At 68.1% G+C, this 57,298-nt stretch carries 46 protein-coding genes and 6 tRNA genes (1 of these 52 cut by a window edge); 34 read left to right on the top strand and 18 right to left on the bottom strand.

Annotation, left to right across the window (positions count from 1 at the left end; translation table 11 throughout):
• From DIS04_RS15280 to DIS04_RS15245, 8 genes are all read left to right on the top strand, one after another.
• Positions 1–527 carry the 3' portion of a cobalamin-binding protein gene (locus tag DIS04_RS15280; RefSeq protein WP_422668077.1) on the top strand. It extends 385 nt beyond the left edge of the window, so only the last 527 of its 912 coding nucleotides appear in the window; its start codon lies off the left edge, out of view; its stop codon occupies positions 525–527.
• A 10-nt stretch (positions 528–537) separates the two neighbouring features.
• Complete coding sequence (locus DIS04_RS15275) at positions 538–1,515, top strand: FecCD family ABC transporter permease (RefSeq protein WP_111414729.1); 978 nt, start codon at positions 538–540, stop codon at positions 1,513–1,515.
• Positions 1,515–2,282, top strand: a complete 768-nt coding sequence (locus DIS04_RS15270; RefSeq protein WP_111414647.1) for an ABC transporter ATP-binding protein — start codon at positions 1,515–1,517, stop codon at positions 2,280–2,282. The genes DIS04_RS15275 and DIS04_RS15270 overlap by 1 nt, the downstream gene beginning before the upstream one ends.
• A gap of 1 nt (position 2,283) precedes the next feature.
• Positions 2,284–3,618, top strand: a complete 1,335-nt coding sequence (locus DIS04_RS15265; RefSeq protein ID WP_111414646.1) for a cobyrinic acid a,c-diamide synthase CobB — start codon at positions 2,284–2,286, stop codon at positions 3,616–3,618.
• 10 nt (positions 3,619–3,628) lie between these two features.
• Positions 3,629–4,240, top strand: coding sequence for a cob(I)yrinic acid a,c-diamide adenosyltransferase (gene cobO / locus DIS04_RS15260; RefSeq protein WP_111414645.1), 612 nt, complete (start codon positions 3,629–3,631; stop codon positions 4,238–4,240).
• Positions 4,241–4,421: 181 nt separating this feature from the next.
• Positions 4,422–5,153, top strand: a complete 732-nt coding sequence (gene bluB / locus DIS04_RS15255) for a 5,6-dimethylbenzimidazole synthase (protein ID WP_111414644.1) — start codon at positions 4,422–4,424, stop codon at positions 5,151–5,153.
• Positions 5,141–6,592 carry a cobyric acid synthase gene (locus tag DIS04_RS15250; RefSeq protein ID WP_111414643.1) on the top strand — a complete coding sequence of 484 codons (1,452 nt, stop codon included), beginning with the start codon at positions 5,141–5,143 and terminating at the stop codon, positions 6,590–6,592. Before bluB ends, DIS04_RS15250 begins: the two co-directional genes overlap by 13 nt.
• A 503-nt stretch (positions 6,593–7,095) precedes the next feature.
• On the top strand, positions 7,096–8,397 hold the full coding sequence (locus tag DIS04_RS15245) for a xanthine/uracil/vitamin C permease (RefSeq protein ID WP_245904579.1): 1,302 nt from the start codon (positions 7,096–7,098) through the stop codon (positions 8,395–8,397).
• Between the two features lie 73 nt (positions 8,398–8,470).
• On the opposite strand, the gene nadE is transcribed toward DIS04_RS15245, so the two are convergent.
• Positions 8,471–9,811, bottom strand: a complete 1,341-nt coding sequence (nadE, locus tag DIS04_RS20900) for an ammonia-dependent NAD(+) synthetase (protein ID WP_111414641.1) — start codon at positions 9,809–9,811, stop codon at positions 8,471–8,473.
• An 87-nt stretch (positions 9,812–9,898) separates the two neighbouring features.
• The gene (locus DIS04_RS15235; protein ID WP_111414640.1) at positions 9,899–10,666 is read right to left on the bottom strand and encodes a glycerophosphoryl diester phosphodiesterase; all 768 of its coding nucleotides are present in this window, start codon (positions 10,664–10,666) and stop codon (positions 9,899–9,901) included.
• Positions 10,667–10,801: 135 nt separating this feature from the next.
• Here DIS04_RS15235 and DIS04_RS15230 point away from each other — a divergent pair, with 135 nt between their 5' ends.
• Together DIS04_RS15230 and DIS04_RS15225 are read left to right on the top strand one after the other, a co-directional pair.
• The gene (locus DIS04_RS15230) at positions 10,802–11,362 is read left to right on the top strand and encodes a hypothetical protein (protein ID WP_111414639.1); all 561 of its coding nucleotides are present in this window, start codon (positions 10,802–10,804) and stop codon (positions 11,360–11,362) included.
• Positions 11,363–11,449: 87 nt separating this feature from the next.
• Positions 11,450–12,427, top strand: coding sequence for an NADPH:quinone reductase (locus tag DIS04_RS15225; RefSeq protein WP_111414638.1), 978 nt, complete (start codon positions 11,450–11,452; stop codon positions 12,425–12,427).
• Positions 12,428–12,502: 75 nt separating this feature from the next.
• On the opposite strand, the gene DIS04_RS15220 is transcribed toward DIS04_RS15225, so the two are convergent.
• Together DIS04_RS15220 and DIS04_RS15215 are read right to left on the bottom strand one after the other, a co-directional pair.
• Positions 12,503–15,319 carry a LysM peptidoglycan-binding domain-containing protein gene (locus DIS04_RS15220; RefSeq protein ID WP_162623096.1) on the bottom strand — a complete coding sequence of 939 codons (2,817 nt, stop codon included), beginning with the start codon at positions 15,317–15,319 and terminating at the stop codon, positions 12,503–12,505.
• An 89-nt stretch (positions 15,320–15,408) separates the two neighbouring features.
• A complete protein-coding gene (locus tag DIS04_RS15215) occupies positions 15,409–16,335 on the bottom strand; it encodes a MurR/RpiR family transcriptional regulator (RefSeq protein WP_245904578.1) in 927 nt (308 codons plus the stop codon).
• Positions 16,336–16,612: 277 nt separating this feature from the next.
• Between DIS04_RS15215 and DIS04_RS15210 the strand changes: the two genes are divergently transcribed.
• From DIS04_RS15210 to DIS04_RS15195, 4 genes are all read left to right on the top strand, one after another.
• Positions 16,613–17,407, top strand: coding sequence for an enoyl-CoA hydratase/isomerase family protein (locus tag DIS04_RS15210; RefSeq protein WP_111414636.1), 795 nt, complete (start codon positions 16,613–16,615; stop codon positions 17,405–17,407).
• 20 nt (positions 17,408–17,427) lie between these two features.
• A complete protein-coding gene (locus DIS04_RS15205) occupies positions 17,428–19,620 on the top strand; it encodes an acetate--CoA ligase family protein (RefSeq protein WP_111414635.1) in 2,193 nt (730 codons plus the stop codon).
• Positions 19,617–20,435, top strand: a complete 819-nt coding sequence (locus tag DIS04_RS15200; RefSeq protein ID WP_111414634.1) for an enoyl-CoA hydratase-related protein — start codon at positions 19,617–19,619, stop codon at positions 20,433–20,435. The genes DIS04_RS15205 and DIS04_RS15200 overlap by 4 nt, the downstream gene beginning before the upstream one ends.
• Before the next feature lie 129 nt (positions 20,436–20,564).
• Positions 20,565–22,505 carry an SLC13 family permease gene (locus DIS04_RS15195; RefSeq protein WP_111414633.1) on the top strand — a complete coding sequence of 647 codons (1,941 nt, stop codon included), beginning with the start codon at positions 20,565–20,567 and terminating at the stop codon, positions 22,503–22,505.
• 93 nt (positions 22,506–22,598) lie between these two features.
• Here the strand turns inward: DIS04_RS15195 and DIS04_RS15190 are convergent, their stop codons facing one another.
• The 4 genes from DIS04_RS15190 to betI form a co-directional block, all read right to left on the bottom strand.
• Positions 22,599–25,043, bottom strand: coding sequence for an acyl-CoA dehydrogenase (locus DIS04_RS15190; RefSeq protein WP_111414632.1), 2,445 nt, complete (start codon positions 25,041–25,043; stop codon positions 22,599–22,601).
• Between the two features lie 291 nt (positions 25,044–25,334).
• A complete protein-coding gene (gene betA / locus DIS04_RS15185) occupies positions 25,335–27,026 on the bottom strand; it encodes a choline dehydrogenase (protein ID WP_111414631.1) in 1,692 nt (563 codons plus the stop codon).
• 10 nt (positions 27,027–27,036) lie between these two features.
• Positions 27,037–28,506, bottom strand: a complete 1,470-nt coding sequence (gene betB / locus DIS04_RS15180; protein WP_111414630.1) for a betaine-aldehyde dehydrogenase — start codon at positions 28,504–28,506, stop codon at positions 27,037–27,039.
• Positions 28,503–29,129: a transcriptional regulator BetI gene (gene betI / locus DIS04_RS15175; protein ID WP_179951283.1), complete on the bottom strand. Its 627-nt coding sequence runs from the start codon at positions 29,127–29,129 to the stop codon at positions 28,503–28,505. The genes betB and betI overlap by 4 nt, the downstream gene beginning before the upstream one ends.
• A gap of 162 nt (positions 29,130–29,291) precedes the next feature.
• Between betI and DIS04_RS15170 the strand changes: the two genes are divergently transcribed.
• The 5 genes from DIS04_RS15170 (at position 29,292) to DIS04_RS15150 (ending at position 29,941) form a co-directional block, all read left to right on the top strand.
• Positions 29,292–29,368: transfer RNA gene (locus DIS04_RS15170), tRNA-Met, on the top strand.
• Between the two features lie 123 nt (positions 29,369–29,491).
• Positions 29,492–29,567 (top strand) — tRNA-Asn (locus DIS04_RS15165).
• Positions 29,568–29,597: 30 nt separating this feature from the next.
• Positions 29,598–29,673, top strand: a tRNA-Asn gene (locus tag DIS04_RS15160).
• A gap of 30 nt (positions 29,674–29,703) precedes the next feature.
• Positions 29,704–29,779 (top strand) — tRNA-Asn (locus DIS04_RS15155).
• Between the two features lie 86 nt (positions 29,780–29,865).
• Positions 29,866–29,941, top strand: a tRNA-Asn gene (locus tag DIS04_RS15150).
• A gap of 337 nt (positions 29,942–30,278) precedes the next feature.
• Here the strand turns inward: DIS04_RS15150 and DIS04_RS15145 are convergent.
• On the bottom strand, positions 30,279–32,351 hold the full coding sequence (locus DIS04_RS15145) for a carboxy terminal-processing peptidase (protein WP_111414628.1): 2,073 nt from the start codon (positions 32,349–32,351) through the stop codon (positions 30,279–30,281).
• A gap of 128 nt (positions 32,352–32,479) precedes the next feature.
• Here DIS04_RS15145 and DIS04_RS15140 point away from each other — a divergent pair, with 128 nt between their 5' ends.
• Positions 32,480–33,778, top strand: coding sequence for a M18 family aminopeptidase (locus DIS04_RS15140; RefSeq protein ID WP_111414627.1), 1,299 nt, complete (start codon positions 32,480–32,482; stop codon positions 33,776–33,778).
• Positions 33,779–33,834: 56 nt separating this feature from the next.
• Here DIS04_RS15140 and DIS04_RS15135 read toward each other — a convergent pair.
• The 8 genes from DIS04_RS15135 to DIS04_RS15100 all read right to left on the bottom strand — a co-directional run bounded on the left by DIS04_RS15135 (position 33,835) and on the right by DIS04_RS15100 (position 40,864).
• Positions 33,835–33,911: transfer RNA gene (locus DIS04_RS15135), tRNA-Met, on the bottom strand.
• Between the two features lie 85 nt (positions 33,912–33,996).
• Positions 33,997–35,088, bottom strand: a complete 1,092-nt coding sequence (gene ychF, locus DIS04_RS15130) for a redox-regulated ATPase YchF (protein ID WP_111414626.1) — start codon at positions 35,086–35,088, stop codon at positions 33,997–33,999.
• A 72-nt stretch (positions 35,089–35,160) separates the two neighbouring features.
• Positions 35,161–35,742 carry an aminoacyl-tRNA hydrolase gene (gene pth, locus DIS04_RS15125; protein WP_111414625.1) on the bottom strand — a complete coding sequence of 194 codons (582 nt, stop codon included), beginning with the start codon at positions 35,740–35,742 and terminating at the stop codon, positions 35,161–35,163.
• Positions 35,743–35,828: 86 nt separating this feature from the next.
• Positions 35,829–36,473: a 50S ribosomal protein L25/general stress protein Ctc gene (locus DIS04_RS15120; protein ID WP_111414624.1), complete on the bottom strand. Its 645-nt coding sequence runs from the start codon at positions 36,471–36,473 to the stop codon at positions 35,829–35,831.
• A 97-nt stretch (positions 36,474–36,570) separates the two neighbouring features.
• Positions 36,571–37,512, bottom strand: a complete 942-nt coding sequence (locus DIS04_RS15115) for a ribose-phosphate pyrophosphokinase (protein ID WP_176342835.1) — start codon at positions 37,510–37,512, stop codon at positions 36,571–36,573.
• Positions 37,513–37,603: 91 nt separating this feature from the next.
• Positions 37,604–38,458, bottom strand: a complete 855-nt coding sequence (gene ispE, locus DIS04_RS15110) for a 4-(cytidine 5'-diphospho)-2-C-methyl-D-erythritol kinase (RefSeq protein ID WP_111414623.1) — start codon at positions 38,456–38,458, stop codon at positions 37,604–37,606.
• A gap of 4 nt (positions 38,459–38,462) precedes the next feature.
• Complete coding sequence (gene lolB, locus DIS04_RS15105) at positions 38,463–39,083, bottom strand: lipoprotein insertase outer membrane protein LolB (RefSeq protein ID WP_111414622.1); 621 nt, start codon at positions 39,081–39,083, stop codon at positions 38,463–38,465.
• Positions 39,084–39,109: 26 nt separating this feature from the next.
• Positions 39,110–40,864 carry a tetratricopeptide repeat protein gene (locus DIS04_RS15100; protein WP_179951282.1) on the bottom strand — a complete coding sequence of 585 codons (1,755 nt, stop codon included), beginning with the start codon at positions 40,862–40,864 and terminating at the stop codon, positions 39,110–39,112.
• A 233-nt stretch (positions 40,865–41,097) separates the two neighbouring features.
• Here DIS04_RS15100 and hemA point away from each other — a divergent pair, with 233 nt between their 5' ends.
• The 13 genes from hemA to DIS04_RS15035 all read left to right on the top strand — a co-directional run bounded on the left by hemA (position 41,098) and on the right by DIS04_RS15035 (position 54,944).
• Positions 41,098–42,363, top strand: coding sequence for a glutamyl-tRNA reductase (gene hemA, locus DIS04_RS15095; protein ID WP_111414621.1), 1,266 nt, complete (start codon positions 41,098–41,100; stop codon positions 42,361–42,363).
• An 11-nt stretch (positions 42,364–42,374) separates the two neighbouring features.
• Complete coding sequence (gene prfA, locus DIS04_RS15090) at positions 42,375–43,463, top strand: peptide chain release factor 1 (protein WP_111414620.1); 1,089 nt, start codon at positions 42,375–42,377, stop codon at positions 43,461–43,463.
• On the top strand, positions 43,463–44,308 hold the full coding sequence (gene prmC / locus DIS04_RS15085; RefSeq protein WP_111414619.1) for a peptide chain release factor N(5)-glutamine methyltransferase: 846 nt from the start codon (positions 43,463–43,465) through the stop codon (positions 44,306–44,308). The genes prfA and prmC overlap by 1 nt, the downstream gene beginning before the upstream one ends.
• 180 nt (positions 44,309–44,488) lie before the next feature.
• Positions 44,489–44,989, top strand: coding sequence for a winged helix-turn-helix transcriptional regulator (locus DIS04_RS15080; protein WP_111414618.1), 501 nt, complete (start codon positions 44,489–44,491; stop codon positions 44,987–44,989).
• Between the two features lie 5 nt (positions 44,990–44,994).
• Positions 44,995–45,744, top strand: a complete 750-nt coding sequence (locus tag DIS04_RS15075; RefSeq protein WP_111414726.1) for a HesA/MoeB/ThiF family protein — start codon at positions 44,995–44,997, stop codon at positions 45,742–45,744.
• A 238-nt stretch (positions 45,745–45,982) separates the two neighbouring features.
• Positions 45,983–47,278, top strand: a complete 1,296-nt coding sequence (locus DIS04_RS15070) for an NAD(P)/FAD-dependent oxidoreductase (protein WP_111414617.1) — start codon at positions 45,983–45,985, stop codon at positions 47,276–47,278.
• Between the two features lie 38 nt (positions 47,279–47,316).
• On the top strand, positions 47,317–48,663 hold the full coding sequence (locus DIS04_RS15065; RefSeq protein WP_111414616.1) for a glutamine synthetase family protein: 1,347 nt from the start codon (positions 47,317–47,319) through the stop codon (positions 48,661–48,663).
• 69 nt (positions 48,664–48,732) lie between these two features.
• A complete protein-coding gene (locus tag DIS04_RS15060) occupies positions 48,733–49,836 on the top strand; it encodes a polyamine ABC transporter substrate-binding protein (protein WP_111414615.1) in 1,104 nt (367 codons plus the stop codon).
• Positions 49,837–49,896: 60 nt separating this feature from the next.
• Positions 49,897–51,081, top strand: coding sequence for a polyamine ABC transporter ATP-binding protein (gene potA, locus DIS04_RS15055; protein ID WP_111414614.1), 1,185 nt, complete (start codon positions 49,897–49,899; stop codon positions 51,079–51,081).
• A 23-nt stretch (positions 51,082–51,104) separates the two neighbouring features.
• A complete protein-coding gene (locus DIS04_RS15050) occupies positions 51,105–52,013 on the top strand; it encodes an ABC transporter permease subunit (RefSeq protein ID WP_111414613.1) in 909 nt (302 codons plus the stop codon).
• A gap of 2 nt (positions 52,014–52,015) precedes the next feature.
• Positions 52,016–52,852, top strand: coding sequence for an ABC transporter permease subunit (locus tag DIS04_RS15045; RefSeq protein WP_111414612.1), 837 nt, complete (start codon positions 52,016–52,018; stop codon positions 52,850–52,852).
• 26 nt (positions 52,853–52,878) lie between these two features.
• On the top strand, positions 52,879–54,171 hold the full coding sequence (locus DIS04_RS15040) for an NAD(P)/FAD-dependent oxidoreductase (RefSeq protein ID WP_111414611.1): 1,293 nt from the start codon (positions 52,879–52,881) through the stop codon (positions 54,169–54,171).
• 197 nt (positions 54,172–54,368) lie between these two features.
• On the top strand, positions 54,369–54,944 hold the full coding sequence (locus DIS04_RS15035) for a glycine zipper 2TM domain-containing protein (RefSeq protein ID WP_111414610.1): 576 nt from the start codon (positions 54,369–54,371) through the stop codon (positions 54,942–54,944).
• 105 nt (positions 54,945–55,049) lie between these two features.
• On the opposite strand, the gene DIS04_RS15030 is transcribed toward DIS04_RS15035, so the two are convergent.
• Positions 55,050–56,426, bottom strand: a complete 1,377-nt coding sequence (locus tag DIS04_RS15030) for a glutamine synthetase family protein (RefSeq protein WP_111414609.1) — start codon at positions 56,424–56,426, stop codon at positions 55,050–55,052.
• 414 nt (positions 56,427–56,840) lie between these two features.
• Between DIS04_RS15030 and DIS04_RS15025 the strand changes: the two genes are divergently transcribed.
• The coding region (locus DIS04_RS15025; RefSeq protein ID WP_162623095.1) for an aldehyde dehydrogenase family protein at positions 56,841–57,298 on the top strand (458 nt) is incomplete at its 3' end.

Below are 57,298 nucleotides of genomic sequence, written 5' to 3'. Positions count from 1 at the left end.
GCATGCCGGTGTTCTACATCGAGCCGCGGGACTTCGAGGGCGTGTCCCACGCCATCGAGCGGCTGGCGCGGCTCGCCGACACCCGCGAGGCGGGGGAGCGCGTGGCCGCCGAGTTCCGCGATGGCATGGCGGCGCTGGCCGAGCGCTACGCCGAGGCCGAGCCGATCTCGGTGTTCTACCAGGTGTGGGACGAGCCGCTGATGACCATCAACGACAACCACCTGATCGGCAAGGTGCTGACCCTGTGCGGCGGGGTCAACGTCTTCGGCGAGTTGTCGCGGCTGGTGCCGCGCATCGACGACGAGTCGGTGCTGGCCGCCGACCCCGAGGCGATCCTGGCCGGTGGCATGGGCGAGGAGAACCGCGGCTGGTTGACCCATTGGGAGCAGTACCCGAGCCTGACGGCAGTCGAGCACGACAATCTCTACTTCGTGCCGCCGTCGCTGATCCAGCGCCCCACGCCGAGGCTGCTGGAGGGCAGCCGGTTGTTCTGCGAGCAGCTCGACCGTGCCCGTGGCAAGCGCTGACGCCATGCGCATGCCGCGCCGACGCTCGCTGTGGCTGCCGCTGGGAATGCTGGCCCTGCTGGGGCTGGCGGCGCTGCTGATGTCGGTCACGTGGGGCAGCGCCGCGCTCACCCTTGGCGATGTATGGGCGGTAGTCCGGGGCGAGGGCAGCCCCCTGGCGCGCACGCTGATCCTCGAGCTGCGCATCCCGCGTTCGCTCTCGGCCTTCGCCGTGGGCGGTCTGCTCGCCGTCGCCGGCGCCCTGATGCAGGTGCTGCTGCGCAATCCGCTCGCCGACCCCTACGTGCTGGGCCTCTCCGGCGGCGCCTCGGTGGGTGCCTTGGCGGCGATGCTTGCCGGCCTGGGCGGGGCACTGATCACCGGCTCGGCCTTCGCCGGGGCCTTTCTCTCCACCCTGCTGGTGTTCGGCCTGGCCCACGGTACCGGCAGCTGGACGCCGTCGCGGCTGCTGCTCACCGGCGTGGTGGTCGCCGCCGGCTGGGGCGCGGTGATCACCCTGATGTTGGCGATCAGCCCCGCCGAGCGGCTGCCCGGCATGCTCTACTGGCTGATGGGCGACCTCTCCTATGCGCGCTCCCCCTGGCCGCCGCTGACGCTGCTGCTGGCGATCTGCCTGCTGCTGGTGCCGTTGGGGCGCAGCCTCAACGTCATGGCCCGCGGCCCGCTGCAGGCCGCCGCGCTGGGGGTCAAGGTGCGTCCGCTGGAGTGGACGATCTACCTCGTCGCCAGCGTGCTCACCGCCACCGCCGTGACCACCGCCGGCAGCATCGGCTTCGTCGGCCTGGTGGTGCCGCACATGCTGCGCCTGGTGCTGGGCAACGACCAGCGCCTGATCCTGCCGGCCTGTGCCCTGGCCGGCGGCTCCCTGCTGGTGCTGGCCGACACCCTGGCGCGCACCATGATCGCCCCGGAGCAGCTGCCGGTGGGGGTGATCACCGCGCTGCTCGGCGTACCGACCTTCCTCTTCCTGCTGTACCGGAGCCGCTGATGAACCGCCTCGAGACTCAAGAGCTGGTGATCGACGTGCCGGGGCGGCGCGACGGCCAAGCGCTCACGCTCAGCGTCGAGCCGGGACAGGTATGGGGCGTGCTCGGCCCCAACGGCGCCGGCAAGACCACGCTGCTGCATACCCTGGCCGGGCTGCGGGCGCCGCGGGCCGGGCAGGTGCTGATCGACGGCCGCCCGCTGGCGGCGCTGGGCCGGCGGCAGGTGGCGCAAATGCTGGGCCTGGTGTTCCAGGAACGCCACGACGGCTTTCCCGCCACGGTGCGCGAGACCGCGCTGATCGGCCGCCACCCCTGGCTCTCGGCGTGGCAGATGGAGGGCGGCGAGGACCTGCGCCTGGCCGAGGTGGCCCTCGAACGCCTCGACGTCGCGCACCTTGCCGAGCGCCTGGTGAGCACGCTCTCGGGCGGCGAGCGGCAGCGCCTGGCCATCGCCACGGTGCTGACCCAGGCACCGCGGATCTGGCTCGCCGACGAGCCGACCAACCACCTCGACCTGCACCATCAGACCGCGGTGATGGCGCTGCTCGCCGAGCAGGCCGGCGAGGGCCGCGCGGTGGTGATGTGCCTGCACGACCTCAACCTGGCGGCACGCTGGTGCGATCATCTGTTGCTGCTCTATCCCGACGGCGAGGCGTGCTGGGGGGCGGCCGGGCGCATGCTGGTGCCCGCCGCCCTGGAGCGGCTCTACGGCCAGCGCCTGGCCACCGCCGAAATCGACGGCGCCCCCGTTTTCGTTCCCGTGAGGTGATATGACCGACTCGACGATTCGCGGCGAAGCCCATGCCGCCCTGATCACCGCCCCCGGCTCCGGCCAGGGCAAGTCCATGGTCACCGCCGCGCTGGCGCGACTGCACCGTAATGCCGGGCGCCGGGTGCGGGTGTTCAAGCATGGCCCCGACTATCTCGACCCCATGGTGCAGGAGGTGGCCTCGGGCCAGCCGGTCTACCAGCTGCACCCCTGGATGACCGGCGAGGCGGAGTGCCGCTGGCGCCTGGCCGAGGCGGCCCGTGACGCCGACCTGATCCTGGTCGAGGGGTCCATGGGGCTGTTCGACGGCGATCCCTCCAGCGCCGACCTGGCGATACTCGCCGGGCTTCCGGCGCTGCCGGTGATCGATGCCCGCGGCATGGCGCAGACCTTCGGCGCCGTGGCGCTGGGGCTGGCGAGCTACCATCCCGAACTGGCCGTTCATGACGTGATCGCCAACCGTGTGGGCAGCCCGCGCCATGGCGAGATGCTGCGCGGGAGCCTGCCACCGGGCGTCGCGCTGCTGGGCGCCGTGCCGCGGCATGAGGCGTTGAGCGTTCCCGACCGCCACCTGGGGCTGGTGCAGGCCGGAGAACTCGATGATCTCGATGCCCAGCTCGACACCGCCGCCGAGGTGCTGAAGGAAGCCGGCCTCGACCGGTTGCCGGCGCGCGTGTCGCTCTCGGCCGAAGCCCCCGAGCCGCCGCCACGCCTGCTCGAGGGCGTGCGCATCGGCGTGGCGCGTGACGCTGCCTTCGCCTTTCTCTACCGCGCCAATCTCGACCTGCTCGCGGCGATGGGCGCCGAGCTGCGTTTCTTCTCGCCGCTGGCCGACCGAGAACTGCCCGGGTGCGATGCCCTGTGGCTGCCCGGCGGCTATCCGGAGCTGCATGCGGCGAGGCTTGCCGCCAATGCAGCAATGCGCTCCGCGATCCGCGCTCATCGCGCGGCCGACCGGCCGATCCTGGCCGAGTGCGGCGGACTGATGGCGAGCATGGAGGCCCTGGTGGATGGCGAGGGTAGTGAATACGCCATGCTGGGGCTGCTACCCGGCACCGCACGCATGGCAGGCAAGCTCAGCGCCCTGGGCCTGCAGAGCCTGGCGACCGACACCGGCGAGCTGCGCGGCCACACCTACCACCACTCATTGCTGGAGACGCCGCTGACGCCAGCCGCCCACGCCCGGCGCCTGGCCGGCAGCCCCGGCGAACCGGTCTATGTCGAGGGCAGGCTGGTGGCCAGCTACTTCCACGGCTATTTCCCCTCGGCGCCGGCGCTGGCCGCCGCCATCTTCCGCGGCGAGCCGCTGCGTTTCACCCCGATGGGTAAAGAGTGAGGAGACAACCATGCGCGAGAACGCCAAGGATCCCCAGCGCCATGCCCAGCGCATGGCCGCCAAGCAGAAGATCATGCACCAGCGCATCGCCGGCGCGCAGAAGGAGCAGGGCCTGCTGCTGGTGCTGACCGGCCCGGGCAAGGGCAAGAGCAGCTCCGGCTTCGGCATGCTGGCGCGTGCCTTGGGCCACGGCATGAAGGTAGGCGTGGTGCAGTTCATCAAGGGCACGCGGGAGACCGGCGAGGAGGCCTTCTTCCGTCGCCAGCCCGGCGTCGAATATCACGTGATGGGCGAGGGCTTCACCTGGGATACCCAGGACCGCGAGCGCGACACCCGCGCCGCCGAGGCTGCCTGGCAGGTCGCCCGCGGCATGCTCACCGATGCCAGCTTCGACCTGGTGCTGCTCGACGAACTCAACATCGCCCTGCGCTACGACTACCTCGACCTCGACCAGGTGCTCGACGACCTGCAGGCACGGCCGCCCATGCAGCATGCCGTCGTCACCGGGCGCTACGCCCCCGAGCCGCTCATCGAACTGGCCGACACCGTCACCGAGATGAAGGTGCTCAAGCACGCCTTCAAGGATCAGGGGGTCAAGGCGCAGAAGGGCATCGAATTGTAGAGCTCTTTGCTCGCTTCGGTGAAATCGATGAGCTTTTCCGGCGACAAGCCTACGCGAGGGCGCTGTGAACCCATCCCTGGGCGCTACTTTTGCCATCCATGGCAAAAGACCCTCGCTTCGGCTTGTCCCCGGCCTCATCCCGCTGCCTCTATTCCGCATGAAATTTTCTGGAGATTGCTACATGGCAGAACATGGCGGGCAAGCCGATCACGCCTTTCCGGAAGCGCAACGGGCCGGCCTTTATCGCGCCATCTTTGAGCGTCGGGATGTGCGTGCCCAGTTCCTGCCGGACCCGATTCCCCCGGAGGTACTGGCACGACTGCTGGAGGCTGCCCATCACGCGCCGTCGGTTGGCTTCATGCAGCCCTGGGACTTTCTGCTGATCGACAGCCTCGAGGTGCGGCGCCGGGTGCATGGCATCTTCGAGCGGGAGAACGCCAGGGCGGCCGAAAACCATGACGGTGAACGTGGGCAGTTGTATCGACGCCTCAAGCTGGAGGGCATCCTGGAGAGCCCGCTCAACCTGTGCATTACCTGCGACAGGACCCGCGGCGGCGAGCATGTGCTGGGGCGCAACAGCATCGTCGACACGGACCTGTTCAGCACCTGTCTGGCGGTGCAGAACCTGTGGCTGGCGGCCCGTGCCGAGGGCATCGGGGTGGGGTGGGTCAGCATTCTCGATCTGGAAGAACTGGCGGAGGTGCTGGGCTTGCCGGAAAGGGTCTATCCCTTGGCGTACCTGTGCCTGGGCTATGTCAGCGAGTTCCTGGTGAAGCCCGAGCTGGCGCGTGAAGGTTGGCGTCGGCGCCTGCCTCTCGCCGAGCTGGTGCATGGCAACGGCTGGGGGCAGGCGCTGGCGGACGAGGCGCTTCACGAGGCACTGCAAGAGATGGCCAGACCATGCCAACCCTGATGATTCAGGGCACCACCTCGGATGCCGGCAAGAGCACGGTGGTGGCCGGGCTGTGCCGGGTGCTGGCGCGGCGTGGCGTGTCGGTGGCGCCGTTCAAGCCGCAGAACATGGCGCTCAACAGCGCGGTGACGGTGGATGGCGGCGAGATCGGCCGCTCCACCGCGCTGCAGGCGCTGGCGGCCGGGGTCGAGCCCCACAGCGACATGAACCCGGTGCTGCTCAAGCCCGAGAGCGACCGCGGCGCCCAGGTGATCCTGCGCGGGCGGGTCCACGGCCATATGGACGCGCTGGACTATCACGCCTACAAGCGCACCGCGCGGGAAAGCGTGCTGGCGGCCTGGCAGGCGCTGTCTTCTCGCTATGACGTGATCATCGCCGAGGGCGCGGGTAGCCCGGCGGAGATCAACCTGCGTGCGAACGACATCGCCAACATGGGCTTCGCCGAGATGGTCGACTGCCCGGTCGTGCTGGTGGGCGATATCGACCGCGGCGGGGTCTTCGCGCAGCTGGTCGGCACCCTGGAACTGCTCGGCGAGAGCGAGCGCTCACGTACCCGTGGCTTCATCGTCAATCGCTTCCGTGGCGATATCGCCTTGCTCGAGCCGGGCCTCGACTGGCTCACCGAGCGCACCGGCAAGCCGGTATATGGCACGCTGCCCTATCTGCAGGGACTATTGCTCGATGCCGAGGACAGCATCAGCCGTAGCGGCCGGGTGGGGCCGGGGAGCACGCTCAAGGTTATCGTTCCAGCGCTGCCGCGCATCAGCAACCACAACGACTACGACCCGCTGCGCCTGCACCCACAGGTCGAACTCACCTTCGTGGGGCCCGGCCGGGAGATCCCGCCGGCGGATCTGATCCTTCTGCCCGGCAGCAAGAGCACGCGCAGCGACCTCGCCTGGCTGCGTGCTCAGGGCTGGGAAGCCGCCATCCATCGGCATCTGCGCTACGGCGGCCGGGTGCTGGGGATCTGCGGTGGCTTTCAGATGCTGGGCCTGGCCGTGCATGACCCGGAGGGCCTGGAAGGCCCGGCCGGCTCGACGCCGGGGCTCGGCCTGCTCGAGTTCGAGACCCGCATGGCGGCGGGCAAGCAGCTGCGTAACGTGAGTGGGCGCTTGCTTCCAGAAGGAGTGCCGGTCGCCGGCTACGAGATCCACAACGGGGTGAGCGAAGGGCCTGCCCTGGCGCGGCCACTCGTCGCGCTGCAAGGCGGGCCGGACGGTGCCGTCAGCGACGACGGCCGGGTCATGGGCACCTACCTCCACGGCCTGTTCGATGGCCCCGAGGCGTGCGCGACGCTGCTTGCCCGCTGCGGGCTCGAGACGCAGGTCGCCGCGGTGGACTACCGGGCCCATCGCCAGCAAGAGCTCGACCGACTGGCCGACTGCCTGGAAGCGCACCTGGACATGGCCGCCATCGTGCGTCTGGTGGGACTCTGAATCGCCTCTGCCGTCTCGTCCTTTAGTTCTATTCGTGTTGCTGCCGTTGTTGGCTCGGCTTGGAAAGTTGCCGCACAAGACAACGATAGAGCACATCGTACGCCGGAGTTGACGTGGACGTAAACTCCGGCGAATTGACGGTTATCTTGTCGACAATATCGCGCTTTCTGATGAGAGCGAAACTGCCATGTGTCCATCGCGACGGCATTGCGGCGCATTGTGCGGAAATGTTGTCGACTTCTTTCTCGTGACGCTACTGTCGTTCACTCGTTAAAAGGTCGAATGTTGCGCTGCGTCAAACGCGCGTACAACCAAGCTCAGCCAAGAACAACAACAACCGATCATGAGGACCGCTCAACAAACAGAACCGCTGAGGTATCGACGTGCCGCAAAATCGCGAATACGGCCAGGAACATCCCTACTGGTCACTAGGACCGTTCAAGGTCCGCCTGCCCTTCATACATTTTTCGTGGGCTATTCCCGAAACCATCCAGGCCATGGTGATGTTTGTCATCTCCCTGGGCATGATCCCGCTGCTCGAGCAGTACCTGGGCGTGCCCTACGAGGTCGGCCTGGCCTTCGTCGTCGTGTGTGGCATCGGCTTCATTCTGCCGCCGCTGTTGGGGGTACCCTTCATCGCCGGCTGGATCACGCCGGCCATTCCCGTGGTGCTGCTTTTCATCGGTGACTTCGAGCCGGGGCCCGAGGCCATTCGGGCGATGGTGGCGCTGCAGCTGATGGTCACGGCAATCTTCCTGTTCATGGCGGTCACCCGTCTGGGCAGCAAGCTGGTCAACAACGTGCCGGCCTCGATCAAGGCGGGTATCCTGCTAGGCGCGGGCATCGCGGCCATCAGCGGCGAGATCGTCGAGGGCGGCCGGCTCTACAACACACCCGTCTCGCTCGGCATCGGTGGGCTGATCACCCTCTACGTGCTGTTCTCGCTCTCCTTCCGCGATCTGGCCGAGAAGCATCGCTGGGCGCGCAACATCGTCGCCTTCGGCATGGTGCCGGGGATGCTCATCACCATGGCGATCGGCTGGGGTGTCGGTGAGTACTCCATGCCGACGGTGGAGTGGGGCCTGGCCGTGCCCGACTTCGCCGGTATCTGGGCCTACCTGCCGTTCACCATCGGCGCGCCCGGTATCGAGCTGATGGTGGCGGCGATTCCCACCGCCATCATTGCCTACATCATTGCCTTCGGTGACATCGTGGTGGGCCAGACGCTGCTCAAGCGCGTCGATCACCTGCGTCCCGACGAGAAGATCGAGGTCAACGTCGATCGCGTGCACCTGATCACCGGCATCCGCAACCTGATGCACTCGCTGCTGGCCCCCTATCCGGGCCTGGCCGGGCCGCTGTTCACCGGTGGCATGGCGACCGTGACCGAGCGCTACCGCTACGGGCGCAAGGCGATGGACACCATCTATTCCGGCACCGGGGTGTTCTGGATCGTTGGCTTCGTCGCCCTGTTCCTGCTGCCGCTGGTGACCTTCTTCCGCCCGGTGCTGCCCATCGCGCTGTCGATCACGCTGCTGATCACCGGCTATCTGTGCATCGCCGTGGCGGTGGAGCAGATCAAGAACGCCACCGCCATGGGCGTGGCGGGCATCATGGGCGTGGTGCTGGCGACCCATGGCGCCGCCTGGGGGCTGGGCATCGGCCTGATTCTCTATTTCCTGATCGAGCACCGTGCCCGCGGCGCTCGTGAAGCGGAGGAGCAGGAGCCAATCGCCGTGGAAGACGACATGCTGGTGGAGCGCGACGAGGAAGCGCCTGCACGGCCCGAGCCCGCCGTACATTGAGGGCCGTCCGCTGTCGATACGGGCCGACACCGCTGCGTCGGCCCGCGTCGAGGATCGACCCGGTCGGTCGAGTTCAATCCGGCGTGAACGGCAGCCGGCGCTTGTGTTCGGTGCGCCGGTAGGTGGTGACGATGGTGTCGAAGGCGCGCCGGGAAACCTCACGGTTCTCCAGGAAGGCGTCGATCTCCGCGTAGGTGACGCCGAGCGCCGCCTCGTCGAGCTTCTGCGGCGCCAGCGACTCGAGGTCGGCGGTAGGCGCCTTTTCGACCAGCGCATCCGGGGCGCCGAGGTGTCGGCCGAGCTGGCGTACCTGGCCCTTGGTCAGGCCGGTCAGCGGAGCGACATCGCAGGCACCGTCACCGTACTTGGTGAAGAAGCCCATCAGCGCCTCGGCGGCCTGGTCGGTGCCGATGACCAGGCCGCCGCGGCTGCCGGCCACGGCGTACTGGGCCACCATGCGCTGTCGTGCCTTGATGTTGCCCAGCACGAAGTCGCGCTGGCCGGGGTCTTCGAACGTCAGGCCGCCGCCCTCCAGCGATTCCAGCAGCGCATCGCTGGCCGGCTGGATGTCCACTTCCAGCACTTCGTCGGGTTGAATGAAGGCCAGCGCCCGGTCGGCGTCCTCGGCGTCCTGCTGTACGCCGTAGGGTAGGCGCATGGCAACGAAGGTCGCCGGTTCCCCCTGCTCGCGGCGCTGCTCGACGGCGAGCTGCGCCAGGCGACCCGCGACGGTGGAGTCGACCCCGCCGCTGATGCCCAGCACCAGCGTCGTCTGCCCGCTCTCGCGCATCAGGTCGCCAAGCATGTCGCGGCGCCGCTCCAGTTCATGCCGGACGTCGATGCTGGCCCTGGCCTGCAGCTGCATGCCGATGCCCCGCTGAACGGCCTGGCATGACGATGCCGCTTGCGTGCCCTGCGCCGCTCCCTCGAGGCATTGCCGGTGGTAGTGGGGCAGGCGTTCCAGCGCGTAGTGGGCCGCGGCCAGGCGCACTTCGTTGCGCTCGCCGTCGAAGCGACGGGTCTCGCAGAACAGGTAGTGAAGGCCGTCGCGGCGGAAGGCCCAGGCGAAGCAGACGGTGCCGATGGGGGTATCGTCGTCGCCGGGATTGGGGCCGGCAATGCCGGTGTTGGCCACGGCGACGTCGGCGTCGTTGTTGTTCAGGGCCCCGGCGGCCATTTCACTGGCCACGGCCTCGCTGGTGAGACCATGCCACTCGATGGTATCGAAGCTGACCGCGAGGTAGCGGTTCTTCGACTGGGGGGAATAGACCCCGAGGCCGCAGTCGATGCTCTGGCCGCTGCCGGGTACGCGGGCCAGCTCCGAGACGATCAGCCCGGCGGTGCAGGACTCGGCGGTGGCGAGCTTGAGGTCGTTGTCGATCAGGTAATCCGTGATCCGGTCGAGCAGTTCCATTGCACTTCCTCCTGGCTGAGCGTGGTCGCTTCCTTCTTCCCCCTCAAGCTAGACCACTCTCGGCGGGGCTGTCCTCGCTCGCCGCCTTCAAGCGCGAGGCGGTGGGGCAAATTGCGCGAACAGGGTCGGATCGTCGCTGATCGCGCAATCGACTCCCCATCCCCAGCGCGAGGCGAAGGCGGCCGGGTCGTTGGGCGTGTAGCACAGCAGGCGATAGCCGGCGTCCTTGATCTCCCGGGCGCGGCGGGCGGTGAGCCGTGTCCAGTCGGTATGAAGGCTGAAGGCATCGAGCGCCTCGCAGCGCGTGCGCCACGTCGCGGGTATGCCTTCGGTGAGCACGCCGATGGGCAGCAGCGAGGCATCGGCCAGTGAGCGGGCATGCTGCAGGGCGGGCTGGTCGAAGGAAGAGAGAATCAGGCGTTCGGGAGGCAGTGCCTTGAGCAGGCGGGGGACCACCACCTCGGCCAGCTCGGTACCGCTGCGCCGGTGGGTCACCTTGAGCTCCATGTTGACGCCCATCTCACGCTCCACCAGCAGCTCCAGCATGTCGCTCAGGGTGGCCATGCGCTCGCCGCGGAAGCCGTCGCCGAACCAGGCGCCGACATCGAGCCTGCGCACCGCGGCGAGATCCAGCGTGGCAAGCCGGCCATGGCCGTCGGAGCAGCGCTTGAGCGTGGCGTCGTGCCAGATCACCGGGGTGCCGTCGCCGAGCAGCTGGACGTCGAGCTCCACCCAGCGGAAGCCGGCATCGTGCGCGGCCCTCACCGCGGCCAGCGTATTCTCCGGGGCGTGGGCGGAGAGACCGCGGTGGGCGATCATGCGGGGCAGCGCGATGGCGGGGTGGGATGCGGGCATGTCGGGGCTCCGGGGGAGGTGGCTGGGCAGGCGAAACGAACGTCCTGAAGGCTGGCGGCCACCCGAAGGGGCACGCGTGGAATCGATCGCGACTATGCTAGGCTTGCAGCCTTTGACGATGCAACGAGGCAAGGCATGAAGGTGATGACCCCCGAGCGTGACGAGCAGCGCGATGCCTGGCTCGCCCGCCTGTGCGCCGATATCTACGGTAGGGAAGCGGGGCTCTCGCCGCTGGTCACGTTTACCGGCACGCGACAGGTGCTGTTCTCGCAGGAGGCCGCCCGCCTGTGGGCGCTGGTGGACGAGCAGGGCAGGCCCGGCGCGCTGGCCCTGCTGGCGCTCGATGTCTCGGGTGCGGGCATGTCGCTGAGGCTGCACGCCTCCCCCGGCGGTGATCGTGAGAGCCTGCGCCGGTTGATTCGCGAGCTGGCCCAGAAGGCCCCGCTGCGGGTCGATGCGCTGGACCAGGACGAAGAGGCGTTCTTTCGCCGCTGCGGCATCAACCGCTGGTTCGCCGCGCCCGGCGGGCGGCGCGTCGGGCTCTCGACCCACCATCCGGCGCGTGGCGTGAGCGAGCTGGAGCCGGCGCTGGGCTTCGATGACGATGCGGTGCTGCGCCGTTTCAAGCACGACCCGCGCTTCTTCGAGCAGGAGAAGGCGCACTTCGTCGAACGGCTGGCGGCGTTTCCCGGCTGAGCGCCGCCGGGATGTTGCCCCTTGACCGGCTGCGCAATCGGCGGTTGGATGGTGTCCACTTAACGTTAGCGAACGAAGGAAGATCTCATGGCCAAGCGCATCCAGTTTGCTCGCACCGGGGGTTCCGAGGTACTGGAACTCGTCGACGTCACGCCGGCCGATCCCGCTTCCGGCGAGGTTCGGGTCAAGAATGAGGCGATCGGACTCAACTTCATCGACATCTATTTCCGCACCGGCCTCTATCCCGCACCGGGCCTCCCGTCCGGGCTCGGCACCGAGGGCGCCGGGGTGGTCGACGCGGTGGGCGAGGGCGTCAGCCACCTCAAGGAGGGCGACCGTGTCGCCTACGCCCAGGGGCCGCTCGGCGCCTACGCCGAGTACCACGTGCTGCCGGCGGAGAAAGTCGTGGCGCTGCCCGCCACGGTCGCCACGGAGACCGCCGCGGCCAGCATGCTCAAGGGCTTGACCGTGCAGTACCTGCTGCGCCAGACCCGACCGCTCGAGGGCGGCGAGACGATCCTGTGGCACGCCGCCGCCGGCGGCGTGGGCTCCATCGCCTGCCAGTGGGCGCGCGCGCTTGGCGTCAAGCTGATCGGAACCGTCAGCTCGGAAGAAAAGGCGAAGCTGGCCAAGGCCAACGGCGCCTGGGCAACCATCGACTACACCCGCGAGGACGTGGTCGAGCGGGTGCGCGAGCTCACCGACGGCGAGATGTGCGACGTGGTCTACGACTCGGTGGGCAAGGACACCTGGATCACCTCGCTCGACTGCCTCAAGCCGCGCTCGCTGATGGTCAGCTTCGGCAACGCCTCGGGGCCGGTCGAGGGCGTCAACCTCGGTATCCTCAACCAGAAGGGCTCGCTGTTCGTGACACGCCCCAGCCTCAACGGCTACGCCGACACCCGCGAACGGCTGGAGATGATGTGCCGCGACCTGTTCGACATGCTGGGCAGCGGCAAGGTCAAGGTCGACATCGGCCAGCGCTTCGCCCTGGCCGACGCCGGCAAGGCTCAGGATGCCCTGGCAGGGCGCAAGACCACCGGCTCGACCATCCTGTTGCCCTAGGTGGGGTGACGCCCCGCTGCCTGACGCCCGCCTCCTCGAGGCGGGCGTCGTCGTTTCGCCCGAGCAGTGACAGTGCTAGGCGTAGTCCTGGGGCGATTCGATATCGAGCTGCGGCAGGATGGCGTCGAGTTCGAACTGCGAACGGGGTGTCAGGGAGCCGCTGCGAGACTCCCCGAGCGAGGGCGAGGCCAGCTCGAAGCCGTCGGCATGATCGTCGAACTGCATGATGTCGCCATCGAACTCGTCAAGCGTGTTGTGCAGGTTGTCCCGCAGCGCGGCGAGCATCGTCGTGCCGTTCTCACCCTCGGCGTTGGCATTGATCCATTCCACGGTCTGCTCGGGCGAGAGCCCGTGGAGTTCGCCGTAGCGGATCAGCAGGGGCACTGCGCTGTGCCCCTCGCCGCTCTGATCGATCAACACCTGGGCTGCCTCATCGCTGAAGCCGGCATGGGCGAGGAAGTCCGCCGTGGCCTGGGTCTCGAAGCGGCTGTTGTGCTGTGCGTTCAGGTAGGCGTCACGGCCGAACTGGGCCAGGGTCGCCAGGGTGGCGATGCCGAAGCCGACCGGGCCTGCCAGCGACGAGCTGCCGAATACCGCATAGCCGACTCCGCCCGCTACCGCCGCGTTGAGCCCGGCACCGACCACATCGCCCTCGTTCAGGCGCACCAACGCATCGACCCCGGCCAGGCTGGCACCAAACAGATGGACGAATTTGCCGCCCAGCTTTAGGCCGGGGGTGGCCCGGGAGCCTTCGCCGCCGGTGAGCAAGGCATCGACCAACTGGGCGCCGTCAACCCCGACCCGTGCCGTCTCGATGGAAACCTGCAGCGCGCCGCGCAGCGAGGGATCGTCACCGTAGGCCTCGATGGCATTGGCCAGCCCCGAGCCGACGATGGCGAGGGCCGAGGCGCGGAAGGCGCGATTGTAGGGCGAATCGCGGAAGATCTCGTTGCTCTTGTCCAGGGTGTTGTTGAGGTTGCGTGCCACGTCGATGCCGTAGCGCTGCGGGTCGAAGTCATCGGTAAATTCGGGTACCAACGCTGTGAAGGAGTCGGCGAGCTCGTCGAGTTCGTCGGCCGTGGTGCCGAGCAGTTCGGCGAGCTGGGGATTGTCGCGCAGTGTCTCGTCAAGCCGGGTCCGGGCCTCTTCCAGCGACTGCGCGTCGCTGGGATCGATGTCGCCGGACGGCAGGATCACGTTCTCGCGCAGGTAGGCACCGGCCAGGCTCACCGCCAGGGGATGCTCTTCGGTGATGCCCAGATCGTTGAAGGTCTCGATCAGGGCGTCGCCCGATTCTCCCGTCACCAGCTCGGGTCTCTCCTGCAGGGCCGTCGAGACGGCCAACTGGGCGTTGGGGTCGTCGAGCAGGGCGTCGATGCGTGGCTGCTGATCCGCTCGCACCTCGTCGGGCAGCGCCTGCAACTGCTCGATCTGTTCCAGCAGCCCGGCACCGCTGTCGGCCAGTTGCTCCTGGAGTGCCTCGAATTCCGCCTCCCAGTCGGGATTCGAGGCGATGTAATCCTCGATCGCCGTTTCGAGCTGCTCCTCCGTCATCGCCGCGCCGCCGTTGAGGATGAGGAAGCTCAATTCGTCGAGATGTTCGTGGTAGTCGTCGGCCTGTCCGGCGATGGTGTGGTCGCGGAGCTGCTCCACCGCGCTGAAGATCTCGTCACGAAAGCCCTCCACGCCTTCCAGCGAGGCGATTGACAAGGCCAGGCTGGGAATGGCCTCGCCGGAGGAGACCGCCTCGTGCATCTCGTTGCGCACCGTGTTCATGTCGACCGGGAACTGCTCGGCGAGCCGGCTGGCCGCACGGTCGCCCGCTTCCGTCCCGGCGATGCGGTCGAGGATTTCCCTCAGTATCATGGTGCCGTTCGGCCCGGCCATTGCCCCGCCATATGCCTGCAGGTCGCCCTGGTTGGCCGCTTCGATCTCGTCGACCAGGGCTTCCACCACCTCGCCGGCAAGCTCGGCTCCCAGCCCCGCGGTCAGGACCTCGAGGTGTTCGATCGTTTCGAGGGTTCGCCGTTGCGGGGTATCGGTACCTTCCAGTTCTCCGTCAAGCGGTTCGGCTGCCCAGGCGGCGGCATCATCGATGATCGCCTGGGCCTCGCTGGAGCGGTCGAGAGCGTCCCGCACCCGCTCCGGGGCATCGTCCCGCTCCGCTTCATAGGTGCGTAGCGCACTGGCCGGATCGTCCTCGGCGCGGGCGTCGGCGATGATCTCGCGGGCTTCCGATTCTGATTCCGGCCCGGTATGGCGACTCGGCTGCAGCGTCAGCCCGCTGTTTTGTGCGGCCTGCTCGATCGCCATCTGGGCGGGGCCGGCATCCACCCAGTCATGATCGTAGATGCGCTGCAGGGCGGCCTGCCGCTCATCGGCCGGCAGTGCCGCCAGGTAGCGTTCGATGTCCTGGGAAAGGGCGTCGATCTCGGTATCGAAATCGACCGCTGCCGGGTCGTCGGTATATTCCAGATCATTGCCTCGCTCGCGCAGGCCATCGATGAAGTCGTCTTCCCCTATGGGAATGCCTTCGGTGTCACGTGGCGACTGGGCCGCTTCCTCGGGGGAGGTATGCGGCACGAACACGACGTCGCCGGGGTCGATCTCGCCCGGATGAGAGATATCGTCGCGCTCGTTCAGGGCGAGGAAGTCGTCGAAGTCGAGGTGGAGCTCTTCGGCAATCTCCCACAGGCTGTCGCCTTCCTCGACGACGAAGGCCCGCTCCGTCGCACTGTCGAGTTCGTCTGGTCCGCCTGCCGATGCGCGGGCACCGAGGGCCTCCTCGACGGCCTGCTCGAAGCGCCGTCGCTCCGCCTCGGTCATGGCCCTGGACGTCACGCCGTCAGCCTGGTAACGGCGCAGCGATTCGATCTCGATTCGGTACGACATGCGGTGCTCCTCCCTCCGTGAAGGTTTCACCATAGGGAGGAGTGCCTGCCGGTTGTCTGAAGATTTGTTGAATCTTTCGTGGCACGCCGTCACTCGTTGCTGACGTAGGCGCCCATGGCGCGCATGCGTGACTCGAAGCGCGCCACGTTGTCGACCAGGACGTCGGGGCCGTAGGCCACGCACTCCGCCAGCAGCACCTCGATCAGGGTGATCGCCGAGAGTATCGAGGGGAAGAAGTGCGGCGTGGCGTTGGCCACGGTGAAGGTCAAGGCGGCCCCCGGCACCAGCGGTGAACGCAGGGTATCGGTGATGACGATGGCCTTGACCCCGCCCGCGCGAGCGATCTCCAGGGCGCGCATGGTCTCGGCGCAGTAAGGTTCGAAGCCGAAGGCGACCACCACGTCCTGCTCGCCGAAGGGCGCCAGCTCGGTCAGCAGGCCGCCCTCCTGGCCGCGAATCAGCTGCACGTTGGGCATGGCGATGCGCCCCACGTAGGCGAAGTGGTAGGCGCAGGCGAAGGTATCGCGAAAGCCGACCACGGCGATCTTCTCGGCGCCGAGCAGCAGCCTGGCCGCCTCGCGCACGCGCGCCTGGTTGTCGGCGGTGAACAGTCGGCCGATGTTGTCGAAGGCGGCATCGCCCACGTCGAGGAAGACCTGGTCGTCGGTCTGGCTGGCCAGGGTACGCAGGTCGCTGGCGCGACCCGAGAGTTCCACCGGGCCGGCCTGTACCGCCGACTGGAACACCTCGCGGAACTGCTCGTAGCTGCCGAACCCGAGGCGCTTGGCCAGGCGCACCAGGGTCGAGGCGGTCACACGTGCTGCGCTGGCTGACTTGCGGATCGACTGGAAGGCGATCTCGACCGGGTGCTCCAGCACGTAGCCGGCGGCGAGCTTCAACTGCGGGCTGAGCTCGGGGTAGGCGGCGGCCAGCTGTTGGTTGACGCTGTCCAGCCCCGTGGGCGGGGATTCCTGGCCGTTTTCCGGTTTGGCGGTCTGCGGATCCTGTTCCAGCACGACGGTCTCCTGACGGGATCATGGCCCCGCAATGCGGAGGGCAGGCGGGGCCGCATTGTAACGCATCGAAAGGGTGAAGGAACGAAACGAATGTTTCCATTTTATTTTATCGACGGCACGCGCGTATTGACGACATGAACCGCCTTGGCTAGGATGCCGCATAACACAAGTGTGTCGCTTTTCTTCGATAACGGCACGTTTGTTTCCATTCGGTATCAAGCGTACCGAGCGTTATGCAAGTCCCTGCCCACGATGCGTCGAGAGTGCCCGAACACCCATGAACACAGCCAGCCCCGAAACCCTCATCGTCGACCGCCAGGGCGCGGTCATGGAGATCCGCTTCAACCGGCCGCATCGCCTCAATGCGGTGGTGGAAACCCTCTACAGCGAACTGCTGGCGGCCTTGGCCGACGCCGAGGCCGACCCCGCCGTACGCTGCGTGATACTCACCGGCGAGGGGCGTGCCTTCTGCGTCGGCGCCGACATGAAGGAGCACGGCGGGGCCCGGCGCACGCTATTCCAGCGCCGGCGGTACCTGCAGCTGGGCAACGATGTGTGCGAGGCGATCCTGCGCCATCCCAAGCCGGTCATCGCCGTCGTCAACGGCTATGCCCTGGGGGCCGGCGCCGAGATGGCGGTGGCCTGCGACTTCATCGTGATGGCCGAGGACGCCCAGATCGGCTTCCCCGAGACCAGTATCGGCACCTGCGTCGGCGGCGGCGTCTCCAAGCTGCTGCCGCAGCTGGTGGGGCTGAGCATGGCGCGTCAGCTGCTCTACACCGGCAGGCGCATCGACGGCCGCGAGGCGGCACGTATCGGCCTGGCCACCTCCCAGCATGCGGCCGAGGCCCTGGCGGAAGCGGCGCACCGCCTCGCTGCGACCCTGGCGCGCCAGGCGCCGGTATCGATCGCCATGCTCAAGCGGCTGGTCAACCAGGGCAGCGACACCGGGCTCGAGAGCCAGCTGCAGCAGGAGCTCGACGCGGTCTTCACCTGCTCGACCACGGAGGACTGGCAGGAGGGGGTCGACGCCTTCGCCGAGAAGCGCGCTCCCGAGTTCCAGGGCCAATGAACGACTCAAGGAGGAACGCCATGAACCCGATCGAAGGACACCTCCCCGTACGCAGCCCGCTGCACGACATTCTGGCGCCCACCGGCATCGCCGTGGTGGGGGCCTCCAGCGATCCGACCAAGCGCGGCTACAAGGCCATGGTCGGCCTGATCAAGGACGGCTTTCGCGGCGACATCTACCCGGTCAATCCCAAGGCCGACATGATTCTTGGCATCAAGGCCTGGCCCTCGATCGCCGAGCTGCCCGGCCAGCCGGAGCTGGCGCTGATCTGCACCCCGGCCGCCAGCGTGCCGGGGCTGGTCGCCGAGTGCGGGCGCCGCGGCATCAAGGGCGCGGTGATTCTCGCCAGCGGCTTTGCCGAGACGGGCGGCGAGGGCGTCGAGCTGGAGCGCGAGATGATGCGCCAGGCCGAGGCGCACGGCGTGCGCATCATCGGCCCCAACACCTCCGGTGTGTTCAACCTCCACCATCGCCTCAACCTGCTGGCGCTGGACAACGTCAAGCCCGGCGACGTGGGCATCGTCTCGCAGTCGGGCAACATGCTGCTGTCGCTGGCGCTGGAGGCGCAGCACAACGGCCAGGTCGGCTTTTCCACCTACGTCGGCCCCGGCAACCAGAGCGACATCGGCTTCAACGACTACCTGCGCTACCTGGGCGAGGACGAGTACACCCGGGTGGCCACGCTCTACGTGGAGGGCTTTCGCGACGGCCGCAAGTTCCTCGAGGTGGCGCGCGACGTCACCGCCATGAAACCGGTGGTGGTCTACAAGTCCGGCTCCACCGAGGCCGGGCAGAAGGCGGCCAGTTCCCACACCGGGGCGCTGGCCGGCAGCTACGCCATGACCGTCGACCTGCTGCGCCAGGCCGGGGTCAGCGTGGTCCAGCACTCCGACGAGATCCTGCCGGTGGCCGAAGGCCTCGGTCTGCTGCAGAAGGCGCGCGGCAAGCGGGTGGCGGTGATCTCCGACGGCGGCGGCCAGGCCACCATCGCCTCCGACCGCCTGGCCGAGGCGGGGCTCACGCTGGCCGAGCTCGGCGAGGAGACGCGTCAGAAGCTGCGCGATGTGCTTTTCCCCCAGGCCTCGACGGTCAACCCGGTGGACGTGGCCGGGTCCACCGACGCCAACCCCTCGCTGCTGGCGACATGCATGGAGATCGTCGCCGCCGACGACAACGTCGACAGCGTCTTCCTGGTGGGCATGTTCGGCGGCTACAGCATCCGCTTCGCCGAATCGCTGCTGGGCGACGAGATGCGCGGCGCCGAGGCGATGGTGGATCTGTCCAAGGCTACCGACAAGCCGCTGGTCATCTACAGCCTCTACACGCCGATCAAGCCGCCGGCGCTGCGCCGGCTGCACGAGGCCGGCCTGCCGATCTACGCCTCCATCGAACACGCGGTACGCGTGCTCACGGCGCTGGGCGAGCGCGGCGACTACCTGCAGCTCGCCGAGAGCTTCCCGCGCGAGCCGGCGCTCGCGCCGAAGCCGGAGCTCGTCGAGCTGTTCGCCCGCGCCCGCCACGAGGGGCGCGACCTGCTCGAGTACGAGGCCAAGCGGCTGCTGCGCGAGCACGGCATCGAGGTGCCGCGGGAGGTCGTCGCACGCAGCGAGGCGGAGCTGGTCGCCGCGGCGGCCACCTTCGGCGACACGCCGCTGGCGATGAAGGTGGTCTCGAAGGACATCCTGCACAAGTCGGATGCCGGCGGGGTCAAGCTGAACCTGGTCGGCGAGGCGACGCTGCGTCGCGCGCGCGACGAGATCCTGGCCTCCTGCCGCGCCTACGACGCCCGGGCCGAGATCGACGGCGTGCTGGTCGCGCCGATGGCGAAGAAAGGGGTCGAGGTGATCGTCGGCGTGATCCGCGATCCGATCTTCGGGCCGGTGCTGATGTTCGGCCTGGGCGGGATCTTCGTCGAGATCCTCGAGGACGTCGCCTTCCGTGCGATTCCGCTGTCGCGCCACGACGCGCGCAGCATGGTGCAGCAGATCAAGGCGCGCAAGGTCCTCGACGGCGCCCGCGGCGAGCCGGCGGTCGACAAGGAGGCGCTGGTCGAGCTGCTGCTGACGGTTTCGCGTATCGCCGACGCCTACCCCGAGCTCAGCGAACTCGACCTCAACCCGGTGATCGTCAATGCCGACGGCTATGCCGTGGTCGATGCCCGCGTTATCGTGGAGCGTGAAGCCGCCAACGCTGCCAAGGAGCCCGCCGCATGAGCGACAACCCGACTCGACCCCCCCAGCCCGTGCTGCAGGATGCGCTGCTGACCCTGGAAGGGGGTGTGGCGACCCTGACCCTCGACCGTCACGACGTGCGCAACGCCCTGACCGGCACTGCGCTGGCCGACGACATCGTCGCCACGGCGGAGTGGGTCAACCGCTGCGACGACGTCTCGGTACTGGTTGTCACCGGTGCCGGCTCGGCCTTCTCCGCCGGCGGCAACGTCAAGGACATGGCCAGTCGCGGCGGCGACTTCGCCGGCGACGTGGCCGAGGTGGCGGCGCGCTACCGTCGCGGCATCCAGCGCATTCCGCTGGCGCTGCAGGCGGTGGAGGTACCGGTGATCGCCGCGGTCAACGGCCCCGCCATCGGCGCCGGCTTCGACCTCGCCAACATGGCCGATATCCGTATCGCCTCGCGCAAGGCCAAGTTCGGCGAGACCTTCCTCAACCTGGGCATCATCCCCGGCGACGGCGGCGCCTGGTTCATGCAGCGCCTCATCGGCTACCAGCGCGCCTTCGAGCTGACCCTCTCCGGCCGCGTGATCGACGCCGAGGAGGCCAGGGAGTACGGCATCGTGCTCGAGGTCACCGAGCCCGAGGCGCTGATGGACAAGGTCAGCGAGCTGGCGGCACGCATCGCCGCCCAGCCGCCCCGGGCCACGCGCCTGACCAAGCGGCTGATGAAGATGGCCCAGCGCACCGAACTCAAGGATTTCCTCGACCTCTGCGCCGTGTTCCAGGGCATGTGCCACAACGAGCCGGAGCATCTCGAGGCGGTCAACGCCATGCTGGCCAAGATGACCCGATAGCCGACTCTCCTCATGCCGGCCCGGCCTCGGCCGGGCCTTCGTGTTGCTGGCTAGGAAGCCTCAGAAAAGGCTGGATTTTTTCGGCCACGGCTGGTGTGCTGGAGCCTGGGGCCACCACAGGGAGCGGACATGGCCGACCATACGCTGGTATTCATCGTGCTGGGCCTGACGCTGGTCGCCTTCGTCTGGGGGCGCTTCCGCTACGACCTGGTGGCGCTCTCGGCCCTGCTGGTCTCGGTCATGCTGGGGCTGGTGCCGGGCGATGACGCCTTCCTCGGCTTCGGTCATCCGGCAGTTATCACCGTGGCCGCGGTGCTGGTGCTCAGCCGCGGCTTCGAGCGTTCCGGGGTGGTCGACGCCATCGCCGAGCAGGTGCTCAAGGTCGGCGATCGGCTGTTCCTTCAGCTGGTGGCGCTGACGGCCACGGTGGTGGTGCTGTCCGGCTTCATGAACAACGTCGGCGCCCTGGCGCTGCTGCTGCCGGTGGCCATGCGCCTGGCCCGCGAGCACGATACCTCGCCCTCGCTGCTGCTGATGCCGCTGGCCTTCGGCTCGCTGCTCGGCGGCCTGATGACGCTGATCGGCACGCCACCCAACATCATCATTGCCAGCTATCGTGGTTCGGTAACCGGCGAGACCTTCGGCATGTTCGACTTCTTTCCCGTGGGCGCCGTGGTGGCCCTGGCGGGGCTGGCGTTCATCGTGCTGCTGGGCTGGCGCCTGGTGCCGACGCGAGCGGGCAAGGCCTCCACCGAGGAGATGTTCGATACCGCCAACTACCTGGTGGAAATGAAGGTCGACGAGGATTCCAAGGCGGCGGGCTGGACGCTGCGCGAACTGCAGCGGGAGCTCGAGGAGAGCGTGCCGGTGCTGGCCGTGGTGCGCGACGACCGGCGCTGGGCCGGGCACGCCTTCCTGGGCACCCTGCAGGCGGGCGACATCCTGCTGGTCGAGGCGGGCCCCGAGGAGATGAAGCTGCTGGAGGACAAGGCCGGGCTGCACCTGGGGGTGGGGCCCGAGGAGCAGGAGGCGCTGGAGAACGAGGCGCAGGCGGAGCAGGGCGAACCGGCTGCCGCCGAGGCCGCATCGGCGGCGCCAGGGCCCCGCGCCGATGACGGCGGCAACGACAGCGCGAGCAGGAAACGCAAGGGCAGCAAGGAGGGCAAGGAGGGCAAGGAGGGCAAGGAGGGCAAGCGTCGCGCGGCGGACACCGAGGGCCTCGAGCTGGTCGAAGCGGTGGTGCGCAACGACTCCATGATGATCAACCGCACCGTTACCCAGCTGCGCCTGCAGAACCAGTACGGCCTGCACCTGATCGCCGTGGCGCGCGATGGCGGAAGGCTCAAGCAGCGCCTGCGCGACATTCGTTTCCGCGCCGGCGACGTGCTGCTGCTGCAGGGGGGCGAGAGCAACCTCGGCGAGAGCCTGGCGACGCTGGGCTGCCTGCCGCTGGCGCGGCGCAACCTGCCGTTGGGGCAGCCGCGCATGCTGCTGGTGTCGATCGCCGTCTTTGCCGTGGCCATCCTGGCCATGCTGATGGACTTGCTGCCGGCGGCGGTGGCCCTGTCGGCGGCGGCGCTGGTCTCGCTGCTGGTGGGCGTGCTGCCGCTGCGCGAGGCCTACCAGGCCGTCGACGGGCCGGTGCTCGTGCTGCTCGGCGCCATGATCCCCGTGGGCCAGGCGCTGGAGACCAGCGGCGGGGCGGCGCTGGTGGCCGAAAGCCTGCTCGCGGCCGGCCAGCAGTGGCCGGTGCTGGCGATCCTGGTCGGCCTGTTCCTGATCTCGATGCTGCTCTCCAACGTGATCAACAATGCCGCGGCGGCGCTGCTGATGGCGCCGATCGCCGCCAGCCTGGCCGATGGCTTCGGCGCCTCGGCCGATCCCTTCCTGATGGTGGTCGCGGTGAGTGCGTCGTGCGCCTTCCTCACGCCGATCGGGCATCAGTCCAACACCCTGGTGATGGGGCCCGGCGGCTACCGCTTCGGCGACTTCTGGCGGCTGGGGTTGCCGCTTTCGCTGCTGGTGCTGGCGGTAGCGATGCCGATGATACTGTGGGTGTGGCCGCTCTAGAGCAGGCGTATCCACCACTACGCCCCCACGGTGGTAGCCATGAAAAACCCCGGCGCTGGGCCGGGGTGATGGGGCGCTGCGTCGAGAGCGGCGTCAGGCGGCGACGTGGCGCAGGAGGTTGGCCTTGTCGGTGGCGAATTCGTCGTAGGCGAAGTCGTCCACGCTGAGCAGCTCGAGTACCTCGGCCTCGAAGGCGCGCATGAACTCGGCATCCTCCTCGCTGACCAGACCCTTCTCCCGCGCCGCCTCCAGGCGCGTCTCGGGGTGCAGCGCCTGGCGCGGCAGCTCGCCCTTGGCATAGGCCTTGTTGATCGTGCGGTAGAGCGTCTCGGCGCGGTCGTAGTCGGCCAGCAGGGCGTTGTAGCGCGCCAGCGGATTGTCCTTCACGCCGTCGTTCTCCTGCCAGGCCGCGGCAATCAGCTTGGCGCGCAGCGCGGTGTCGCGCGACACCGCCTGGGCGATCTTCCGGGTCAGATGGTCGGCGGGCCGCTTCCAGCGCCGCCCCAGCGGCATCGTCACCGCGCGCAGCACGCCCGCCAGGGCGCGGTTGGGCAGGTTGTCGAACAGCTCGTCGAAGGCCTGCTCGGCGCGCTGCAGCAGGTGGGTGCAGCTGTAGTGGAGCAGGGCGGCCTCGCCCTCGACCTTGTCGCCCTCGTGCCAGTGCTTGAGCACCATCGAGGCGAGGTAGAGGTTGGAGAGCACGTCGCCCAGGCGCGCCGATATCATCTCGCGCTGCTTGAGCGCGGCGCCGAGGCTCGCCATGGCGGCATCGGCGCACAGGCTGAAGCCGGCCGACAGACGCGCCATGTCACGGGCATAGGGTGCGGCCACGGCATCGAAGGGGACGCTCGGCTTGCCGATGCCGAGGCCCATGGTCAACGCCCGGGCGGCGTTGCCGAAGATCAGCGCCGCATGGCCGAACAAGGCGCGATCGAAGGCCGGGAGATCGTTGCTGTCAGACGCCGCCAGCTCCTCGAGCACGAAGGGGTGGCAGCGGATGGCGCCCTGCCCGAAGATCATCAGATTACGGGTCATGATGTTGGCGCCTTCGACCGTGATCGCCACCGGGTTGGCGCTGTAGCCGATGCCGAGGTAGTTGCGCGGCCCCAGGGTCACCGCCTTGCCGCCGTGAATGTCCATGGCATCGGAGAGCACGATGCGCTGGAACTCGGTGAGCTGGCTCTTGAGGATCGCCGAGGGTACCGCCGGCTTCTCGCCACGGTCGATGGTGTTGGCGGTCTGGTAGACGGCGGCCTGGGCGATGTAGCCCAGCGCGGCCATGCGCGCCAGCGGCTCCTGCACCCCCTCCATCTCCACCACCGGGACGTTGAACTGGCGACGGATGCGGGCGAAGCCGCCGGTCCAGCCCAGGGCGTAGCGCGAGGTGCCGCTGGCGCCGGAGGGCAGGGTGATGCAGCGGCCGATGGAGAGGCACTCCACCAGCATGCGCCAGCCCTGGCCGATCATCTCGGTACCGCCGATGATGGTGTCCAGCGGCACGAACACGTCCGTGCCCTTGATCGGGCCGTTGAGGAAGGGGCTGCCGATGGGGTGGTGGCGGCGACCGATCTCCATGCCCTGGGTGTCGCGCGGCACCAACGCCAGGGTGATGCCGCGGTCCTCCTCCTCGCCGAGCAGGTGGTCGGGGTCGAACAGGCGGAAGGCCAGCCCCACCACGCTGGCAATGGGGGCCAGGGTGATCCAGCGCTTCTCGAAGTTGAGGCGCAGCCCCAGCACCTCCTCGCCGTCGATCATTTCCTTGCACACGATGCCGGTGTCGGGCAGCGAGGTGGCGTCACTGCCGGCGCGCGGGCCGGTGAGACCGAAGCAGGGAATCTCGCGGCCGTCGGCCAGGCGCGGCAGGTAGTGGTCCTTCTGCGCCTGGGTACCGTACTTGAGCAGCAACTCGCCCGGCCCCAGGGAGTTGGGCACGCCCACCGTGACCATCAGCATCTCGCTGATCGAGAGCTTCTGCAGCACCAGCGACTGGGCCTTGGCCGAGAAGCCCAGGCCGCCGTACTCCTTGGGTATGATCATGCCGAAGAAGCCCTCCTGCTTCAGGTACTGCCACAGCGCCTCGGGCAGGTCGGCGCGCTCCTTGGCGATCTCCCAGGCGTTGCACATGCCGGCGGCCACCGAGCACTGGTGCTCGAGGAAGCGGCGCTCCTCCTCGCTCAGGCCCTCGTCGCGATAGCCCAGCAACCTGTCCCACTGCGGCCGGCCCGAGAATAGCTCGCCGTCCCAGGCCACGGTACCGGCTTCCAGCGCGGTACGCTCGGTGTCGGAGACCTTGGGCGAGACGCGCTTGAACATGGCGAACAGGCGCGGCGTGAGCCACTGGATGCGCAGCACCGGCAGGCCGGCCACGGCCACCGCCGTCGCGCCGAGCAGCAGCAGCACGCCGAGCACGGGGGACACCATCAGGCTCACCAGGCCAAGGCCGCCGAGCATGACCAGGATCGGCATGGCACCGGCCTCGCGCCGCATTAACGCCAGCAGGCCGGCGACGGTGAGGATCAGGAGTAGGAGGGTGAGCATGTCTTCGGCGCTCCCTTGGGTCATGTTTAGAACAGTTGTTTGAATGTGTCAGCCTAGCCCATCTCATGACGAGTGACCAGCCCGGCGACCAGGATGAACGAAGGCGCCCCGCTCGAAGGCGGGGCGCCGGGCAGGAAGTAAAGTGGTTCAGGAAGCGCTGCACAAATAGGCGAGCGAGATGAAGCGCAAGGCGCACGGAGCACAGGAACCGGAGCCTATGGGGTATAGGTGAGGATTCCGAGCACCGCGCAACGTAGCGATTCGCTCGCGCAGGCAGTTGTGCAGTGTTTCCTAGACTAGGCGTCGCTGTGGCTCGCGCCTGACCGGGCTGTCGCCGGCCACGTAGTAGGGGGCATCGGAGGGCGACAGCGGCTCGCGGCCGCGGATGCGGTCGGCGATCTTCTCGGCCAGCATGATGGTCGGTGCGTTGAGGTTGCCGGTGGGAATCACCGGAAACAGCGAGGCATCGACCACGCGCAGCCCCTCCAGGCCGTGCACGCGGCCCTGGCCGTCGACCACGGTGTCGTCGCCTTCGCCCATGCGGCAGCTGCCGCAGGGGTGGTAGGCGGTCTCGGCGTGTTCGCGCACGAAGGCGTCGAGCTCCGCGTCGCTCTGCACGTCCGGCCCCGGCGAGATCTCGCGACCGCGGTAGGGGTCCATGGCGGGCTGGGCGATGATCTCGCGGGTCAGGCGGATGGCGTCGCGGAACTCCTGCCAGTCCTTGTCCCTGGACATGTAGTTGAACAGGATGCTGGGGGCCGCCTGGGGATCGCGTGAGGTGAGGCGAATGCGCCCGCGGCTCTCGGAGCGCATCGAGCCGACGTGGGCCTGGAAACCGTGCGCCTGCACCGCGCTCTTGCCGTTGTAGCTGATGGCGATGGGCAGGAAGTGGTACTGCAGGTTGGGCCAGGGCTCGGCATCATGGGTGCGGATGAAGGCGCACGACTCGAACTGGTTGCTGGCACCGATGCCGCTGCCGAGAAACAGCCATTCCGCGCCGATCTTGGGCTGATTGAACCACTTCAGCGCCGGGTAGAGCGTGATCGGCTGCTTGCACTCGTACTGGATGTACATCTCCAGGTGGTCCTGCAGGTTCTCGCCGACACCGGGCAGGTCGTGCACCACCGGAATGTCGAACTCGCGCAGGTGCTCGGGGTTGCCGACCCCCGAGCGCAGCAGGATCTGCGGCGAGGCGATGGCCCCGGCGCACAGCAGCACCTCGCGGCGGGCGCGTACCTGCTGCGCCTGGCCGCGGCGCAGGTAGCGCACGCCCACGGCACGCTTGCCCTCGAACTCGATCACGTCGGTGGTGGCGTGGGTCTCGATGGTGAGATTGGCGCGCTGCTTGGCCTGGTCGAGGTAGCCACGCGCGGTGGAGGCGCGGCGCCCCTTGGGAGTGACGAAACGGTCCATGGGGCCGAAGCCCTCCTGCTGGTAGCCGTTGACGTCCTCGGTCTCGGGGTAGCCCGCCTGCACGCCGGCATCGACGAAGGCGCGGTATAGCTCGTTGTTGCCCTTCTTGGGGGTGGCCACGCTGACCGGACCGTCGCCGCCGTGGTAGGCGTTCGGGCCGATGTCGCGGCACTCGGCCTTCTTGAAGTAGGGCAGGCAGTCGGCGTAGCGCCAGTCCGCCAGGCCAGCCATGCTGGCCCAGTTGTCGTAGTCCAGGGCGTTGCCGCGGATATAGCACATGCCGTTGATCAGCGACGAGCCGCCGAGCCCCTTGCCGCGGCCGCACTCCATGCGGCGGCCGTTCATGTACGGCTCCGGGTCGGTCTCGAAGGCCCAGTTGTAGCGCTTGCCCTGCAGCGGGTAGGCCAGGGCAGCAGGCATCTGGGTGCGGAAGTCGAAGCGGTAGTCGGGGCCGCCCGCCTCGAGCAGCAGCACGCTGACGCCAGGGTCCTCGGTGAGGCGGGTGGCCAGCACGTTGCCGGCGGAACCGGCGCCGATGATGACGTAGTCGAACTCACGAATCTGGGACATGGCCGTCTCCTCAGAACACCGACTCGAAGGGTCCCATCTCCACCTGCACCGACTTGGTCTGGGTGTAGTGGGCCAGGGTCTCGATGCCGTTCTCGCGGCCCACACCGGACTGCTTGTAGCCGCCCACCGGCATCTCCGCCGGCGACTCGCCCCAGGTGTTGATCCAGCAGATGCCGGCTTCCAGGCGATGGATGGTGCGATGCGCCCGGGCGAGGCTCTCGGTGAACACCCCTGCGGCGAGGCCGTAATGGGTGTCGTTGGCACGGCGGATCAGTTCCTCCTCGTCGTCGAAGGCGAGGATCGACATCACCGGACCGAAGATCTCTTCGCGCACGATGCGCATGTCGTCGGTGCAATCGGTGAACACCGTGGCCGGGGCCCAGGCGCCGCGGGCGAAGTCGTCCTGGTCCAGCGGCTCGCCGCCGACCAGCACGCGGGCGCCGTCCTGCTTGCCGTACGCGATGTAGTCGAGCACCTTGGCCTGGTGTTCGAAGCTGACCAGCGGGCCGAAGTTGACATCGGGGTCGAGCGGGTCGCCGGCGCGGATGCGCGCCACGCGCTCGACGATCTTTTCTTCGAAGTCGGCCTTTACCGAGCGCTCGACGAAGACCCGCGTGCCGTTGGTGCAGATCTGTCCGCTGGAGTAGAAGTTGGCCATCATCGCGGCGTCGGCGGCGCGATCCAGGTCGGCGTCGGCGAACACGATCAGCGGCGACTTGCCGCCGAGCTCCATGGTCACGTCCTTGAGCGTCGAGCCACCGGCCGCGGCCATCACCTTCTTGCCGGTGCCCACCTCGCCGGTGAACGACACCTTGGCGATGCCGCCGTGCGCGGTCAGCAGCTGGCCGACGCGGCCGTCGCCGTGCACGACGTTGAACACGCCGTCGGGCAGTCCGGCTTCGGTGAATATCTCGGCCAGCTTCATGGCGGTCAGCGGCGTGACCTCGCTGGGCTTGAACACCACGGCGTTACCCGCGGCCAGCGCCGGGGCCGCTTTCCAGCAGGCGATCTGGATGGGGTAGTTCCAGGCGCCGATGGCGCCGATCACGCCCAGCGGCTCGCGGCGGGTGTAGACGAACGAGGACTCGCGCAGCGGAATCTGGGCGCCCTCGATGGCCGGAGCGAGGCCGGCGTAGTACTCGAGCACGTCGGCGCCGGTGACGATGTCCACCGCGGCGGTCTCGCTGATCGGCTTGCCGGTGTTGCGCGTCTCGAGCTCGGCGAGCTCGTCATTCCGCTCTCTCAAGAGTGCCACGGCACGGTTGAGGATGCGGCCGCGTTGCATGCCGCTCATGGCGGCCCAGCGGCGCTGGCCCTCCCGGGCCGAGTCGACGGCGCGATCGATGTCGGCCGGGCTGGCCTGGTCGACCCTGGCCAGCAGGCTGCCGTCATGGGGATTGACGACGTCGAAGGCTTCGCCGGAGCTTGCCGGCTCCCGGCGGCCGTCGATGTAGAGCGTCTCGGTGACGAAATCGGTCATGCTGTCTCCTTGGCGGAAGCGGTGGCAGGGGAGGGCTCGTGGCCGGCCAGCAGCTGGTCGAGATAGGCGTGGGCCAGGCGACGGGCGCGTGCGGTATCCAGCCCATCGGGGCTGAGGGTGCCGCGCAGCCACAGGCCGTCGATCATCGCCGCCAGGCCGCGGGCGGCATCGCGTGCCTCGTCGCGCGGCATCAGGCGCCGGAACTGGCTGCACAGGTTGGAGTAGAGCCGCTGGTCGTTGACGTGCTGCAGCCGCTGCAGTTGCGGCCGGTGCATGCTGCTGGCCCAGAACGCGAGCCAGGTCTTGGCGGCGGGCCCGGAGATCTGGCTGCGATCGAAGTTGCCGTCGATGATGGCGCCGAGATGGTCGCGCGGGGAAGCGCTGGACAGCTTGCGACGACGCTCCGCCACCGCCTGCCCCAGGTCGGTGAGGATCTGGCGCATGGTCGCCTCGAGCAGGCCGTCCTTGCCGCCGAAGTAGTGGCTGATGATGCCGGCCGACACCCCGGCATGCCGGGCGATCCGTAGCACCGTGGCATCGGCCAGGCCCACCTCGTCGATGGCGGCCATGGTGGCCTTGATGAGTTGGTCGCGCCGGATTGGCTCCATACCTGTCTTGGGCACCCGCTGACTCCTTCTGATGCGACGCCTGAGCGTAGTCTTTACCCAGCATGGCATTTTTTTATTGAACGTTCAATCAACAAAAAGCCGGAGCGACGCCTGGCTTGCCTGGGTGACTCGTTTCGTGCATAATCCTGCCGCGTTGAAGGGCCTTGTTCCCTAGAAGGCTACGTAGCTCAGCCGGTTAGAGCACATCACTCATAATGATGGGGTCCCCTGTTCGAATCAGGGCGTAGCCACCAGCTGTTCCGATGACGCCCGTACGACCCTGTCGTGCGGGCGTCATGCGTCTTGGGCGCGGCGCAAGAATCCGCCCTTGACCTTATGTGAGCGATCCGTATACTACGCACCGTGTTCAGGGCCATTCCCGGATAGCTCAGTCGGTAGAGCAAGTGACTGTTAATCACTGGGTCGCAGGTTCGAGTCCTGCTCCGGGAGCCATTGAACACCGCTGATCCTGACGTTCGTCATTCCTCGATAGCTCAGTCGGTAGAGCAAGTGACTGTTAATCACTGGGTCGCAGGTTCGAGTCCTGCTCCGGGAGCCATTGAACACCGCTGATCCTGACGTTCGTCATTCCTCGATAGCTCAGTCGGTAGAGCAAGTGACTGTTAATCACTGGGTCGCAGGTTCGAGTCCTGCTCGAGGAGCCATCAGCTTGTCGGCTTGTCAAGGGCCACCAGCTTGTCAACGGCCCGCAGTCCCACCCGAGAAGCCCGCCGCTTCCTGATCGCACCATTCCCGGATAGCTCAGTCGGTAGAGCAAGTGACTGTTAATCACTGGGTCGCAGGTTCGAGTCCTGCTCCGGGAGCCAGTTCCTCGTCATCGCCGCAGCCTCGCCTTGACCGCGTGACCCGCCAGCCTTGGTGCTGCCTGCCCGGTGGCGACGTTTCAGCGTCTCGGTCGGGGTCGAGTCGAGTGGCCCGGTTCTGCACGTCTCATGCGCCCGCGTGAAGACGCCCATGCCGTTCGTGGCAGTGTCGCTGGAGTCGGTCCCGGCAGGACATCTCGATCACCAGTGGGTACGCCACCGATGGTGACGTCGCGGACAGGGGGGCGTCGTCGAAGCGTGGCGGCCGGCGGCCCGGGCGTCCGCGCGCGAAAGCGGGGCGGGTTCGCGGCTGGAATCCGCCCCGGGGGGGGAGGGGCCGTCAAAGGCGGCCGGCCAGGCGTCGCTCGGTCAGCTCGGCGTAGTCGGCGAGGATGGCGGCGGCTTCGGTCACCTGGACCCGGTCCACCGGCTCGTCGCTCTCTGCATCGTCCTCGCCCTCCTCGCTGCGGGCATCGACCAGCTCCTCCAGCGGCTCCAGGCCCAGGGCCTCGCGGCGGCGGTTTTCCAGCGCCAGCTGCTCGGCATCGCGGCTCTCCACTTCGCGCTGGCGACGCTCACGATCCAGGCTGACGCTGGTCTGCTCCTCGCGCAGCCGCCGTGCCAGTTCCACCCGCTCCTTGAGGTAGACGAAGTTGGGGTGGGATTCGGCACGCTCGCGGTGCCGCGAGCGCAGGGTCTCGAGATACTCCCACGGCTCGCCGTACTGGCGGTACTGAACGGCCTGGACGGTATCCCACTCGAGCGCGTTGTCCAGGCTGCTCTCGCCGATTCGCTCCGGGTCGATCATGTCGGGGAACAGGATGTCGGGCTCCACGCCGCGATTCTGGGTGCTGTCGCCCGAGATGCGGTAGAACTTGGCGCGGGTCAGCTTGATCTGGCCGTGGCTGAGGTCGTTCAGGGTCTGCACGGTGCCCTTGCCGAAGGTGGCGCTGCCCAGCACCAGGCCGCGGCCGTAGTCCTGGATGGCGCCGGCGAAGATTTCCGAGGCCGAGGCCGACAGGCGGTTGACCAGCACGGCCAGCGGGCCGTCGTAAACGGTGCCGGTCTCGGTATCGCCGTACAGGCTGATGCGACCACGCGCGTCGCGCACCTGGACGGTGGGCCCGCGGTCGATGAACAGGCCGAGCAGCGAATTGGCTTCCTGCAGGGCGCCGCCGCCGTTGTTGCGCAGGTCGAGCACGATACCGTCGACGCCCTCGCCCTTGAGACGCTCCACTTCGCGCGCCACGTCTCGCGTGGTGCTGCGGAACTCCTCCTCGCCGGCCTGCCAGGCATCGAAGTCGACGTAGAAGGTGGGGATGGTGACCACGCCGATGTGCTGCACGCCCTCGTCCCGCTCTACTTCGATGACCTCGCCATGTGCCGCCTGGTCCTCGAGGTCGACGGTGTCGCGGGTGATCTCGACCTCGTGCGAGCGTGTCATGTCGACGGCTTCCGCCGGTACGACATCGAGACGCACCACGCTGCCCTTGGGGCCGCGGATCAGGTCGACCACCTCGTCCAGCCGCATGCCGACGACGTTGACCATCTCCTCCTCGTCCTCCTGGCCGACGCCAACGATGCGGTCGGCGGGCTCGAGCACGCCGGCGCGATCCGCCGGGCCTCCGGGCACCAGGCTGGTGACCTTCACGTACTCGCCGTCCGACTGCAGCATGGCGCCAATGCCCTCCAGCGACAGGCGCATCTGGATGTCGAACGACTCCCCCTGGCGCGGGGAGAGGTACTCGGTATGCGGGTCGATGCTGCTGGTCACCGCGGCCATGAACAGGCCGAACACGTCCTCGCCGTTGGTCTGGCGCAGGCGTGTGAGCTGTCCTTCGTAGCGCTGGCGCAGGTTGTTCTCCACCTGCTCCTCGTCCTGGCCGCTGATGTCGAGGGTCAGGGCGTCGTTCTTCAGGCGCTTGCGCCACAGCTCCTCGAGCTCGGCCTCGCTGGTGGCCCAGTCGGCGTCGCGGCGATCGAGATCGAGCCGCATGTCGGTCTCGTAGGTAAAGTTCAGCCCCTCGTCGAGGGCGTCCAGCAGCCACTCGAAGCGGCTCTCGGCGCGATCGTGGTAGCGCTGGTAGAGCTCGTAGGCGGGTTCCAGCTCGCCTTCGAAGAGCATGTCGTCGATGCGCTCCTCGAGGTGGCTGAACTCCTCGACGTCGCTTTCGAGCAGGAAGGCACGCTGGCCGTCCAGGATGTCGAGATAGCGCTCGAAGGCCAGCCGCGACCAGGCGTCATCGAGAGCGGTGTCGGCGTAATGCCCATAGCGCAGCGATTCGGCCACCTCCACGGCGGCCTGGCGCTGATCTTCGCCGGGCTGGATCTGAGCAAGCGCCAGTTGAGCGCACGACAGCAGCAACGCCAGCGTCAGGACCGCTGTGCGCCGAATAACGACAAACTGGCTCATCGATGAAGCACCCCTGGTTTCGTGTACACTTCCTTCCCTAGACAAGCGTATGCCCTGTGAGTTGCCAAAAGCAGACATCGCATTGTAGCAGCTCTCGCGTCAACCTTAGACCCCAGATGAGGACCCTCATGTCTCGGGAAGCCCGTCTCGAGCGCCTGCTCGACTTTCTGCACCGTTCCCCCACGCCGTGGCATGCCGTGGCCGCCATGGCCGAGCGGCTCGAAGCCGCCGGCTTTCGACGCCTCGACGAGAGCCAGGCCTGGCAGCTCTCGCCGGGCGAGCGGGTCTACGTCACGCGCAACGGCTCGTCCATCGTGGCGCTGCAGCTGCCTCATGACGGGCTCGAGGCGCTGCGCATGATCGGTGCCCATACCGACAGCCCCGGGCTGCGGCTCAAGCCGCATGCCGCCCAGACCGCGTCGGGCTGGCTGCAGCTCGGCGTCGAGCTCTACGGCGGCGCGCTGCTGGCGCCTTGGTACGACCGCGACCTGGGGCTGGCCGGTCGCATCCACGTGCGGCACCCCGACGGCCGCCTCGAGGGTGTGCTGCTGCACGTGGATCGGCCGATCGCCATCATCCCCAGCCTGGCGATCCACCTCGATCGCGACGTCAACGCCGGACGCGCGATCAATGCCCAGACGCAGATGCCGCCGGTGTGCCTGCAGGGCGGCGAGAAGGCCGATCTGCCGCGGCTGCTGCTCGAGTGGCTGGAGGCCCAGCACGGTATCTCCGGGGTCGAGATTCTCGACTTCGAACTGGCGCTGCACGACGTGCAGCCGCCGGCGCTGGTGGGGGTCGCCGGCGAGCTGGTAGCCAGCGCGCGCCTGGACAACCTGCTCTCCTGCTTCATCGGCCTGGAAGCGCTGCTGGAAAGCGACGGCAGCCAGGGCGTGGCGGTGGTCGCCAACGACCATGAGGAGGTCGGCAGCGCCAGCGCCTGCGGTGCCCAGGGGCCGTTCCTCGGCGACGTGCTGCGTCGCGTCAATGCCCAGCTCGGCGAGCCCGGCGACGAGGGCTTCATCCGCCTGATCCAGGCCTCGCGGATGATCTCCTGCGACAACGCCCACGCCCTGCACCCCAACTTCCCCGACAAGCATGACGCCGCCCACGGGCCGGCGCTCAACGGTGGCCCGGTGATCAAGGTCAACGCCAACCAGCGCTACGCCACCAACAGCGCCACCGCGGCGCTGTTCCGCGACCTCTGCCGCGAGGCCGGGGTGCCGGTGCAGACCTTCGTCACCCGCGCCGACATGGGTTGCGGCAGCACCATCGGGCCGATCACCGCCACCGAGCTCGGCGTGCCGACGCTGGACGTCGGCGTGCCGCAGTGGGCCATGCACTCGATCCGCGAGACGGCGGGCAGTCACGACGTCGACTACCTGACCCGGGCGCTGGTCGCCTTCGCCAATCGCCCGCGGCTGGCCTGAGTCGCCACCATGAAAAACCCGGCGCCCACAGAGGGCGCCGGGTTTTTTTCGAGCTCTGGTGGCTACGCCCTGACTCGAACAGGGGACCCCATCATTATGAGTGATGTGCTCTAACCAACTGAGCTACGTAGCCAATCAACGGAGGCGAAGTTTACGGATTCGTCCCATCCAGGTCAAGGTTCACGTCGATATCCGGGGCGCGTGCAGAGGCAGCTTCCTCACACGTTGAAGCGGAAGTGGATCACGTCGCCGTCCTGAACGACGTACTCCTTGCCTTCGAGTCGCCATTTGCCGGCATCCTTGGCCCCCTGCTCGCCGCCCAGGGTGACGAAGTCGTCGTAGGCGATCACCTCCGCGCGGATGAAGCCCTTCTGGAAGTCGGTGTGGATCACGCCGGCGGCTTCGGGGGCGGTGGCGCCGATCTTGACCGTCCAGGCACGCACCTCCTTGACTCCCGCGGTGAAGTAGGTCTGCAGGCCGAGCAACTGGTAGCCGGCGCGGATCACGCGATCGAGCCCCGGTTCCTCCATGCCCATCTCGTCGAGGAACATGGCGCGCTCCTCGTCGTCGAGCTCGGCGATCTCGGCCTCCAGCTGGTTGCACACCGGCACCACCACGGCGCCTTCCTCGGCAGCGATCTCGTTGACGATATCGAGGTAGGGGTTGTTCTCGAAGCCATCCTCGTTGACGTTGGCGATGTACATGGTCGGCTTGAGGGTCAGGAAGCCGAAGCTCTTGAGCTGGCGCTTCTCGTCGTCGTCGAGGCCTGCGCTTCTCAGCGGCAGGCCCTCGGCCAGGTGCGGCTGGATGCGGTCGAGGATCGCCTTGGTCGCGATGGCCTCCTTGTCGCCGCCCTTGACCACGCGGACCAGGCGCTGGATGGCGCGTTCGACGGTGTCGAGGTCGGCCAGCGCCAGCTCCAGGTTGATGGTCTCGATGTCGGCGTGCGGGTCGACCTGGTTGGCCACGTGGATCACGTTGTCGTTGTCGAAGCAGCGCACCACGTGGGCGATGGCCTGGGTCTCGCGGATGTTGGCGAGGAACTGGTTGCCGAGCCCCTCGCCCTTGGAGGCGCCCGCCACCAGCCCGGCGATGTCGACGAACTCCATGGTGGTGGGGATCACCTTCTGGGGCTTCACGATCTCGGCCAGCCGGTCCAGCCGCGGGTCAGGCATCGGCACGATGCCGACATTGGGCTCGATGGTGCAGAAGGGGAAGTTCTCGGCGTCGATGCCGGACTTGGTCAGGGCGTTGAAGAGGGTCGACTTGCCCACATTGGGCAGGCCGACGATACCGCAGTTGAAACCCATGGTGATGTCCTGAGTGAAATGGCGGGTGGCGCTCGCGACTGGGCGCTATTCTAGAACAGCCTCGAAGGCCGTTCAGCCTTCGAAACTGTGCAGCCGGCTCATGGCACGGGCCCAGTCTCCCGTCACGGCCAGTGACAGCGTCGCCAGGCACTCGTTGAGCGCGGCGCCGATGGCCTCGAGCTCGGCCTTGCCGGGGCGCCCCAGCACGTAGTTGGTCACCTGGCGCGAGTCGCCGGGGTGGCCGATGCCGATGCGCAGGCGGTTGAAGCCCTTGTCGCCCAGCGCGCTGATGATGTCGCGCAGGCCGTTGTGACCGCCGTGGCCGCCGCCCTGCTTGTAGCGGGCGGTGCCGGAGGGGAGGTCGAGCTCGTCGTGGGCCACCAGCAACTCGTCGGGGGCGATCTTGAAGAACTGGCACAGCGCTGCCACGGCCGCGCCGCTGCGGTTCATGAAGGTGGTGGGCTCGAGCAGGTGCAGCTCTTGCCCGTCGAGCAGCACCTTGGCGTAGAGGCCGAGGAACTTCTTCTCCGGGCGCAGCTCGGTGCCGGCCTGGCGGGCCAGGATCTCGACCAGCCAGGCGCCGGCGTTGTGGCGCGTGGCGGCGTAGTTGTCACCGGGATTGCCCAGCCCGATGATCGCCTTGACCTGGGGCATGTGGGACCTCCAAACGAAAACAAGCGCCGCAGCGCTTGATCGGGTCGGGGTGGGGCCGCCTGGCAGGCGGCCCCGACGGCGGGCGCTTACTCGGCGCTGCCTTCTTCGTCTTCCTCGCCTTCACTCTCGCCTTCTTCGGCCTCGCTGCGGCCCTTCGGCTTGGTGATGCTCAGCACGGCGTTGTCGTGGTCGGCGCCGTGAGTCAGCTCGACCAGGGTGACGCCGGCCGGCAGCTTGAGGTCGGAGAGGTGCAGGGTGGTGCCCATCTCGATGTCGCTGATATCGACCTCGAGGAAGTCGGGCAGGTCCTTCGGCAGGCAGCTGATCTGGACTTCGTTGGAGAGCACGTGCAGCTCGCCGCCCTGGTCCTTGATGCCCTTGGACTTCTCCTCGCCCACCACGTGCAGCGGCACGCTGATGGTGATCTCGTGGGTGGCATCCACGCGCATGAAGTCGGCGTGGGTGACCAGCGGCTTGTACGGGTGACGCTGCAGGTCACGCACCACCACCTGCTCGCTCTTGCCGTCGATGACCAGATTGAGCACCGAGGAGAAGAAGGCCTCGTCCTCGATCGCCTTGTAGAAGGCGGACTTCTCGAGGGAGATCGGCTGGGGGGCCTTCTCGCCACCGTAGACGATGGCCGGCACTTCGAGGTTCGCACGACGCAGGCGGCGGCTCGCACCTTTCCCCAGGTCGTTGCGAACGCTGGCATTGAGTGTGAAATCGGACATGTTGTTGCCTCTTGCTGAAGGTAAGGGAGGCGTGCGACCCGCGACCTGATCGCGACGTTCCCGAAAGCCCCGGTGGGGCGCTACTCCGGCGCCATCCTCAGTGGAACATGGCGCTGACGGATTCCTCGTTGCTGACGCGGCGGATCGCCTCGGCGATCAGACCGGCCACGCTGAGCTGACGAATCTTGCCGCTGCGACGGGCGACGTCGGACAGCGGAATGGTATCGGTGACCACCACCTCGTCGAGCACCGAGCCGGTGATGTTCTCCACCGCCGGGCCCGAGAGGATCGGGTGGGTGGCATAGGCCACCACGCGGCGCGCGCCATGTTCCTTCAGCGCGTCACCGGCCTTGCACAGGGTGCCGGCGGTATCGATCATGTCGTCCACCACCACGCAGGTGCGGTTCTCGATCTCGCCGATGATGTGCATCACCTGGGCCTGGTTGGCCTGCGGGCGACGCTTGTCGATGATGGCGAGGTCGGCATTGAGCTGCTTGGCGATGGCGCGGGCGCGGACCACGCCGCCCACGTCGGGCGATACCACCACCAGGTCGTCGTAGTTCTGGCGCTCGATGTCGTCGAGCAGGATCGGCGAGCCGTAGACGTTGTCCACCGGCACGTCGAAGAAGCCCTGGATCTGGTCGGCGTGCAGGTCCATGGTCATCACCCGGTCGACGCCCGCCTTGACCATCATGTCGGCCACCACCTTGGCCGAGATCGGCACCCGGGCGGAGCGTACCCGGCGATCCTGGCGCGCGTAGCCGAAGTAGGGCACCACGGCGGTGATCCGGGTGGCCGAGGCCCGACGCAGGGCGTCGACCATCAGGATCAGCTCCATCAGGTTGTCGTTGGTCGGGGCGCAGGTGGACTGCAGGATGAAGACGTCCTTGCCGCGAACGTTCTCGTTGATCTCGACCGCGATCTCGCCATCGCTGAACTGCCCGACCGTGGCATTACCCATGCGAGTGTCGAGACTCTCGGCGATCTTCTGGGCAAGTTCGGGATTGGCATTCCCGGCAAAAACCATCAATTTTGACACGCGCATCCACCTATGCAGTGTTGGGGAGCCCCGTCGACGATGAGCCGGGTTGCCGTGAGCGAAGCCGCAGCGCTTCGGGCGTTCGCCGGCCTCATGTCCATCGACCTAGAGCAGCATGTAGCGGGGAGAGGTTCTGGCCGCGGGCGATGAAAGCAGTATAGCGGCCCGGCAGGTCGGCCAGTAGGCGCCGCGCCGTGGCCTCCGCGTCCAGCCGAGCGAAGATGCAGGCACCGGTTCCCGTCAGCATGGCGGGTGCCCGCCGGCCAAGCCAGTCGAGCGCTTCGGCGACCTGCGGATAGAGTGACCTGACCGTCGGCTCGCAGTCGTTGTGCCAGCTGGGCGCTCCCCCCTGCAGTGCGCGCGCCATGGTAATCGGGGGCGTGTTACGTGTCAATTGCGCGGCCCCGAACACCGCGGCGGTGGCGACCTCGATGCCGGGGTGCACGACCAGGAACCACGGGGTGTCGAGCGCTACCGGCGTGAGCCGCTCGCCCACGCCTTCGGCCCAGGCGGCGTGGCCGTGGACGAATACCGGCACGTCGGCGCCGAGGCGCAGGCCGAGCTGGGCCAGCCGCGCGAGGGGGAGCCCCAGTTGCCACAGTCGATCGAGGCCGAGCAGCGTGGTGGCGGCGTCGCTGCTGCCGCCGCCGAGGCCGCCGCCCATGGGCAGCCGCTTGGTCAGCCGGATGTCGGCGCCCAGGCGGCAGCCGGTCTCCTCCTGCAGCAGTCTGGCAGCCCGCACGATCAGGTTGTCGCCGTCGGCGACTCCGGGCAGGCCGGGCGTCAGGCGGATCTCGCCGTCCTTCCTCGGCCGAAAGTGCAACGCGTCGCCGTGGTCGAGAAACTGGAACAGGGTCTGCAGCTCGTGGTAGCCATCGTCCCGGCGCCCGGTGATGTGCAGCAGGCGGTTGAGCTTGGCCGGCGCCGGCAAGGCGAGCTCGCTCATCGGTTCATTCATCGAGCGTGGGGCGCCACTCCGTGACCACCAGCGTCACGCGCAGGTCGTCGTACTCCATGACCAGGCGACGGGGCAGCGTCAGCGAATCGACCTCGGTCCAGTCGCGGTAGTCGATCCGCCAGCCGTCCTGCTCCAGGCGCTGGGGAAAGCCCGAGTCGTCGCGCTCGAGGCGGAATTCGCTGTGGTCGGCCGGCAGGCCGCGGATCCAGTCGGACAGTGAGCTGACCGGCAGCGACCAGCCCAGCTGCTGCTGCATCAGCGACTCGGGGGTCGCGGCCTCGAAGCGGCCCTCGGCGTTGGTCAGCGAGAAGCGTCCCTCGCGGCCCTCCAGCAGGTTGCGGCCGCTGCCGAAGGGGCCGCTGATCAGCATGCGGTAATAATGCGGGTGCTGGCTCCAGTCGAGGTTGGCGCTGGTCGACTCCTCCGGCGTGCGCAGGCCGGCCTTGCCCATCAGCGTCCAGGTGTCCAGCGCTTCCAGGCGCTCCTGCTGGGCTTCCCAGCGGCCGGCCGCGCGCTCGCCGTCGGGTGCCGCGCCCGGCGTGGCGCAGCCGGCCAGCAGGGCAAGGGCGAGGCCCGCGGCAAGCCAGCGTATCGCATAGGGGGGGCGTCTCATGGCATCGTCTCGTTGGCAGTGGATGGTCAGGGGGCCAGCTCGGGAACGCGCTCGAGGAGCTCGTCGATCAGCGGGTGTTCGTCCTGCTGGCGCAGGGCACGTTCCACGACGCGTCGCGCCTCGTCTTGGCGATCGAGGGCCCACAGCACCTCGGCCAGGTGGGCGGCGATCTCCTGATCGGGCATGCCGGCGTAGGCGCGCTCCAGCCAGGCCAGGGCGCGCTCCGGGTCACCGAGCCGATAGTGAACCCAGCCCATGCTGTCCATGATCGCGGGGTTGCCGGGCTCGAGCGCGTGGGCGCGTTCGATCAGCTCGCGGGCCTCCTCGAGGCGCTCGGGGTCGTTGATGTCGGCCAGCGTGTAGCCCAGCGCATTGAGGGCGGAGGCGTTGTCCGGGTTGGCTTCGATGATGCGCCCCAGGTCCCGCTCCATGCCCTCGAGATCGCCCTGCGCCCAGGCACGCATGGCGCGCAGATAGAGCAGCGGTTCGTCGTTGGGCGTGCGCGAGAGCTCGCGGTCGAGCAGGGCATCGGCCTCGGTGCGCAGGCCGGCCTCGTCGAGCAGCTCCACTTCCAGGGCGAGCAGCTCGCTGAACTGGGATTCGTGGCGCAGGCGCTCGATACGCAGGAAGGCCCGGGCGTCGACCAGACGCTCGTCCTCGATCAGCATCTGGGCGGCGCGCAGGCGGGCGCGCAGGAAGTCGCCGCCGGGCTCCACCTGGCGGTAATACAGCAGGGCGTTATCGATCTCACCCTCCTCCTCGGCGATGATGCCCAGCAGGTAGAAGGCGGCGGGAGGGGGCTCGTCGCTGCTGACCAGCGGCAGCAGCAGGCGCCGAGCCGCGTCCAGATGGTCGTCCTCCAGAAAGAGGCGGGCCAGCGAGATGTGCAGCTCCTGGTTGCCGACGTGTTCGTCCATCAGCGTCGAGGTGTACTCCTCGGCGGCGTCGACGTTGCCCAGTCTCAGCTCGGCCTGTGCCAGCAGCAGCAGGAAGCGCGGGTCGCCGGGCGAGACTTCCAGGCCGCGGCGGGCTGCCTCACGGGCCTGGCGTGGGTTGTCGACCTCCAGCGCCAGCTGGGCGCGGGTCAGCCACAGGGCGGGCAGCTCCGAGTGATTGCGCTCGAGCTGGTCCAGGCGCCGTTCGGCCTGCTGGCGCTGGCCGGTGGCCGCCTCGAGCGTGGCCATGGCGAGCACGGCATCATGGTAATGGGGCTGGCGATCGGCGCTGCTGCGTTCAAGATATTCACCCAGCCGTTCGCGAAGGGGGAGCGGGTCGGTGCCCGATTCCAGTGCCAGCTCGGCGAGCAGGGTCAGCTCGGCATGCTGGCCCTGGTCGGCCAGCGCCAGGCGCCACTCTAGCGCCTTGGGCCAGTCGCCGCGCTGCAGGGCCAGGCCGGCTAGCAGGCGCAGCGGCGCTTCCGCGGCCGGGTCGAGTTCGTGCCAGGTGGCCACGGCCTGCTGGAGCAGCAGCACGTCGTTGCTGAAGCGCGCCGCCAGGGTGCCGCGCTCGGCGAGCGGCGCGAAGGCGTAGCGTTCGGCCATGGTCAGGTAGCCCTGCGTGGCGCGGCGATAGTCGCCGCGCTGCCCCGCGAACTCCGCCGTCAACAGCGTGGCCAGCCCCTCTGCGTCCAGGCCGTGCTCGATGGGGGGGGCGGAGTCCATGGGGTCGTCTTGCGACGTGGCCGAAGGGGAGGGGGCCAGGCTCTGGCATCCGCCCAGCAGAACGGCCAGGCCAAGCACTGCCAGTCCCTGGCGTGAAGAGCGTATCAGCGTCGAGGGCATGCGTATCTCATCCGGTGTCCCGAGGTGCCAGCATACCGGCTAGTTGTCGATGGGCAAAGGGATCGCTGCGTCGCCGATGCCGCCAGGTGAATGCCCCCCGCTTGTCGTGCGTCAAGGGCTGGCGTCGTGCGCCTGGCGCCGAGATCGGAAGGCTGTGATAGAATGCAGCGCCGCAGAGACGGTTTTTTTCATTTACGGTGCCGCCGGCCGACATCACCGAAGACGCTTAACGCATGACGCTCCTTGCCCTTGGAATCAACCACAGGACGGCCACTGTCGCGGTGCGCGAGCGGGTCGCCTTCAGCCCCGCTCAACTCGAGTCGGCGTTGGCCGAGTTACGTCACCTGCCCCAGGTGCACGAAGCGGCGGTCCTGTCGACCTGCAATCGCACGGAGCTGTATTGCGTCACCGAGCCGAGCGGCGAGCGTGCCGTCCTCGACTGGCTGAGCGATTTCCACGGGCTGGCGCTCGAGGAGCTCACCCCCTGCGCCTACCATTACCTGGACAACGACGCCGCGCGCCACCTGATGCGTGTCGCCGTGGGGCTGGATTCCATGGTGCTGGGCGAGCCGCAGATCCTCGGCCAGCTCAAGGACGCCTACCAGTCGGCGCGCCAGGCGAGCGGCCTGGGCGGTGAGCTGGAGCTGCTGTTCCAGCACACCTTCGCGGTGGCCAAGCAGGTACGCACGCGTACCGGCATCGGCCAGAACCCGGTCTCCGTGGCCTACGCCGCGGTGAGCCTGGCCAGTCGCATCTTCGACGACTTCGGTCGCTCGCGGGCGCTGCTGATCGGCGCCGGGGAGACCATCGAGCTGGTGGCCCGTCACCTGCGCGAGGCCGGCGTACGCAACATGATCGTGGCCAACCGCACGCGCGAACGCGCCGAGCTGCTGGCGGGCGAGTTCAATGCCGAGGCGATCTCGCTCAACGAGATCCCCGACGCCCTGGCCCGCGCCGACATCGTCATCTCCTCCACCGCCGCGCCGCTGCCGATCCTGGGCAAGGGCATGGCCGAACGGGCCTTGAAGAAGCGCCGCCATCGGCCGATCTTCATGGTCGACATTGCCGTGCCGCGCGACATCGAGCCCGAGGTCGGCGACCTGGACGACATCTTCCTGTATACCGTCGACGACCTCAACGAGGTGATCCAGGAGAACCGCCGCCATCGCCAGGCGGCGGCCGACCAGGCGGAGGCACTGATCGAGCATGGCGTCCACGTCTGGCAGCACGAGCGGCGCATCCGCGACAGCGGCGAGCTGATCCGGCGCTACCGCGACCAGGCGGCCGAACTGCGCGAGTACTCCGAGCGCCAGGCCCTGGCCCGGTTGTCTCGCGGCGAGGACCCCGAGGAGGTGGTGCGGCTGCTGGCGCACCAGCTCACCAACCGCCTGCTGCACCGTCCCACGGTGGCCCTGCGCGAAGCCTCCGGTGGCGAGCGCCGCGACCTGCTCAATGCCGCCGAGGCGCTGCTGCTGGACGCCCCATCCACGAAACCCTGACAGGACACGCCATGAAAGCGACCCTGCGCCAGCGCCTCGATGGCTTCGTCGAGCGCTTCGAGGAGCTCGCCGCCTTGCTGGCGGAGCCCGAGGTGATCAGCGATCAGCCTCGCTTCCGCGACTACTCGCGGGAATACGCCGAGCTCGAGCCCCTGGCAGAGGCCTGGCGCGACTACCGCGCCATCGAGAGCGACCTCGAGGACGCCGCGCTGCTGGCCGAGGACAGCGACGCCGAGATGCGCGAGCTGGCCCAACTGGAGCTGGACGAGGGGCGCGAGCGGCTGGAGGCGCTGGAGGCGCGGCTCAAGCAGCTGCTGGTGCCGCGTGATCCCGACGACGGCCGCAACGTCTTCCTCGAGATCCGTGCCGGCACCGGCGGCGACGAGGCGGCACTGTTCGCCGGCGACCTGTTCCGCATGTACTCGCGCTATGCCGAAAAGCAGGGCTGGAAGGTCGAGGTGATCAGCGCCAGCCACGGCGAGCAGGGCGGCTACAAGGAGGTCATCTCGCGGGTCAAGGGAGAGGGGGTCTATGCCCGGCTCAAGTTCGAATCCGGCGCCCATCGCGTGCAGCGAGTGCCGGCCACCGAGTCGCAGGGTCGCATCCACACCTCTGCCTGCACCGTGGCGGTGATGCCCGAGGCCGACGAGGTCGGCGACGTCGACATCAATCCCGCCGACCTGCGCGTCGACACCTTCCGCTCCAGCGGCGCCGGCGGCCAGCACGTCAACACCACCGACTCGGCGATCCGCATCACCCACCTGCCGAGCGGGGTGGTGGTGGAGTGCCAGGAGGAGCGCAGCCAGCACAAGAACCGGGCCAAGGCGATGTCGCTGCTGGCTGCGCGGCTCAAGCAGAGCGCGGTGGAGAGCCGCCAGCGCGAGCAGGCCGACACGCGCCGCAGCCTGGTCGGATCGGGCGACCGCAGCGAACGCATCCGCACCTACAACTTTCCGCAGGGGCGTCTGACCGACCACCGCATCAACCTCACCCTCTACAAGCTCGGCGAGGTGATGGGCGGCGAACTCGACGAGGTGCTCGACCCGCTGATCCAGGAGCACCAGGCCGAGCAGCTCGCGGCGCTGCAGCAGGAGGCCTGATGCGCCTCGATGCGCTGCTGGCCCGGGCGACCGAGCGCCTGGCGCGCGCGGGCTCGTCGAGCCCCCGGCTCGACGCCGAGGTGCTGCTGTGTCATGTGCTGGGTGTCGATCGCACCTGGCTCTACACCTGGGGCGACCGGCCCGCGACCCTGTATTCGTGGGCCCGCTTCGAGGCCCTGGTGGCGGCCCGCGCGGCGGGCCAGCCGGTGGCCTACCTGACCGGCGAGCGTGATTTCTGGGGGCTTTCCCTGGCCACTTCGCGGCATACCCTGATCCCGCGGCCCGATACCGAGACCCTGGTCGAGGTGCTGCTCGACCTCGCGGTGGCGCCGACGGGGCGTCTGCTCGACCTGGGCACCGGCACCGGCGCCATCGCGCTGGCCTTCGCCAGCGAGCGCCCTGCCTGGCAGGCGTTCGGCGTCGACCGCGTGCCCGAGGCGGTGGCGCTGGCGCAGGCCAACGGGCGTCGGCTGGGCATCGCCAATGCGCATTTCCTGCTCAGCGACTGGTTTGCCGCCCTCGTCGGGGAACGCTACCGCCTGATCGCCGCCAACCCCCCCTATATCGATGCACAGGATCCGCACCTGGCGCAGGGCGACGTGCGCTTCGAGCCCAGCAGTGCCCTGGTGGCGGGCGATGCGGGGCTGGCCGACCTGCGGCATATCGCCGAGGGCGCGCTGGGCCACCTCGAGGCGGGCGGTTGGCTCGTGATGGAGCACGGCCACGACCAGGCGATTGCCGTCCGCGGCCTGCTGGAGGGCTGCGGCTATGGCGCGGTGGCCAGCCGGCGGGACCTGGGCGGACGGGAGCGGGTCACGCTCGGCCAGCGGCCGTGGCAGCGTTGAGGGCGGCGTATTGGAGGGGGCGTGAAGGCTGTGGTACACCTGTTCAGGAAATAATTCCAAATGTCGGCATGTTTGTGCGACCGAACACCAGCAGCGCTCCTGATTGCCGCGCTTTTTCAGGTCGATCTGCTGTCATGGCGACGCTTCATTCACTCTGATTCGGCTGCCCACGACACCATAATGAAAACCAAGACCCGCTCGCTCGACCGTATCGACCTCAAGATCCTGCGCTGCCTGCAGGACAACGCCCGCATCTCCTACGTCGACCTGGCCGCCCAGGTCGGGCTCTCCACCACCCCGTGCCTGGAGCGCGTCAAGCGCCTCGAGAAATCCGGCGTCATCCGCGGCTACAAGGCGATACTCAATCCCCGCGCGCTCAAGGCCAACCTGCTGGTGTTCGTCGAGATCAGCCTCGAGACCCAGTCACCGGCGGTGTTCGACGAATTCCGTCGTGCCGTGTCGCGGCTGCCGCAGATTCAGGAGTGTCATCTGGTCTCGGGGCAGTTCGACTACATCCTCAAGTGCCGGATCCCCGAGATGTCCGCCTACCGCCAGCTGCTCGGCGACGTGGTACTGACCCTTCCCGGGGTCAAGGAGTCGAAGAGCTACGTGGTGATGGAGGAGGTCAAGGAGGAATTTTCGCTCTACGTCCCCGACATCGAGGAGCTCGAAGGCAAGTAATGGCCATGAACGACGAGGCGCTGCTGCGCTACAGCCGGCAGATCATGCTGGAGGCGATCGACATCGAGGGCCAGGAGCGCCTGCTGGCATCGCGTGCCCTGGTGGTCGGCGCCGGCGGGCTGGGCTCGCCGGTGGCGCTCTACCTGGCCGCCGCCGGCGTCGGTCACCTGACCCTGGCCGACGCCGACGAGGTCGAACTCTCCAACCTGCAGCGCCAGATCGCCCACGGCATGGCCGACCTGGGGCGCAACAAGGCGTGCTCCGCCCGCGACGCGGCCGTGGCGCTCAACCCCGGCTGCGAGGTTCGCGTGATCGAGGCGCATCTCGACGAGGCGGCGCTCGATGCGCTGGTGAGGGAGGTCGACCTGGTGCTCGACTGCACCGACCGCTTCTCCAGCCGCTATGCGGTGAATGCCGCCTGCCAGCGTGCCGGGGTACCGCTGGTATCGGGGGCGGCGATCCGTTTCTCGGGACAGCTGGCGGTATTCGACCCGCGCGATGCCGCCTCGCCCTGCTACGCCTGCCTCTACCCGCCGGGCGAGGGCGGCGATGAAGCGCTGAGCTGCGCGGAGAGCGGCGTGGTGGCTCCGCTGGTGGGGCTGATCGGCTGCTTCCAGGCGCTCGAGGCGGTCAAGCTGCTCAGTGGCGCCGGTACGCCGCACCGCGGCCTCTCGACCTTCGATGGGATGAGCGGGCAGTGGCGTCATTTTCAGGTACCGCGGGACCCCGCCTGTGCGGTGTGTGCCTTGCGCTGATGGGGCGGTGGTTGTCATTACTTTACAAGCATGGATCAACCGCTAGCGCCGGAAGCGACCTGCCGATCCTGGAAAGTGCTTGCAATCACCTTTCAGTGCTCGGGTTTTGTGCCGGCTCGGAGGTGGGTGCGGGGCTCGGCCTGCCGGTTTTGTTATTGAATACTTGACATTCCCCGTCGATTTGATGCCAGACTAATCGCAGCCGAGGAGCTGGTTCACCGCATCAGGAACGCGCCGCATGGCCACTGCCGCCCAGACCGACAGACCCGCATCCTACTACCGCGATTCGATCGCGGTGCGTCCCGAGCAGGCCTGCCCGCCGCTCGAGGGCGATCGGCGTGTCGACGTCTGCGTGATCGGCGGCGGCATCACCGGCTGCTCCGCGGCGCTGCACCTGGCCGAACGCGGCTACAGGGTGGCGCTGCTGGAGGCCCGCGAGATCGGCTTCGGTGCCTCGGGCCGCAGCGGGGGCCAGATCCTGCCCGGCCTTGGTACCGACATCGCCACCGTGGAGCAGGCGCTGGGCCGCGAGCACGCCCGTGAGGTGTGGGAGCTGAGCCGCGAGGCGGTGCGCCTGACGGCCACGCTCATCGAGCGCCATGCGATTCCCTGCGACCTCGCCTGGGGCTATCTGCACGCCGCGGTGAAGCCGCGCCACGTGCGCGAGCTGCGCCAGTTCCAGGAGCGCCTGGCCCGCGACTACGGCTACGAGGCGCTCGACTGGCTGGAGGGCGAGGCGCTGCGCGAGCGCGTGGTCACCGACGCCTACCCGGGGGCCCTGTTCGAGCGCGAGGGGGGGCACCTGCACCCGCTCAACTACACCCTGGGCCTGGCGCGGGCGGCGCAGCGGGCCGGGGTGACGATCCACGAGCACAGCCCGGCCCTGGCCATCCGCCGCGGCCAGCCCGCCGACGTGACGACGCCCCGGGGGCAGGTCTCGGCCGACTTCGTGGTGGTGGGCGCCAATGCCTACCTGGGGCGCCTGCTGCCCGAGCTGGAGGGGCGCATCATGCGCGCGGCCAACTACATCGTCGCCACCGAGCCGCTGGGCGAAGAACGGGCGGCCCGGGTGCTGCCAAAAAACGATGCCCTGTCCGACGCCAACTTCGTCCTCGACTACTACCGTCTCTCGGCCGACAAGCGGCTGATCTATGGCGGGGAAGTCAGCTACGATGGCCGCGAGCCGCGCGGCCTGCAGCGGCGCATGGACGCCAAGATCGCGCGGCTGTTTCCGGCGCTTGAGGGGGTGCGCATCGATTACCGCTGGGGCGGCGACGTGGCGATCACGCTCAACCGCGCACCGGACTTCGGCCGCCTTGGCCACAATGTCTACTATGCCCAGGGTTACTCGGGACACGGCATGGCGCTGGCCGGGCTGGCGGGGCAGCTGGTCGCCGAGGCCATCGGCGGCCAGAGCGAGCGATTCGATGCCTTCGCCGCCATGCCCCATCGTCGCTTCCCCGGCGGCGAGCGCCTGCGCACGCCGCTGCTGGTGCTGGCCACCGCTTTCTACAAGCTGCGCGACCGACTATAACGAACGTGACGCCCGGGACGGGCCGCAATGAGGTTCCCATGAAAGACCTGGAAAGCTGGCTGAAGGAGCGACGCATCACCGAGGTGGAGTGCCTGGTCAGCGACATCACCGGCATCGCCCGTGGCAAGATCACGCCGGTCTCGAAGTTCATGGCCGAGAAGGGCATGCGCCTGCCCGAGAGCGTGCTGCTGCAGACCGTGACCGGTGACTACGTCGAGGACGAACTCTACTACTCGCTGCTCGACCCGGCCGACATCGACATGCTGTGCCGGCCCGACATCTCCGCGGTCTATCCCGTGCCCTGGGCGCTCGAGCCCACCGCCCAGGTGATCCACGACTGCTACGACAAGATGGGCAACCCCATCGAACTCTCCTCCCGCAACCAGCTCAAGCGGGTCCTGGCGCTCTACGCCGAGCAGGGCTGGAAGCCGGTGGTGGCGCCGGAGATGGAGTTCTACCTGACCAAGCGCTGCGAGGACCCCGACCTGCCGCTGTTGCCGCCCATCGGCCGCAGCGGACGCCAGGAGACCGGCCGCCAGTCGTTCTCCATCGATGCGGCCAACGAGTTCGATCCGCTGTTCGAGGACATGTACGACTGGTGCGAGGTCCAGGGGCTCGACATCGATACCCTGATCCACGAGGAGGGTACCGCCCAGATGGAGATCAACTTCCGTCACGGCGACCCCCTGGTGCTGGCCGACCAGGTGTTCCTGTTCAAGCGCACCCTGCGCGAGGCGGCGCTCAAGCACGATGTGGTGGCCACCTTCATGGCCAAGCCGATCACCAACGAGCCCGGCAGCGCCATGCACATCCACCAGAGCGTGCTGGATGCGACCACCGGGAAGAGCGTGTTCGCCAACGAGGACGGCTCGATGAGCCAGCTGTTCCTCCACCACATCGGCGGCATGCAGCGCTTCATTCCGGAGGCGCTGCCGCTGATGGCACCCAACGTCAACTCCTTCCGCCGCTTTCTGCCCGATACCTCGGCGCCGGTCAACGTCGAGTGGGGCGAGGAGAATCGTACCTGCGGGCTGCGGGTGCCTGACTCCTCGCCGCAGAACCGGCGCATCGAGAACCGCCTGCCCGGCGCCGACGCCAACGCCTACCTGGCCATCGCGGCGAGCCTGCTGTGCGGCTACCTGGGCATGGTGCAGCAGCTCAACCCCTCCGCGCCGGTCCAGGGGCGGGCGTTCGAGCGGCGCAACCTGCGCCTGCCGTTCACCCTCGAGCAGGCGCTGGAGCGAATGGAGAACTGCCGTGATCTCGAGCGCTACATGGGGCATCGCTTCGTGACCGGCTACGTCGCGGTCAAGCGGGTGGAGAACGAGAACTTCAAGAAGGTGATCAGTTCCTGGGAGAGGGAGTTCCTGCTGCTGAGCGTATAGCGGGGAAGAGAATGCCCGGCCGGCGCAGTGGCCGGGCTTGCGACAACAATACGAACAAGAGGTGTCATCATGTCATGTCAACGCAAACTGACGCGGGCCGTTGCGCTGTGCTCACTGGGGCTGGCCGCCACCGCCGCCCAGGCCAACGAGGTGCGGGTCTACAACTGGTCGGACTACATCGCGCCGGATACCCTGGAGAAGTTCACCGAGGCGACCGGCATCGAGGTGATCTACGACGTCTACGACAGTAACGAGGTGCTCGACGCGGCGATGCTCTCGGGCCGCTCCGGCTATGACGTGGTGGTACCTTCCAACCACTACCTGACCCGCCAGGTCAGCGCCGGGGTCTACATGGAGCTGGATCACGACAAGATCCCCAACATGGAGCACCTCAACCCCGAGCTGATGGATGACCTGGAGTCGATCGACCCCGGCAGCCGTTATTCGGTCCCCTACATGTGGGGCACCAATGGCATCGGCTACAACGTCGAGCGGGTCACCGAGATCCTCGGCGACGACGCGCCGCTCGACTCCTGGGCGCTGATCTTCGACCCGGAGGTGACCGCGGCGCTGAACGAGGGGGGCTGCGGCATCGCCATGCTCGACTCCGGCGACGAGATGCTCTCGCCTGCCATGGCCTACCTTGGCCTTTCCCCGCTGTCGGAAGAGTCCGAAGACCTCGAGGCTGCCGGCGACCTGATCGCCGCGGTGCGCGACAACATCACCTACTTCCACTCATCGCGCTACATTTCGGACCTGGCCAACGGCGACATCTGCGTGGCGGCAGGCTACTCCGGCGACATCTTCCAGGCCGCCGACCGCGCCGAGGAGGCCGGGCGCGACTTCGAGATCGCCTACGCGATTCCCAAGGAGGGCGCGGCGCTGTGGTTCGACATGATGGCGATTCCCGCCGACGCGCCGAACCCCGACAACGCCCACGCCTTCATCAACTTCATCCTCGAGCCCGAGATCGCCGCCGAGATCACCGAGTACGTGGTGTACGCCAACCCCAACATCGCGGCCAATGAGTTCCTCGACCCCGACATCCTCAACGACCCGGCGGTCTATCCCGACCAGGAAGTGATGGACAATCTGTATGTCGCCGAGGAGAAGCCGCTGGCGGTGCAGCGCGTGCGCACCCGCGTCTGGAACCGGGTCAAGTCCGGCATGTGACGCTTCACGCCGGCCCGGCCGGGCCGGCCCTTCCTTCCTCTCGGTCGAGGAGACGCCCTGATGTCGCAATCCCAGTCCCAGGCCGCCGCGACGTCGCGACGAACCGTCGAGCGGCCGGCCACCGATGCCGCGGTGGGCAAGCCGCGCGCGGCCCGCGAGGAGTCGCTGATGGAGATCCGCCGCGTCAGCAAGCGCTTCGATGGCGTGCTGGCGGTGGACGACGTCAGCCTGTCGATCCGTCGCGGCGAGATCTTCGCGCTGCTGGGCGGCTCCGGCTCGGGCAAGTCGACCCTGCTGCGCATCCTCGCCGGCTTCGAGAAGCCCAGCGAGGGACAGGTGGTGCTCGACGGCGAGGACATCACCGCGATGCCGCCCTATGAACGGCCGATCAACATGATGTTCCAGTCCTATGCGCTGTTCCCGCACATGACGGTGGCCCAGAACATCGCCTTCGGCCTCAAGCAGGACAAGCTGCCGCGCCGCGAGATCGACGAGCGCGTGGCCGAGATGCTCAAGCTGGTGCACATGGAGGCCTATGCCCGGCGCAAGCCGCACCAGCTCTCGGGCGGCCAGCGCCAGCGCGTGGCCCTGGCGCGCTCGCTGGCCAAGCGCCCCAAGCTGCTGCTGCTCGACGAGCCGATGGGGGCGCTGGACAAGAAGCTGCGCACCGAGATGCAGCTCGAAGTGGTGCGCATCCTCGAGCGGGTGGGCGTCACCTGCATCATGGTCACCCACGATCAGGAGGAGGCCATGACCATGGCCGACCGGGTGGCGATCATGGCCGATGGCTGGATCGCCCAGGTGGGCACGCCGATGGACGTCTACGAGAGCCCGGCCAACCGCATGGTGGCCGAGTTCGTAGGCACCGTGAACCTGTTCGAGGGCGAGATCGTCGTCGATGAGGCGGACCACTGCGTGATCGACAGTCCGGCGCTGGGGCGCTCGATTCGCATCGATCACGGCGTCAGCACCCAGGCCGACGAGCGCCGCGTATGGGTGGCCGTGCGTCCCGAGAAGACCTGGCTCACCCGCGAGCGCCCGGCGGGCGAGGACAACTGGGCGGCCGGCACCGTCGAGGACATCGCCTATCTCGGTGGCTTCTCGGTCTACTACGTACGCATCGACAGCGGTCTGCTGGTCAAGGCCAGCATGGCCAACACCGAGCGCCGCGGCGACCGACCGCGCTGGGACGAGCCGGTGTACATCCACTGGGACGCGCACAGCGCGATCGTGCTGCACGACTGAGCGACTGACGCCGGGAGACCTGCATGACTAACCTCACCGTTCGCCTGCGGCGGCGGCTCAAGCCCGGGCGTGGCTGGGTCATCGCCGTGCCGCTGCTGTGGCTGACCCTGTTCTTCCTGCTGCCGTTCGGCATCGTGCTCAAGATCAGCCTGTCCGAGGCGGCCATCTCGATACCGCCCTACGGCCCCATCTTCGACTACGCCAACGAGACGTTGAACGTCATCGTCACCTTCAGCAACTACCTGTTCCTGACGACCGACACGCTCTATGTCTCGGCCTACTGGGGCTCGGTGAAGATCGCGCTGCTGGCCACCGTGCTGTGCCTCGCGCTCGGCTATCCCATGGCCTACGCCATGGCCCGGGCGCCGGCGCGCTGGCAGCTGGTGCTGCTGCTGCTGGTGATGCTGCCGTCGTGGACCTCGTTCCTGATCCGCGTCTATGCCTGGATGGGCATCCTCAGCAACAACGGGCTGGTCAATAACTTGCTGCTGTGGGCGGGGTGGATCGATTCGCCGATCCGCATGCTCAACACCAACTTCGCCGTGATCCTGGGGATCGTCTATGCCTACCTGCCGTTCATGGTGCTGCCCCTCTATGCCAACCTGACGCGCCTCGACGGCTCGCTGCTGGAGGCGGCCGCGGATCTCGGCTCGCGCAAGTTCAATACCTTCCTCAAGGTGACCCTGCCACTGTCCAAGGGCGGCATCATCGCCGGCTCGATGCTGGTGTTCATCCCGGCGGTGGGGGAGTACGTGATACCCGAGCTGCTGGGCGGGCCCAATACGGTGATGATCGGCAAGGTGCTGTGGGAGGAATTCTTCCACAACCGCGACTGGCCGGTGGCCTCGGCGCTGGCGATGGTGATGCTGGCGATCCTGATCGTGCCTATCGCGCTGTTCCATCGCTACCAGTCGCGCGAGCTGGAGGAGTGACCATGCGCAAGCCATCCTTCACCACGCTGATGCTGATCGCCGGCCTGCTGTTCCTCTACCTGCCGATGGTCATCCTGGTGGTCTACTCGTTCAACTCGTCGCGCCTGGTGACCGTGTGGGCCGGCTTCTCGGGGCGCTGGTACCTGGAGCTGCTGCGCGACCGGCAGATCCTCGCGGCGGTCTGGACCAGCCTGCGCATCGCCTTCTTCTCCGCCTCCATGGCGGTGTGCCTGGGCACGCTGGCCGCCTTCGTGATGGTGCGTTTCGCACGCTTTCGCGGCAAGACGGCGCTCTCCAGCATGGTCACCGCGCCGCTGGTGATGCCCGAGGTGATCACCGGCCTGTCGCTGCTGCTGCTGTTCGTGCACATGGCGCAGCTGGTCGGCTGGCCGGCGGATCGCGGCATGGTCACCATCTGGATCGCCCACACCACCTTCTGCAGCGCCTACGTGGCGGTAGTGGTCGCCTCGCGCCTGCGCGAGGTGGATCTCTCCCTCGAGGAGGCCGCCCTGGATCTTGGCGCGCCGCCGGTGCGTACCTTCTTCCAGATCACCCTGCCGGTGATCGCGCCGGCCCTGGCGGCGGGCTGGCTGCTGGCCTTCACGCTGTCGCTCGACGACCTGGTGATCGCCAGCTTCGTCTCCGGCCCCGGTGCCACCACGCTGCCGATGGTGGTGTTCTCCTCGGTGCGCATGGGCGTGTCGCCCAAGATCAACGCCCTGGCCACGCTGATCATCCTGGCGGTGTCGCTGGCCACCTTCATCGCCTGGTACCTGATGCGGCGCAGCGAGGCGAGACGGAGGCAGGCGATGCTGCAGGACATGACCGCTGGAAGGTAACTCTTTTCTTTGAGCATGAGGTAGTTATGTCGACCCAAGCCAACACAGAGCATGTGGCGTCGTACTATGCGGCGACGGCCAATTCGTCGCCCGAGCGTCCCGCCCTGGTCGGCGACATCGACTCCGAGGTGTGCGTGGTGGGGGCCGGCTTCACCGGCATCTCGGCGGCCCTGCACCTGGCCGAGCAGGGGCGGGAGGTGGTGGTGCTCGAGGCCGCCCGAGTCGGCTTCGGGGCCTCGGGGCGCAACGGCGGCCAGATCGTCAACAGCTACAGCCGCGACATGGACGTGATCGAGGCCCGTTACGGCGCCGAGACCGCCCGGGCACTCGGCGACATGGCCTTCGAGGGAAACCGCATCATTCGCGACCGCATCGGGCACTACCGCATCGCCTGCGACCTGAAGGACGGCAACCTGTTCGCCGCCTGCAACCGCAAGCAGCTCGAGGGCCTGCGCGAGCACAAGGCGCTGTGGGAGCGCTACGGCCATCGAGAACTGGAGCTGCTGGAGGGCGAGGCGTACCGGCGCGAGGTCGGCAGCGAACGCTACGTGGGCGCGCTGGTGGATCACTCCGGCGGCCACCTGCATCCACTCAACCTGGTGCTGGGCGAAGCCGCGGCGTTCGAGTCGCTGGGCGGCACCGTGCATGAGCGCTCGCCCGTCACCGAGATACGCCACGGCGAGACGGTGACGCTGCGTACGCCGCACGGCAGCGTGCGCGCCCGGCGGGTGGTGATGGCCGGCAACGCCTACCTGCAGGGGATCCTGCCGGAGCTGGAGAGCAGGTCGATGCCCTGCGGCACCCAGATCATCACCACCGAGCCCTTGCCGGAGCCGCTGCAGCGCGAGCTGATCCCCCACGACATGGCGGTGGAGGACTGCAACTACCTGCTTGACTACTACCGCTTCACCGCCGACGGCCGCCTGCTCTACGGCGGTGGCGTCAACTACGGTGGCCAGGACCCGGCGGACATCGCCGCGGTGATCCGTCCCAAGATGCTCAAGACCTTTCCGCAGCTGGACGAGGTACGCATCGACTACGCCTGGAGCGGCAACTTCCTGATGACGCTCAGTCGCCTGCCGCAGTTCGGCCGCCTCAACGGCAACGTTTACTACGCCCAGGGCTACTCGGGACACGGCGTGACCTGCTCGCATCTGGCGGGGCGGCTGATCGCCGAGGTGATGCGCGGCGAGAGCCAGCGCTTCGATGCCTTCGCCGGCCTGCCGCACCTGCCGTTTCCCGGCGGCAGGCTGCTGCGGGTGCCGCTCTCGGCGCTGGGGGCCTGGTACTACGCGACGCGGGATCGGCTCGGCTGGTGAAGTGTCGCCCGCGGCAGACAGCGGGTCAGAAATTGTGGAACCCGCTGCGCTGCGCTTAACGCCGGCCGAGCGCGGCGTATACTGAAACCATTCCCGGGCGGCAAGGAGTCGCCGCCCTCGCGTCTCTTCTCTTGCACATCGTTTCGAGCCGAGCCCTATAAGCCCGGGGCGGCATATCGCCCTGCAGGAGGAGCGTCATGAACAAATCGATCGTGATCGGAACGACCTTGAGCGTGCTGGGTCTCGGCGGCCTGGGCTTCGGCGCCTGGCAGGTCCAGCAGCAACCCGGTGAGAGCGGGCCGCAGTTCGCCGAGGTCGTAGCGGTGGAGCCGGTGACCCGTAGCGTCGAAACGCCGCGCGAGGTATGCGAGGACGTGGTGGTGCACCAGCAGGCCCAGGCGCCCAGCCGCGACCCGCATCGCATTGCCGGCACCGCGGCGGGGGCCGTGGTGGGTGGCCTGCTCGGCAACCAGGTGGGTGGCGGCAGCGGCAAGACGCTGGCCACCGTGGCAGGTGCGGTCGGCGGCGGCTTTGCCGGGCGCGAGATCCAGGGACGCATCGAGGCCAACCAGACCCAGACCTATGCCACCACGCAGCGCCAGTGCCACACGGTCACGGACAGCTCGGAGGAGACCGTCGGCTACGACGTGACCTGGCGCCACGGCGAGACGACCGAGGTCTCGCGGCTCGATCACCGCCCCGAGGGCAACCGCGTGCTGCTGGAGGAGGGCCAGCCGCGCTGGGACCTGCCGCTGGCCAGCGCCGACGGCTGACGCCCACCGCAACGTCCGCACTCTTCCGTGCCCCGCAAGCAGCGCCCCGACCCCGGTCGGGGCGCTGCTGTCCGTGGCCACCGTGGCCACCGTGGGCGCCGTCTGTCAGACGTGGCGCAGATACCAGGCGTACTCCAGCTGGCTGACCGCCTGCAGGGCCAGGGCGCGCTCGGCCCGCCGGTTGGCGACGAAGACGCGCACGAAATCGCGGCCCAGGGCGTCGCCCAGCGGCTCGCTTGCCTCCAGCAGGTCGAGGGCCAGGTGCCAGCTGTTGGTCAGGCTGGGCTCGAACTGCTCGTAGGCGTTGCCTTCGACGGGGGCGGGCGGCACCAGCTGCTGGGCAATGCCATGCTCGATGCTCGCCAGCATGACCGCCAGCAGCAGGTAGGGATTGACGTCGGCGCCGGCGACACGGTGCTCGATGCGCCGGGCGTCGTTGTCACCCGAAGGGATGCGCAGGGCGACCGAGCGGTTGTCGAAGCCCCAGGCGGGCGTCATGGGCACGTAGAGCCCGGGCTGGAAGCGGCGGAACGAATTGAGGTTGGGTGCGCAGACCGCCATCGAGGCCGGCATCAGCTCGAGCAGGCCGGCGACGGCCTGGTGCAGGGTCGGGGAGCCCAGGGGGTCGCCGTTCTCGGCGGCGAAGACGTTACGCCCGCGGTCGTCCAGCAGGCTGAGGTGCACGTGGGTTCCGCTGCCGGCCTCGAGGCCGTAGGGCTTGGCCATGAAGGTCGCCTCGAAGCCATGATGAAGGGCCACGCCCTTGATCAGGCGCTTCAGCAGCACGGCGCTGTCGCACGCCCTGAGCGCATCGTCGCAGTGGCCGAGGGTGATCTCGAACTGGCCCGGGGCGCACTCCTTTAGCGCCGTGTCCAGCGGCAGGTTCTGGCGGCGGGCCGCATGCTGGACCTGCTCGAGGAAGTCGGCGTACTCGTCGAGCTCGTCGATCGAGTAGAGCTGGCTCTGGGTGGCGCGGTCGCCGTTGCGAGGCGAACGCGGTGGCTGGATCAGCCCCTCGGGGGTGCGCTGGCGATCCACCAGGTAGAACTCCATCTCCACCGCCGCCACGGGGGTCAGGCCACGGCGACGCAGCCGCTCCAGCTGGCGCGCCAGGACCTGGCGGGGATCGGCGAAGAACGGCGTCTCGTCGGGCTCGACCATGGTCATCAGCAGCTGTGCCTGGCGCCCTTCGCGCAGCCACGGCGTCGCTACCAGCGAGCCCGCCAGGGGGCGGCAGATTCGGTCGCTGTCGCCAGTGGCGAGTCCCAACCCGGTGGCCTCGATGGTGTGCCCATGGATGTCCAGGGCGAACACCGAGGCCGGCAGGTTGATGCCCTGGCGGCAGACCTTGCCCAGATTGTCGCGGGGGATGCGCTTGCCGCGCATGACGCCGTTGAGATCGCTGATCAGCAGGTCGATGCTGTCGATGGCGGGATGGCGCTCGAGGAACTCGCGGGCCTGGTCGGCGCTGAGCCACGTCATGGCGTTACCTGCAGGTTGTCGGTGGATGGCCAGGGTATCTTTCTCATCTTTCGTTGAGACGCATTTGTTGTCAAATCCTTTACGGTGGTCTCCCGGGGGAGAAATGTTAGGCTGTTCGAAAGCCTCGCCCAGGTTATGCATTGTTGACGCAAGCATGACGCTAGCTGAATCTTTCTTCCTGCGGGAATGGAAAGTTTAATCAACACCTGTCTTCGCCGGCGCAGGGCCACCAAGCCTGCCCCGAAGGGACATCGCCGGTCGCCGGGAGGAGCGCTGCGCAGCCATTGGCGGCCCTCGGGAACCGAGCAAGAGCGGCGCGTGTACACTGAAATCTGCCGGCGGCCTTGCACGGCCGCCCGGGGCGACCGCGCAAGCACCGGCGCCTGAGCCACCCACCACAGAGGAGTCACCATCGTGAGCCGTCCGCCATCCCCCCGCACCCTGGCCGACTGGCAGGCCCGGGCCGCCGAGCTTTCTTTCGAATCGCGGGCCTTCATCGACGACGCCTTCGTCGCTGCCGAGAGCGGCGACACCTTCGAGTCGCGCAACCCGGCCACCGGCGAGATCCTGGCCCAGGTGGCGAGCTGCGACGAACCCGACGCCGCGCGCGCCGTGGCGGCGGCGCGCCAGGCCTTCGCCGGCGGCGAATGGTCGCGGCTGGCGCCGGGCAGGCGCAAGAAGACCCTGCTGCGCCTGGCCGACCTGATGGAGGCCCACAAGCACGAGCTGGCGCTGCTCGACACCCTCGACATGGGCAAGCCCATCTCGAGCTCGCTGGGCGACATGAATGGTGCCATCGGCTGCATTCGCTACCAGGCCGAGTGCATCGACAAGCTCTACGGCGAGGTGGCGCCCACCGGTGAGGAGACCCT

Source organism: Billgrantia lactosivorans, assembly GCF_003254665.1.
Lineage (GTDB): Bacteria > Pseudomonadota > Gammaproteobacteria > Pseudomonadales > Halomonadaceae > Halomonas > Halomonas lactosivorans.
The sequence above is the reverse complement of the archived record's forward strand: the minus strand, read 5'-3'. Positions and strand labels throughout refer to the sequence as shown.

Coding starts and splice junctions, on each gene's coding strand:
- DIS04_RS15275 (WP_111414729.1), top strand. CDS start 538: ATGCCGCGCCGACGCTCGCTGTGGCTGCCGCTGGGAATGCTGGCCCTG.
- DIS04_RS15270 (WP_111414647.1), top strand. CDS start 1,515: ATGAACCGCCTCGAGACTCAAGAGCTGGTGATCGACGTGCCGGGGCGG.
- DIS04_RS15265 (WP_111414646.1), top strand. CDS start 2,284: ATGACCGACTCGACGATTCGCGGCGAAGCCCATGCCGCCCTGATCACC.
- cobO (WP_111414645.1), top strand. CDS start 3,629: ATGCGCGAGAACGCCAAGGATCCCCAGCGCCATGCCCAGCGCATGGCC.
- bluB (WP_111414644.1), top strand. CDS start 4,422: ATGGCAGAACATGGCGGGCAAGCCGATCACGCCTTTCCGGAAGCGCAA.
- DIS04_RS15250 (WP_111414643.1), top strand. CDS start 5,141: ATGCCAACCCTGATGATTCAGGGCACCACCTCGGATGCCGGCAAGAGC.
- DIS04_RS15245 (WP_245904579.1), top strand. CDS start 7,096: ATGTTTGTCATCTCCCTGGGCATGATCCCGCTGCTCGAGCAGTACCTG.
- nadE (WP_111414641.1), bottom strand. CDS start 9,811: ATGGAACTGCTCGACCGGATCACGGATTACCTGATCGACAACGACCTC.
- DIS04_RS15235 (WP_111414640.1), bottom strand. CDS start 10,666: ATGCCCGCATCCCACCCCGCCATCGCGCTGCCCCGCATGATCGCCCAC.
- DIS04_RS15230 (WP_111414639.1), top strand. CDS start 10,802: ATGAAGGTGATGACCCCCGAGCGTGACGAGCAGCGCGATGCCTGGCTC.
- DIS04_RS15225 (WP_111414638.1), top strand. CDS start 11,450: ATGGCCAAGCGCATCCAGTTTGCTCGCACCGGGGGTTCCGAGGTACTG.
- DIS04_RS15220 (WP_162623096.1), bottom strand. CDS start 15,319: ATGTCGTACCGAATCGAGATCGAATCGCTGCGCCGTTACCAGGCTGAC.
- DIS04_RS15210 (WP_111414636.1), top strand. CDS start 16,613: ATGAACACAGCCAGCCCCGAAACCCTCATCGTCGACCGCCAGGGCGCG.
- DIS04_RS15205 (WP_111414635.1), top strand. CDS start 17,428: ATGAACCCGATCGAAGGACACCTCCCCGTACGCAGCCCGCTGCACGAC.
- DIS04_RS15200 (WP_111414634.1), top strand. CDS start 19,617: ATGAGCGACAACCCGACTCGACCCCCCCAGCCCGTGCTGCAGGATGCG.
- DIS04_RS15195 (WP_111414633.1), top strand. CDS start 20,565: ATGGCCGACCATACGCTGGTATTCATCGTGCTGGGCCTGACGCTGGTC.
- DIS04_RS15190 (WP_111414632.1), bottom strand. CDS start 25,043: ATGCTCACCCTCCTACTCCTGATCCTCACCGTCGCCGGCCTGCTGGCG.
- betA (WP_111414631.1), bottom strand. CDS start 27,026: ATGTCCCAGATTCGTGAGTTCGACTACGTCATCATCGGCGCCGGTTCC.
- betB (WP_111414630.1), bottom strand. CDS start 28,506: ATGACCGATTTCGTCACCGAGACGCTCTACATCGACGGCCGCCGGGAG.
- DIS04_RS15145 (WP_111414628.1), bottom strand. CDS start 32,351: ATGAGCCAGTTTGTCGTTATTCGGCGCACAGCGGTCCTGACGCTGGCG.
- DIS04_RS15140 (WP_111414627.1), top strand. CDS start 32,480: ATGTCTCGGGAAGCCCGTCTCGAGCGCCTGCTCGACTTTCTGCACCGT.
- ychF (WP_111414626.1), bottom strand. CDS start 35,088: ATGGGTTTCAACTGCGGTATCGTCGGCCTGCCCAATGTGGGCAAGTCG.
- pth (WP_111414625.1), bottom strand. CDS start 35,742: ATGCCCCAGGTCAAGGCGATCATCGGGCTGGGCAATCCCGGTGACAAC.
- DIS04_RS15120 (WP_111414624.1), bottom strand. CDS start 36,473: ATGTCCGATTTCACACTCAATGCCAGCGTTCGCAACGACCTGGGGAAA.
- ispE (WP_111414623.1), bottom strand. CDS start 38,458: ATGAGCGAGCTCGCCTTGCCGGCGCCGGCCAAGCTCAACCGCCTGCTG.
- lolB (WP_111414622.1), bottom strand. CDS start 39,083: ATGAGACGCCCCCCCTATGCGATACGCTGGCTTGCCGCGGGCCTCGCC.
- DIS04_RS15100 (WP_179951282.1), bottom strand. CDS start 40,864: ATGCCCTCGACGCTGATACGCTCTTCACGCCAGGGACTGGCAGTGCTT.
- hemA (WP_111414621.1), top strand. CDS start 41,098: ATGACGCTCCTTGCCCTTGGAATCAACCACAGGACGGCCACTGTCGCG.
- prfA (WP_111414620.1), top strand. CDS start 42,375: ATGAAAGCGACCCTGCGCCAGCGCCTCGATGGCTTCGTCGAGCGCTTC.
- prmC (WP_111414619.1), top strand. CDS start 43,463: ATGCGCCTCGATGCGCTGCTGGCCCGGGCGACCGAGCGCCTGGCGCGC.
- DIS04_RS15080 (WP_111414618.1), top strand. CDS start 44,489: ATGAAAACCAAGACCCGCTCGCTCGACCGTATCGACCTCAAGATCCTG.
- DIS04_RS15075 (WP_111414726.1), top strand. CDS start 44,995: ATGAACGACGAGGCGCTGCTGCGCTACAGCCGGCAGATCATGCTGGAG.
- DIS04_RS15070 (WP_111414617.1), top strand. CDS start 45,983: ATGGCCACTGCCGCCCAGACCGACAGACCCGCATCCTACTACCGCGAT.
- DIS04_RS15065 (WP_111414616.1), top strand. CDS start 47,317: ATGAAAGACCTGGAAAGCTGGCTGAAGGAGCGACGCATCACCGAGGTG.
- DIS04_RS15060 (WP_111414615.1), top strand. CDS start 48,733: ATGTCATGTCAACGCAAACTGACGCGGGCCGTTGCGCTGTGCTCACTG.
- potA (WP_111414614.1), top strand. CDS start 49,897: ATGTCGCAATCCCAGTCCCAGGCCGCCGCGACGTCGCGACGAACCGTC.
- DIS04_RS15050 (WP_111414613.1), top strand. CDS start 51,105: ATGACTAACCTCACCGTTCGCCTGCGGCGGCGGCTCAAGCCCGGGCGT.
- DIS04_RS15045 (WP_111414612.1), top strand. CDS start 52,016: ATGCGCAAGCCATCCTTCACCACGCTGATGCTGATCGCCGGCCTGCTG.
- DIS04_RS15040 (WP_111414611.1), top strand. CDS start 52,879: ATGTCGACCCAAGCCAACACAGAGCATGTGGCGTCGTACTATGCGGCG.
- DIS04_RS15035 (WP_111414610.1), top strand. CDS start 54,369: ATGAACAAATCGATCGTGATCGGAACGACCTTGAGCGTGCTGGGTCTC.
- DIS04_RS15030 (WP_111414609.1), bottom strand. CDS start 56,426: ATGACGTGGCTCAGCGCCGACCAGGCCCGCGAGTTCCTCGAGCGCCAT.